Genomic DNA, 49553 nt, shown 5'->3' on the forward strand with positions numbered 1-49553 from the left:
CACGCGGCCGACGCCCGCGAGGGCTGGGAGCAGATCAAGCGCGACCTGGCCGCCGAGACCTACCGTTTCTACGTGCTGGACGAGTTCACGTACCCGCTGAAGTGGGGCTGGCTGGATCTGGACGACGTGCTCGCCACGCTGGCGGGGCGGCCGGGCAACCAGCACGTGGTGATCACCGGCAGGGACGCGCCGGAGCGGCTGCTGGAGGTGTCCGACCTGGTCACGGAGATGGGCAAGGTACGCCACCCCATGGACGCCGGGCAGAAGGGGCAGAAAGGCATCGAGTGGTGATCCCGCGGCTGGTCGTCGCGGCGCCGTCGTCGGGCAGCGGGAAGACGACGGTGGCCACGGGGCTCATGGCGGCGCTGCGGGCGCGCGGGCTCCGGGTCTCGCCGCACAAGGTCGGCCCCGACTACATCGACCCCGGCTACCACGCCCTGGCCACCGGCCGCCCCGGGCGCAACCTCGACCCGTGGCTCGCCGGGGAGGAGCGGGTGGCGCCGCTGTTCCTGCACGGCGCGGCGGGGTGCGACGTGGCGGTGGTCGAGGGCGTGATGGGGCTGTTCGACGGCAAGGGGGAGACGGACTTCGCCTCCACCGCCCACGTCGCCAGGCTGCTGGCCGCGCCGGTCGTGCTGGTGGTGGACGCGGCCAGGCAGAGCCGCTCCGTGGCCGCGGTGGCGCACGGCTTCGCCACGTTCGACCCGCGCGTGCGCGTCGGCGGCGTGGTGCTCAACCGCGTCGGCTCCGACCGGCACGAGGAACTGTGCCGCGCCGCCCTGGACGCGGCCGGCGTGCCGGTTCTGGGCGCCATCCGCCGCGACGACGCCGTGGCCACCCCCTCCCGCCACCTGGGCCTGATCCCGGCCGCCGAACGCGAGGCGGAAGCGGTCTCCTCGGTGGCGCGCCTGGGCGAGCTGGTGTCCCGCTCCTGCGACCTCGACGCTCTGGTACGGCTCGCCGCCACCGCCCCCGCCCTCCCCGGAACCCCCTGGAACCCGGCGGCCGAAGTGAAAGCCGAACCGGCCGGGAAGGCCGGGCCGGTCGTGGCGGTGGCGGGCGGCGCGGCGTTCACGTTCGGCTACACCGAGCACGTCGAGCTGCTGCGCGCGGCCGGAGCCGAGATCGCCGTCTTCGACCCGTTGCACGACGAGAAGCTCCCCGACGGCACCGGCGCGGTGATCATCGGTGGCGGCTTCCCCGAGGTCTACGCCGCCGAACTGGCCGCCAACGAGCCGTTGCGCGCCCGGGTGGCCGCCTTCGACGGGCCGATCGCCGCCGAGTGCGCCGGGCTGCTGTACCTGTGCGAGGAGCTCGACGGCCGGCGCATGTGCGGCAGGGTCCCCGGCAAGGCCCGGATGACGGGCAAGCTGACGCTCGGCTACCGGGAGGCCACGGCGGTCAGCCGGTCGCTGCTCACCCGGCCGGGCGAGCGGTTCAGGGGCCACGAGTTCCACCGGACCGCCGCCGACCTGGGCGGCTGGGCCCTGTACCGGTGGGAGGGCGGCGCCGACGGCTACGGCGACGCCCTGCTCACCGCCTCCTACCTGCACCTGCACTGGGCGGGCAGCCCGGTGCTGGCTCAGCGGCTGGTGTCGTCCTCCAGGTCGCCCTCGGTCTTGAGGTAGACCTCCTGCACACCCCGCAGGATCTCCGGGTCCGGGTGCTCCCACATGTCCCGCTCGGCCGCCTCCAGAAGCCGTTCGGCGATGCCGTGCAGCGCCCACGGGTTCGACTTGGCCATGAACGCCTGGTTCTCCGGGTCCAGCACGTACGCGGCGGCGAGCTTGTCGTACATCCAGTCGGCCATGACGCCGGTGGTGGCGTCGTAGCCGAACAGGTAGTCGACGGTCGCGGCCAGCTCGAACGCGCCCTTGTAGCCGTGTCTGCGCATCGCGGCCAGCCAGTTCGGGTTGACGACGCGGGCGCGGAAGATCCGGGAGGTCTCCTCCGACAGGGTGCGGGTGCGGACGGCGTCCGGGCGGGTGCTGTCGCCGACGTAGGCGGCGGGGGCCTTGCCGGTCAGGGCGCGGACGGTGGCGACCATGCCGCCGTGGTACTGGAAGTAGTCGTCGGAGTCGGCGATGTCGTGCTCGCGGGTGTCGACGTTCTTGGCGGCGACGGCGATCCGGCGGTAGGCGCTCTCCATGTCGGCGCGCGCGGGCACGCCCTCCAGGTCGCGGCCGTAGGCGTAGCCGCCCCACACCGCGTACACCTCGGCCAGGTCGGCGTCGTCGCGCCAGTTGCGGCTGTCGATGAGCGGCAGGATGCCCGCCCCGTAGGCGCCGGGGGCCGAGCCGAAGATGCGCATCGTGGCCCGGCGCTCGTCGCCGTGCGTCTCCTCCTTGACGTGGGCGCGGACGTAGTTGTCTTCGTCGGCCTCGTCCAGGCCGGCGGCGAGCCGTACCGCGTCGTCGAGCATCGCCACGACGTGCGGGAAGGCGTCGCGGAAGAAGCCGCTGATGCGGACGGTCACGTCGATGCGGGGGCGGCCGAGCTCCTCCAGCGGGATCGGCGCGAGGCCCGCCACGCGGCGGGAGGCCTCATCCCATTCCGGGCGGATGCCCAGCAGCGCCAGGACCTCGGCCACGTCGTCGCCCGCGGTCCGCATGGCGCTGGTGCCCCAGACCGACAGGCCCACCGAGCGCGGCCAGTCGCCGGTGTCGGTGCGGTAGCGCTCCAGGAGCGAGTCGGCCATGGCCTGGCCGGTCTCCCACGCCAGCCGGCTCGGGACCGCCCTGGGGTCGACGGAGTAGAAGTTGCGGCCGGTCGGCAGGACGTTGACCAGCCCGCGCAGCGGCGAACCGCTGGGCCCGGCGGGGACGTACCCGCCGTTCAGGGCGTGCAGGACGTGGTCGATCTCGTCGGTGGTACGCGCCAGCCTGGGCACGACCTCGGTGGCGGCGAAGCGGAGGATGCGCTCCACCTCGGCGCTGGGCGCCACCGCCGCGGCGGCCTCCACCGTCCAGCCGCGTTCCTCCATCGCCTCCACCAGCGCGCGGGCGGTGGCCTCGACCCGGTCCACGTCCTTCAGCGACGCGCTGCCGTCCTCGGTCAGCCCGAGCGCCTGGCGCAGACCCGGCAGCGACTCCTTGCCCGCCCACATCTGCCTGGCCTGCAGGATCGCCAGCACCAGCCCCACCCGGGCGGGCCCCTCCGGCGCCTGGCCGAGCACGTGCAGGCCGTCGCGGATCTGCGCGTCCTTCACCTCGCACAGCCAGCCGTCCACGTGCAGGATGAAGTCGTCGAACTCGGTGTCGTGCGGCCGGTCGGCCATGCCCAGGTCGTGGTCGAGCCGGGCGGCCTGGATCAGCGTCCAGATCTGCGCCCTGATCGCGGGCAGCTTGGCCGGGTCCATGGCGGCGATGGAGGCGTGCTCGTCCAGGAGTTGTTCCAGGCGGGCGATGTCGCCATAGGACTCGGCCCTGGCCATCGGCGGCACCATGTGGTCCACCAGCACCGCGTGCGCCCGCCGCTTGGCCTGCGTACCCTCGCCCGGGTCGTTGACCAGGAACGGGTAGATGAGCGGCAGGTCGCCGATCGCGGCGTCGGTGCCGCAGGAGGCCGACATCCCGGCCGACTTGCCGGGCAGCCACTCCAGGTTGCCGTGCTTGCCGACGTGCACCATCGCGTGCGCGCCGAACTCCGCCGACAACCAGCGGTAGGCGGCCAGGTAGTGGTGGCTCGGCGGCAGGTCGGGGTCGTGGTAGATGGCGATCGGGTTCTCGCCGAAGCCGCGCGGCGGCTGGACCATGACCACCACGTTGCCCGCGCGCAGGGCCGCCAGCACGATGTCGCCCTCGTGCACGAACAGCTCGCCGGGCGGCGTACCCCAGTGCCGTTCCATGCCGGCGCGCAGGTCCGCGGGCAGTGTGCGGTACCAGCGCTCGTAGTCGGCGGCGGGGATGCGCACCGGGTTTCCCGCCAGGTGTTCCTCGGTCAGCCAGTCCTGGTCCTGGCCGCCGGCGGCGATCAGCGCGTGGATGAGCGCGTCGCCGTCCTGCTCGGCGACCCCGGGGAAGCCTTCGCCGAGGTCGTAGCCGGCCTCGGCCAGCCTGGCCAGCAGCCCGACCGTGCTCGCGGGGGTGTCCAGGCCGACCGCGTTGCCGACCCTGGAGTGCTTGGTCGGGTACGCCGACAGCATGACCACGAGCCGCCGCTCGGCCGGCGGCGTGTGCCTGAGCAGGCCGTGGCGCACCGCGATCCCGGCCACGCGGCGGGCTCGCTCGGGGTCGGCCGTGTAGACGGTCAGGCCGTCCTCGTCGATCTCCTTGAACGAGAACGGCACCGTGATGATCCGGCCGTCGAACTCGGGGATGGCCACCTGCGAGGCGGCGTCGAGCGGGGACAGGCCGTCGTCGTTGTCCTCCCACTCCTTCTTGCCGCTGGTCAGGCAGAGTCCTTGCAGGATCGGGACGTCCAGGGTGGCCAGCGCGCCGACGTCCCACGCCTCGTCGTCGCCGCCCGCGCCCGCGGTGGCCGGACGGGAGCCGCCCGCCGCCAGGACGGTCACGACCAGGGCGTCGGCGGTGCGCAGGACGTCGAGGAGCGCCGGTTCTGCCGTTCTGAGCGAGGAGCAGTACACCGGCAGCGGCCGGCCGCCCGACTCCTCGATCGCCCGGCACAGGGACTCCACGAACGCGGTGTTGCCGGCCACGTGGTGGGCCCGGTAGTACAGGACGCCGATCACGGGGCCCTCGGTGGCCTTGGAGTCGCGCTCCAGCGGGCCCCAGGAGGGCATGGGGGCCGGTGGGGCGAAGCCGTACCCGGTCAGGAGGACCGTGTCGGACAGGAAGCCGTGCAACTCGGCGAGGTTGGCGGGGCCGCCGTGCGCGAGGTAGGCGTGCGCCTCGGCGACGACGCCCGCGCTCACCGTGGACAGTTCCATCAGCTCGGCGTCGGGGGCCTGCTCGCCGCCGAGCACGACGACCGGGCGTGGGCCGGCGAGCAGCGCGTCGAGGCCTTCCTCCCACGCGCGGCGGCCGCCGAGCAGCCGGACCACGATCAGGTCGACGCCGTCCACGAGCGCGGGCAGGTCGTCGGTGAGCAACCTGGCGGGGTTGCCCAGGCGGTAGTCAGCGCCGCTGGCGCGCGCGCTCAGCAGGTCGGTGTCGGATGTAGAGAGCAGCAGAACGCCAGGCACGCCGCAGTCCTCCCTCGGGGTCCTCGCCCCGTTCGCAGGTGTCGCGACGGCAGGAGTCTCCTGGCTCCCGGATCCATGCTCACCCCGGCCTTCCCGCCCATCGCTGGACAGTGGCCTGTGGTGGGGTTCGCTTCCCGGTCACAGTGGCGGGACCGCGCCGGTTTCTCACCGGCTTCCTCCCATTGCCGTCGCCTAAGGGTGAGCCTACTGGCGTTACCATCCTCATCGTGTCCATAGCCGACTTTTCCGGACGTCTCCGCCCAGATGCCTGTCCGGGAGCGCTACAGACGCACGCCGCGGCGGACGGCCCGCTGGCCAGGATCCGCCTGCCCGGCGGTGCCATCACCCCAGCTCAGCTGCGTGAGCTGGCCGCCTTTGGCGCGAGCGGGATCGAGCTGACCTCGCGCGCCAACGTCCAGGTGCGTGCGGTGGAATCTCCGGCGGTCTTCGCCGACCGGATGGCCGCGGTGGGCCTGTTGCCCTCGCCGACGCACGAGCGGGTGCGCAACATCGTCGCCTCGCCGCTCGGCGGGCGGCTGACCGGCTTCGCCACCCACCCCCTCGTGGAGGCGCTGGACCGCGCCCTGTGCGCCGACCCCGCCTTGGCCGGCCTGCCCGGCCGCTTCCTGTTCGCCCTGGACGACGGCACCGGCGACGTCGCCTCGCTGGGCGCCGACGTCACCCTGGTCGAGGACGGCATCCTGCTGGCCGGTACGCCCTTCTCGACGCCCGGCGACGGAGTGGACATCCTCCTGGCCGCCGCGCGAGCCTTCCTGGCCGAGCGCGCGGACAGCGGCGCCTGGCGCGTCGCCGAACTCCCCGACGGCCCCGCCCGCGTCGCCGCCCGCCTCAGCGCCGCCCGCGTCCAGGCCGCCGCCGCGGTGGCCTCCCCGCAGCGGGCGCGCGGGGCCGGGGTGGTCGCGCTGCCGGACGGGCGGGTGGCGGTGGAGGCCGTGGTCCCGCTCGGGCGCCTGACCGCGGCCCAGGCGCGCCTGCTCGCCGACCTCGATGTCCCGGTACGGCTCACGCCCTGGCGTACCGTCGTGCTCCTCGACCTCGCCGAAGCACCCGACCTGACCGGATCCGGCCTGGTCACCGACCCGGACTCCCCCTGGACAGGGGTGAGCGCGTGCACCGGCAGCCCCGGCTGCGCCAAGTCCCTGGCCGACGTCCAGCACGACGCCGCCCAGTGGGTGGCCGCCCGTGAGCGCCGCCCGGAACTGCCCGTGCACTGGGCAGGCTGCGAGCGCCGCTGCGGCCTGCCCAAGGGCCGGGTCGTCGAGATGGTCGCGACCGGCGACGGATACCAAGAAAGGCAGAAGTGAGCGACTACATACGCGACGGCGCCGAGATCTACCGGCGTTCGTTCGCCACCATCCGCGCCGAGACGGACCTGTCCGGGCTCCCGGCCGACGTGGCCCAGGTGGCGGTGCGGATGATCCACTCATGCGGGATGACCGACCTGGTCGGCGATCTCGGCTGGTCGCCGCGCGTGGTCGGGGACGCGCGCGCGGCGCTCGGGGCGGGGGCGCCGATCCTGTGCGACGCCATGATGGTGGCCTCCGGCGTGACCAGGCGCAGGCTGCCCGCCGGCAACGAGGTGATCTGCACGCTCGGCGCGCCCGGCGTGGCCGAACTGGCGGAGAAGCTCGGCACCACGCGCAGCGCGGCGGCGCTGGAGTTCTGGCGCGACCGGCTGGACGGCTCCGTCGTGGCGATAGGCAACGCGCCCACGGCACTGTTCCGGCTGCTGGAGATCGTCGCGGAGGGCGGGCCGAGACCGGCGGCGGTGCTGGGGATTCCCGTGGGGTTCATCGGCGCGGCCGAGTCCAAGCAGGCGCTGGCCGAGAGCGGGCTTGAGCACCTCGTGGTGCGCGGCAGGCGCGGCGGCAGCGCGATGACGGCGGCGGCGGTCAACGCCATCGCCAGCGAGGTGGAGTGATGGAACACAACGAGCGCGCGGCGGGCAGAGAGCCGGCGGCGGACAGCGAGCGGGCGGCGGGCGCCGGGCGGCTTTTCGGGGTGGGGCTCGGACCTGGGGATCCGGAGCTGATCACGGTGAAGGCGGCCAGGCTGATCGGCGAGGCCGACGTCATCGCCTACCACGCCGCCCGGCACGGACGCAGCATCGCCCGTTCGATCGCCCTGCCGTACCTGCGGGAAGGGCAGATCGAAGAGTTGCTGCTCTACCCGCTGACCACGGAGACCACCGACCACCCGGGCGGCTACCAGGGCGCGCTGGACGACTTCTACGTCGAGTGCGCCGCCAGGCTCGCCGCCCACCTCGACGCCGGGCGGACGGTCGTGGTGCTGAGCGAGGGCGACCCGCTCTTCTACGGCTCCTACATGCACATGCACAAGCGCCTGGCCCACCGCTACCCGACCGAGGTGGTGCCGGGCGTCACCTCGATCAGCGGGGCGTCGGCGGTGCTCGGCCGTCCCCTGGTCGAGCGGGACGAGACGCTGACCGTGCTGCCCGGCACCCTGCCCGGCGAGGTGCTGGCCGAGAAGCTGCGCGCCACCGACTCGGCGGCGGTGCTGAAGCTGGGCCGTACCTTCGAGAAGGTACGCGACGCGCTGGCCGAGGCCGGACGGCTGGACGACGCCTGGTACGTGGAACGCGCCACCATGGGCGCCCAGCGGGTCGCGCCGCTGAAGGACGTGGATCCCGAGGGCGTCCCGTACTTCTCGCTGGCGCTGCTGCCGAGCCCGGCCGAGCACACGTTCGTGCCCGAGAAGCCGGCGGGGCAGGGGCCGGGCGAGGTCGTCGTGGTCGGGCTCGGGCCCGCCGGGCGGCCGTGGCTCACGCCGGAGGCGCAGGAGGCGCTGGCCGCCGCCACCGACCTGGTCGGCTACGGCCCCTACGTGGACCGCGTCCAGCCGAACCCGCGCCAGCGCCGCCACCGCACCGACAACCGGGTCGAGGCCGAGCGGGCCAGGCACGCGCTGGAGATGGCGCGCGACGGCGCCCGGGTGGCGGTCGTCTCCTCCGGCGATCCGGGCGTGTTCGCGATGGCCAGCGCGGTGCTGGAGGCGGCGTCCGACTTCCCCGGCGTGCCGGTGCGAGTGGTGCCGGGGCTGACCGCCGCGCAGGCCGTGGCCGGGCGGGTGGGGGCGCCGCTGGGGCACGACTACTGCGTACTGTCCCTGTCTGACCTGCTCAAGCCGTGGGAGGTGGTGGCCGAGCGGCTGCGCGCCGCGGCGCGGGCCGACCTGGTGCTGGCGTTGTACAACCCGGCCTCGCGCAGCCGTACCTGGCAGGTGGGCGCCGCGCGTGACCTGCTGCTTGAGCACCGCGCGCCGGGCACACCGGTGGTGATCGGCCGCGACGTCGGCGGGCCGCGGGAGTCGATCACCGTCACCACGCTGGCCGGTCTCGACCCGGCCGACGTGGACATGCGCTGCCTGCTGATCATCGGCTCCTCGACCACCCGGGTGAGCGAGAGCGGCGCCGTCTACACCCCGCGCCGCTACCCGGCCTGAACCCAGGCCGCCGCCTCGCCCGCGCTCTCCACCAGCCGCACCCCCGCGGGCAGCGGCGGCCGATCCACCATGATCACCGGGAGTCCCGCCTCCCGGGCCGCGACCAGCTTCGCGCTCGTCATGGAGCCGCCGCTGTCCTTGGTGACCAGCACGTCGAGGCGGTGCCCGCCGATGAGCGCGCGCTCACCCTCCACGGTGTACGGCCCGCGGTCCAGCAGCACGTGCGCGTTCGCGGGCACCGGCGGCTCGGGCGGATCCACCGATCTGGCCAGGAACCACATCGAGGTGAGCCCGGCGAACACCGGCAGGCTCCGCCGTCCCGTCGTCAGGAACACCCGCCCGCCGGGGAACTCCCGGTCCAGTTCGCCGGCCGCCGCGGGCAGGGAGGGCACGCGGCGCCACCGGTCGTCCGGCCCCTCCTGCCAGCCGGGACGGCGCAGCACCAGCAACGGCACCCCGGCCAGGGCGGCGGCCTCGGCGGCCGAGGCGCTCATCCGCTCGGCGAACGGGTGGGTCGCGTCCACGAGCCTCTCGACCCCTTCGGCCGCGATCCACCGGGCCAGCCCGTCGGGGCCGCCGAACCCGCCCTCGCGCACCTCGCCCACCGGCAGCCGCGGATTCGTGACCCGCCCGGCCAGCGACGACACCACCCGCATGCCGGAGGGCACCAGCTCGGCGGCCAGCGCCCTGGCCTCCGCCGTACCCCCGAGAATCAGCACCCCGCCGCGGCGCGAGCCCGCGACGGGACGCGAAGGCGGACCCATGGACGGACCCGCAGGCGGGAGCTCGGAAAGGCCTCCGGGCGGATCCACGGGCGGGTCCACGGGCGGATCCGCGGGCGGGCCTGTGGGCGGGGTCACGGGCGGGGTCATGGGCGGGGTCGGGCGGCGCTGTACAGGTGGCTGTCGGGGAACTCCGAGGCCGACAGCACCCGGCCCACCACGATCACCGCCGTGCGCTTCACCCCGGCCTCGTGCACCCGGGCGGCGATGTCGGACAGGGTTCCGCGCAGGATCAGCTCGTCGTCCCTGCTGGCCCGCGCCACCACGGCCACCGGGCACCCGGCGCCGTAGGACGGCAGCAGTTCCTCGACCACCTGGTCGATGCGCTGCACGGCCAGGTGCAGCACCATCGTGGCGCCGCTCGCCCCCAGCGTGGCCAGGTCCTCGCCCGGCGGCATCGGCGTGGCCCGCCCGGACACGCGGGTCAGCACCACGGTCTGCCCGACGCCCGGCACGGTCAGCTCCCTGCCCAGCGCCGCCGCCGCGGCGGCGAACGCGGGAACCCCCGGCACCACCTCGTACGGCACGCCGATCGCGTCCAGCCGCCGCATCTGCTCGGCCACGGCGCTGAACACCGACGGGTCACCCGAGTGCAGCCTGGCCACGTCGTGCCCGGCGGCGTGCGCGGTCTCGAACTCGGCGACGATCTGGTCGAGCGTCAGGTTCGCGGTGTCCACCAGCCGGGCCCCGGCCGGGCAGGACTCCAGCAGTTCCCGCGGCACCAGCGACCCGGCGTAGAGGCACACCGGCGCCCGCTCCAGCACCCGCAGCCCGCGAACGGTGACCAGGTCGGCCGCCCCCGGCCCGGCTCCGATGAAGTACACGGTCACGACGCATCCCCTTCGTCAGGCTTCGTGACCGACCACACGGTCACCGGCATCATCGGCCGCCACGCGGTGAACCCGCCCACGGGCCCGGCCCGCTGCACCGACAGCCGCACCAGGTCGCCGCCGCGCTCGGCCTGCCAGCGGACGGTGAGGGCCTCCGACTCCAGCGTGACCGCGTTCGCCACCAGCCGTCCGCCGGGGCGCAGTACGGACCAGCACGTCTCCAGCATCCCGGGCACCGTGAGCCCGCCGCCGACGAAGACCGCGTCCGGCTCGGGCAGCCCGGACAGCCCCTCGGGCGCGCGGGCCTCGACGATCTCCAGGCCGGGTACGCCCAGGGTGCCGGCGTTCCTGCGGATGGCGGCGGCCCTGGCGGGGTGGCTCTCCACGGCGGTGGCCGTGCAGGAGGGATGGGAGCGCATCCATTCGATCGCGATGCTGCCCGCTCCGGCGCCGACGTCCCAGAGGTGCTCGCCCGGCAGCGGGGCCAGCCGCGACAGGGTGACCGCGCGGACCTCGCGCTTGGTGAGCTGCCCGTCGTGCTCGAAGGCGGTGTCGGGCAGGCCGGGTACGCGGGCCAGCGGCTCCACGCCGGGGTCGGGGCGGCAGGTGACGGCGATGACGTTCAGCGCGGAGCCCGGTTCGCCGGCCCAGGCGGCGGCGGTGCCGTTCAGGTGGGTCTCGGTGTCGGAGCCGAGGTCGGACAGGACCGTGAGCGCGCTGCGGCCGTATCCGCGCGCGGTGAGCAGGGCGGCGACGTCGGCGGGTGAGGTACGCCCGGACCCGAGCACGGCCAGGCGCCGCCCCGGCGAGATCGCGGCGTTGAGCGCGGCCACCGGCCGGCCGACCAGGCTGATCACCTCGACGCCCTCGACCGGCCAGCCGAGCCGCGCGCATGCCAGCGACAGCGAGGAGACGTGGGGGAGCACCGTGAGACGTCCGGCGCCGAGCAGCCTGACCAGCGTCGAACCGATCCCGAAGAACATCGGATCGCCGCTGGCCAGTACGCAGACCGCGCGGTCGCGGTGCGACTCGACGAGACCTTCGAGCGCGGGCAGCAGCGGCGAGGGCCAGGTGACGCGCCCGGCCCCGGACGGCGGCAGCGTGCCGAGCTGCCGGGCACTGCCCATGATCACTTCGGCGCGTTCGAGTGCGGCCCGCGAGCCGGGCGCCAGTCCCGCCCAGCCGTCCGCGCCGATGCCGACGACGGTGATCACACGTTGCCCAGCACGCGCGTGACGTGGATCTCGATGACCACGCGGGCCGGATTGACGCGTGGCGGCTTGTAGCGGGCGGTGTAGCGCCGCTCGGCGTCGGCGACCTGCTCGGGCTCGTCTCTGAGTACGGCCCGGCCTTCGAGCGTCGACCAGCGCCGCCCGTCCACCTGGCAGACGGCGACCGGGGCTCCGTGGGCGGCGTACCTGGCCTTCTGCGACGTCCCCGAGGTGATCACCCGGGCGATGCCTTGCGCGAGGTCGACCGTGACCCCGACCGGCACCACGTGCGGGGTGCCGTCGGGCCGGACCGTGGTGAGCGTACAGAGGTGACGTTCCTCCCAGAATGCTGCAAAGCCGTCACCTTGCTCGAACAGGTTCACACATCTCCTTCTGGCCGACCGGGGATATCGTAATCGCGCCCGACATCTCCTCCGAAGGCAGACTCTCTCCGGTGAAACGCATCCTCATCATCGGCATCGGCGCCGGTGACCCCGACCACCTCACGCTCCAGGGCGTCAAGGCCATCGCCGCCGCGCAGGTCTTCTTCGTCCTCGACAAGGGCGCGGCCAAGCACGACCTGGTCGATCTCCGGCAGCGGATGATCGAGGAGCATGGGCGGCGGCCGTACCGGATCGTGGAGGCGGAGGATCCGGAGCGGGACCGCACCACACCCGCCTACACCGGCGCGGTCGAGGACTGGCGCTCGCGCCGCGCGGCCGTCTGCGAGCGGCTGATCGCCGAGGAACTGTCCGACGGGCAGACCGGGGCCTTCCTGGTGTGGGGCGATCCGGGCCTGTACGACAGCACGCTGGCCATCGTCGAGGAGATCCTCGCGGCGGGCCGGGTGACCTTCGAGTACGCGGTGGTGCCCGGCATCACCAGCATCTCCGCGCTGACCGCCACCCACCGCGCCGGCCTCACCCGCGTCGGACGTCCGGTCCAGATCACCACCGGCCGCCGCCTGGCGGCGGAGGGGCCGCCGGCCGACGACGTCCTGGTCATGCTCGACGCGCACTGCTCCTTCGGCGACCTGGGGGCGGACTGGCACATCTACTGGGGCGCCTACCTGGGGACGCCGGACGAGATCCGGGTCGAGGGGCCGGTGCCCGAGGTCGCCGGCGAGATCCGGCGGCTCCGCGCGGAGGCCCGCGAGCGCAAGGGCTGGATCATGGACACCTACCTGCTCCGCAGGTTGTAACGGAGGACCAGTGCGGCCGGGACCGCGAGCAGGAGGCCGAAGATCACCTGGTGGGCGGTGCTCGCGGAGCCCGGGGTCATCGTGACGGACAGGTTGACCCCGGCGTGCATGAGGACCACCGCCCACATGCCGCGCCCCGTCCGGTCGAACAGCCACACCATGATCACCCGCTGGGCGACGGTGCCCAGCGTCCACCCGGCGATCCAGAGGGCGCCTCTGCCCATCATGAGCAGGGCGGGCAGGTGCCAGGCCGCCCAGAACGCGCCCAGGACGAGGCCGGCACCGGTGGGACCCCACCGCTCCCGCAGCGGCTCGGTGGCATAGGCGGTCCAGCCCAGTTCCTCGAAGACCGCCAGCACCACGAAGACCGCGAACAGGAGCGGCAGCGCGGCGAGCGGCTGCGCGAGGCCGGTCCAGGCCGCCGGGCCGATCAGGTACGCCGCCATCCCCAGGACGGGGCCGACGGCCACGGCGGCGAGCGCCCGGCCCCAGCCGGGTGCGGGCCCGAGCCGCAACCGGCCCTTCCCGCGCAGGACCAGGATCGCCGCCGCGACGCCGGGGACGAAGACCATCAGCGAGCCGAGCGAGACGCCGAACGGCGCGTCCTCGGTGACGTCCACGAGCGCACCTGCCACCCAGAGCGGTATCGACAGCGCGGTGACCAGGATGAAGAACGCTTTCAAGGGGAGACCTCGTGCTAACATTTGGGACATAAGACTTGAAACATCATGTCTCAATCGTGGAGGGGTGGGCAAATGGCGGACGAGCCGACCGGGGTGGCCAGGCGGCGCCGCCGGCTGAGTGACGCCGAGACCGAGCGGCTCATGCTGCGGGCGGCGCTCGACATGGTCGGCAGGGCCGGGCTGACCGTGAGCCTGGAGCACATCAGCTTCGAGGAGGTCATCAGGGAGGCGGGGGTGGCCAGGAGCGCGGTGTACCGGCGCTGGCCGTACAAGGACCTGTTCTTCAGCGATCTGCTCAAGGAGCTCGCGAAGGGCGAGACCCCGGCGCTCGCGGGAGACGGGCCGGCGGCGCTCGCGGCCGTGCGGCGGGTGGTCGGCGCGCACGCGGAGTGGCGGCGCGATCCCGGACTGCGGCTCGCGCTCGCGGGAGAGGCGCTGCGCGGGCTGGCCTGGCAGGAGTTCGAGGGGTTTCACCGCTCGGCCGAGTGGCGCACCTACCTGGCCCTGCACGCGACGTTCCTCAGCCTGCCCGACGGTGGGCTGCGGCAGGAGGTGTGCGAGGCGCTGGCCGCCTCTGAGCGGGCACTGACCGCCAGGCTGGCGGCGTTCTACCGGGAGGCGGCCGGGCTCTTCGGCCTGCGCCTGCGGCCCGGCGCCACCTACGAGAGCGTGGCGGCGATGGCGGGCGCCACCGTGCGGGGACTGGTGCTCATGACGCCGGCCGACCCCGGTGTCCTCACGCGAAGGATCATGGCGAGCCCTTTCGGCGCCCCGGAGCCCGCCGAGTGGTCGGAGCCCGCGCTGGCGGTGGCCGCGGTGATCCTGGCGTTCTTCGAGGCGGACGGGTAAATCACTGCGCAGGGGCGGCTCCTGGACGGGTCCGCTGGCCGTCACCGATTCGGGCACCGTCGCCCCCATCATGATCGACGCCTACGGCACCGGCGCCAGGCCCGTCGTGAAGGGCCACGGCGAGGCCGTCGAGATCTTCTACGGCCGCCGCACAGCCCGGACAGCAAGTACGCCGACTCGCCGCGCCTGCGCGCCGGCGGCCCGGCCATCGACCTCGGCACTACCAAGTCGACGACCTCGACCTGGCCGGAGTAGCCGTGGGCAAGGACGGCGCCATCGAGGCCGGCGCCTACGAGTACTGACGCGCGGGGTCACCCGAGCGCGGTCTCGCCGCCCGGCTCGCGAGCCACCCCAGCGAGACCGCGCCGCCCACCAGCACCACGGCCGCCACCACCAGGTAGGCGGCGCCGGTGCCGCTCGCGGCGGCGACCGTTCCCATGACCGCCACGCCGACGGCGCTGCCCAGTTCGCGGGCGGCGCTGTTGAGCCCCGATCCGAGCCCGGCCCGCTCGGACGGCAGCGCCGCCATGATCTCGTGGGAGAGCACGGGCAGGCACAACCCCATGGCCGCGCCCATCACCACGAGCCCCGCCGCATAGACCGGGTACGGCATCGCCGCGTCGGCGAACGACAGCAGGACCAGCCCGGCCACGTTGCCGGCGAGCCCGGCGGCCACCGCGGGCAGCCGCGGCAGGCGGCCCGACATCCGCGAGAGCACGATCATCGGGACCGTCATCGGCAGGATCGCCAGCCCGGTCAGCAAGGGGGAGAAGCCCTTGACCTCCTGGAGATAGCGGGCGTTGACGAAGAACAGGGCGAACATCCCGAAGAACGTCACCGCCACGCCCAGGGTGCCCGCGCGCAGCCCGGCCGCGCGAAACAGCCTCGGGTCGAGGAGCGGCAGGGCCGTACGGGACTGGTGGACGGTGAACCAGGCGAACAGCAGCAGCGCGCCGGCGAAGGCGGCGAGCACTACCGGGCTGGTCCAGCCCGCCTCGGGGCCTTCGATGATGCCGCCGACGAGCGCGATGGACGCGGCGGTCAGCAGCGCCGCGCCCAGCAGGTCGAGTGCGGCTTCGTGCCGGGCCACACGGGGCGCCAGGCGGGCGGCGAGCACCGCGAGGACCGCGGCGACGGGCACCATCACCGCGAAGAGCGCCTGCCACGGCAGAAACTGCATGATCAGCCCGCCGCCGACGTTGCCGGCCACTCCGGCGACGCCGGTGGCGGCGGTCCAGACGGCGACGGCGTGAGCGCGTCGTTCCGGCGGGTGGGCGTGGACGGACAGGGCGAGCGAGGCGGGCATGATCATCGCCGCGCCCGCTCCGCTGAGCGCGCGGGCGGCGATCAGGACGGCCACGTTCGGGGCGAGGGCGGCGGCCAGGCAACCGGCCGCGAACACGCCGAGCCCGGCCAGCAGCACGCCCTTGCGGCCGAAGCGGTCTCCCGCCGCGCCGGCGGGGATGAGCAGGCAGGCGAAGACCAGGACGTAGGAGTCGACGATCCAGACGAGCTGTGACGGCGACGGGTGCAGGCCGCTCGCGGCGAGCGTGGGCAGGGCGAGGTTGACGGCGGCGACCAGGGCGATCGCCGCGACCACGGCGGCCGACATGACGGCGAGAACCGGGCCGGGCCTGGTGACGGGCATGGATGTCCCCTTGGCATGAGGTGGATGGATTCCGCGGATTCACCGTAGGGTGGAGTCCGGCTTAACCTCAAATGCAACTTTGGCAGGTGATATATGCGTCAAACGCAACCGAGTCTCGACCTGCTGATCGCGCTCGACGTGCTGCTCGACGAGGGCAGCGTCTCCGGGGCCGCGCGGCGGCTGCACCTGTCCGAGCCGGCGATGAGCAGGACGCTCGGCCGGATCCGGGTGGCGATGGGAGATCCGATCCTGGTCAGGTCGGGTCAGCGGATGGTGCCGACGCCGCGGGCGCTGGCCGTGCGGGCGGAGGTGCGCGCGGTCGTGGAGGCGGCGCGCCGGGTGTTCACGCCGCCGGGCGAGCCGGACCCGGCGACGCTGGTGCGCGACTTCGTGGTGCAGGCCTCCGACGCGGTGATCCAGGCCGCGGCCGCGCCCCTGCTGACCGAGCTGGCCGTCTCGGCGCCGGGGGTGCGGTTGCGCTTCATCCCCGAGGGGCCGGGCGACCAGCGTGTCCTGCGTGAGGGCCTGGCCGACCTGGAGGTCACCGTCATCACCGACCCCGAGCCGGAAACCCTGGTCGAGCCGCTGGTCCGCGACCGTCCCGTGGGGGTGGTGCGGGCCGGGCACCCGCTGCTGGACGGCCCGATCACACCGGAGCGCTTCGCCGCCGCCGAGCACGTCATCGCCTCGCGCAGAGGGCGTACCCGCGGCCCGATCGACGACGCGCTGGCCGCCGTGGGTCTCTCCCGCCGGGTGCGGGGAACGGTCCCGACGTTCACCGCCTCCCTCCTCCTGGCGCGGGAGACCGACCTGGTCGGCATGGCGGGCGAGTGGCAGGTCAGGTCGGCGGTGGAACTCCTGGGCCTGGTGACCTTCCCGATCCCGGTGGACCTGCCCCCGATCGAGCTCTCGCAGGCCTGGCATCCCCGCCACGACGCCGACCCGGCGCACGCCTGGTTGCGCGCCCGCATGCGGGCCGTCTTCAGCCCTCCGGGTTGATCCACGCGGGGTCGGCGGCGAGCTTCTCCGCGATGCGGTCGTGGAAGCTCCTGCGCTCCAGCGCCCGCTCGACGTCCAGGACCACCTGCCCGAGCGGGTAGGGGATCTCGGACTCGAGCTCGGCCAGGGCGCTCTCGGTGGCGCGCCACTCGGCCATCAGCCGGTCGATCATGCCGGTGGCCCGCTCGGTCAGCATGACCTGCTTGCTGCGGGCGTCGGCGCCGGTGACGGTCTCGACCAGCCCCGCCCGCCGCATGGCGGCGACCTTCTGGCTCAGCGCCGAGTGCGTACGCTGCACGGCCTCGGCCAGTTCCTTGATGGTCATCGGCCCCCGCAGATGCAGCTTGATCAGCTCCATCACATAGCTGGGCTTGAGCCCGTCGATGCGCGCCTCGGTGTAGAGGCGGGCGATGTCCTCGTCCATGCGGGCCTGGAGGAGACGGAGGGCCCGCCAGTGGCTGATCTCGGTGGGGTCCTGGGTCACGGGGCCACATTATTGGCCAGCGTCTCGGCCCCTCGGAGAAAAGCCTCGCGGTCGGCGGGGGACAGGGCCGCGAGCAGGCGTTCCTCGCCTTCCTGGATGTCGGCCCGCGCCGCCCGCCGCCTGCGCCGCCCCTCGTCGGTGATCGCCAGGAGCCGGGCCCTGCGGTCGCCGGGATCCGGCTCACGGGTGATCAGCCCGGCCTCCTGAAGCCGGTCGAGGGTCCCGATGATGCGCGTCTTGTCGGCGCCGACCGCCTCCGCGAGCGCGGCCTGGGTACGCACCGGCCCGTCGTCCAGCGCGCTGAGCACCACATAGGCCCACATGGAGATCCCGTGGGGCTCCAGCACCCGGATCTCCGCGGCGATCAGGGCCTTCACCAGCGGATGGAGCATCGCGGCGAGGTCGCGGCGTTCGGTCACCCCATCACGATATCGATTGACTTACGATAAGCCCATGCGGATGATAGGCGCATGCTTATAGAAATGAACGCCCGCGCCGTCCGGGCGAGCGTCGCGCTCGTGGACCGGGTGCGCGCGGCCGACCTGGCCAGGCCGACCCCGTGCGCCGGATGGACCCTGCGAGACCTGCTCGCGCACATGACCGCCCAGCACCACGGCTTCGCCGCCGCCTCCAGAGGCGAAGACGGGCTCGACGCGTGGCGGCCGCGCGACCTGGGTGAGGATCCGGCAGGCGCCTACCGCGCGGCGGCGGAGCACGTGCTGGCCGCCTTCGCCGGCGACGTCGTGGCCGCGTTCCCGCTGCCGGAGCTCGGTGTGGTCGTGCCGGCGGAGCGGGCGATCGGCTTCCACTTCATCGACTACGTCGTCCATGCCTGGGACGTGGCCAGGACGCTGGGCGTGGCCCTGGAGTTCGAGGCCGACCTGCTCGACGCCGCGCTCCCCGTGGCCGAGGCCGTACCCGGAGGTCGGGCCCGTACGGTTCCCGACGCCTCCTTCGCCCCGGAGGTAGCGTGGCCCGGGGGTACACGGCTTGACCGGATCGTCGCGATGCTGGGCCGTTCCCCTGCCTGGCCGGACCAAGGAGAGAGATCATGAGTGTTCGTCTTGAGTACAGCGACCGCCTGGCGCGGGTCGAGTACGCCTACGCCGCGGTGGCCGACGCCCCGGTGCGCAACATCTGGGTGGCCGGCGCCTGCCCCCTCGACGCCGAAGGCAGGACCGTCGCGGTGGGCGACGTGGCCGGGCAGGCCGGCCAGGTGATGCGCAACCTCGTGATCTCCCTGGAGGAGGTGGGCGCCAAGCTGACCGACATCGCCAAGACCACCGTGTACGTGGCCTCCACCAGCCAGGCCGACCTGGTCGCCGCGTGGAAGGTCTACCGCGAGTACATGGGCGGCCACGAGGCCCCCAGCACCCTGCTCGGCGTGGCCGCGCTCGGCTACGCCGACCAGCTCGTCGAGGTGGAGGCGGTGGCCGTCCTCCCGCTCTAGTCCAGCAGCCGGTCCAGGTAGCGGTCCACGATCGTCTCGACGGCCTGCGGGCTGTAGTAGCCGATCAGAGCCGGGTGCACCAGCCCCTGGGCCATGGCGAACAGCGCGCTCGCCTCCTGCTCCGCGTCCAGGTCGGGGCGTACGGCTCTGATCACGCTCGCGTAGAACCCCAGCACGAACGGCAGGCCGTTGCGCAGCACCTCGGCCAGATCGTCGGCCACGACCGACCTGGCCAGGTACGCCATCCCGATCCTGGCCTCGGTCCGCCGGGCCTCGTCCAGCGGCAGGAGTTCCAGGATGCCTGCCCGCAGGATCTCCCTGGGTGAGCCGCTCACCTCGCCGATCCGCTCGGTGATGCGCAGGTGCAGATGTTCCATGGCCAGCAGCAGCATCTCGTCCTTGGTCGTGAAGTAGTGCTGCACCAGACCCATGCTGACGCCGGCCTCGGCGGCGACCTCGCGCAGGCTGACGCCGTCGATGCCGTGGGCGTCGATGAGCCGATGCACCGCTTCGGCGATCTGGCGGCGCCGTAGCTCGTGGTCGACGACTTTGGGCATCTTGACTCCTTTGCCATGCGACTGCATTGTAAAAAGCATGCGCGTTGTGATCATAGGAGTGGGCACGAGGGGTGACGTAGCCCCCTACACAGGGCTGGGTGCGCGGATCCGCGCGGCGGGCCACGAGGTGGCGATCGCCGCCCACGCACCCTATTCAAGCCTGGTCACCGACGCGGGGCTGGACTTCCGCGCGATACCGGGCGACCCGGCGGCGATACTCGGCACCCGCAAATGGGCCGGCTTCGCCGACTACGCCAGACAGGTCACCGACGGCATCGTGGACGTCGCCACGGCCGGCGCGGACCTGCTGCTCCTCGGCGTCTCCGCGTCCGCCGGGTACCACGTGGCCGAGGCCATGGGCATCCCGAGCATGGGCGTACACCTGCAGCCGGTGGAGCCGACCGGCGACTTCCCGCCGGTCATGGGCGCCTTCCGCCGTTCGCTGGGCAGGTGGGGCAACCGCGCGGCGGCCCGCCTCATGTTCGCCGGGCCCTCGCCGGCGCACTCCGGTTCCGCCAAGAAGCTGCGCGCCCGGCTGGGGCTGGCGCCGATGAGTTCGCGGGCGGTGTACCGGCGGCGCGAGTCGAGCCGCTGGCCGGTCTTCCACGGCTACAGCCCGAGCGTCCTGCCCCGACCGGCGGACTGGCGCCCCGGACTGGAGGTGTCAGGCTACTGGTGGCCGGCGCCCCGGCCCGCGTGGACGCCGCCCGGCGACCTGGCGGGCTTTCTCGACGCCGGGCCGCCGCCGGTGTTCGTCGGCTCGGGCAGCCATGGCGGCGCCGCGGCCGAGCGCTTCACCGACCTGGCCCTGGCCGCGCTGCGCCTGGCCGGTCTGCGCGGCATTCTGCAGACCGGCGTGACGGGGCCGCTCACCGGCGACGTGCTGGGCGTGGGCGAGGTGCCGCACGAGTGGCTGTTCCCTCGTATGGCGGCGGTGGTGCACCACGCGGGCGCCGGGACCGCCGCGGCCGGGCTGCGGGCGGGGGTTCCCGCGGTGGCGATGCCGGTCTGGGGCGACCAGCCGCTCTGGGCGGGGCGGCTGGGGCGGCTGGGGGTGGCCCCGGCTCCGCTCACCGGGCGGATCACCGCCGAACGGCTGGCATCGGCGGTGGCCGAGGCGGTGCCGCGCCGTACCCGGGCTGAGGAAATCGCGGGCCGGATCGCGGCCGAGGACGGTGCCGCGCCCGTGGTAGAGGCCGTGGAACGCGCTTGCATAACGTCCTTATAAGGACCCCTTTGGGATGGAAAGGCCCGTACGGCAAACGTTAATTTGACAGCACCCCCCGAAAAGGAGTGCATATGTCGAGTCAACGCTCCGCACTCGTCACCGCCACGATCGTGGCTCTCTGCTTAGCGGGCCCGGTTACCGCCGCCCACGCAGATCCCCCGTCCGCCGCCCCCGAGCAGGCGCCCCCGGCCATGGTCGACGCCATGGAGCGGGACCTCGGTCTCACCGAGCAGCAGGTGCACACCCGCCTCGCCAACGAGCAGCGCGCCGCCGCCGCGGAAGCCAAGCTCACCACCCAGCTCGGCGCCTCGTACGCGGGCTCCTGGCTGAACGCCGACGCCTCCAAGCTCAACGTCGCCACGACCGACAAGGCCGCCACCGCGTCGATCGAGGCCCAGGGCGCTCAGCCCGTCGTCGTCTCACGTACGCTTGCCCAGCTCACCGCCGTCAAGGACCAGCTTGACGCGGCCGCCGCCAAGGGCTCGGGCGCGCTGTGGTTCGTCGACGTGACCACCAACACCGTCGCCGTCCAGGCCGCCACGCTGGAAGCCGGGGAGGCCCTCGTGGCCGCCGCGGGCGTGGACCGCACCGCCGTGCAGGTCTCGGTGACGACCGAGAGCCCCCAGCCGTTCATCGACATCATCGGCGGCGCCGCCTACTACATCGGCTCCAGCCGGTGCAGCGTGGGCTTCTCCGTCACCCAGGGCACGACCCCCGGCTTCGTGACCGCCGGTCACTGCGGCCGCGTCGGCTCGCGCACGACCAGTCCGACGGGCACGTTCCGTGGCTCGTCGTTCCCCGGCAACGACTACGCGTGGGTCGCGGCTCCCGGCAACACGGTCCGTCCGTGGGTGCGCGGGTCCGGCGGCCAGAACGTGATCGTCCGCGGCTCGACCCAGGCCTCCGTAGGAGCCTCGATCTGCCGCTCCGGCTCCACCACCGGATGGCGCTGCGGAACCATCCAGCAGCACAACGCCACGGTGCGCTACCCCCAGGGCACCGTCAACGGCCTGACCCGCACCAGCGCGTGCGCGCAGCCCGGTGACTCCGGTGGCTCGTTCATCTCCGGCAGCCAGGCCCAGGGCGTCACCTCTGGCGGTTCTGGCAACTGCTCCAGCGGAGGAACGACCTATCACCAGCCGGTCAACGAGATCCTCGGGGCCTACAGCTTGAGGCTCGTGGTCGGCTGAACCCAGACCCGGGTGGATTCCCCCGCCTGACCCGGGTCCCACGGCGTGCCCGGCGCGATTCGCGCCGGGCACGCTCATGTCCGGGGCGCGTGCCTCGCGAACTCCCACGGGTCGTGCGCGGAGATCACCTCCACGCCGTGCTCGTGCCGCAGTACGCGCAGCCGTTCCCGGCTGGCCAGGCGCAGTTCGGCGTCCACCTGGGAGGAGTTCTGCAGGATGTCCATGAGCGGGTGGACCTCCGGCCCCTTCTCGTCCAGCTCGCGGTGGTAGAAGTAGGCGTCGCCGGCGTGGAACAGCCAGCCCGTGCCGCCCCGCACCGCGACCCCCGCGTGCCCGCGTGTGTGCCCGCCCAGCGGGACCAGCAGAAACTCGGGTGGAAGTCCGGTCAGGGGCACGGCGCCCGCCATGCCGTACCAGCTCTCGCCCGAGGGACGGTAGGTCTCCCACAGCGGGCCGTGCGCCCAGTGGCCGGGCCGGTAGCGGCGGCTGGGCGCCTCCTCGAGCGCCGCCTCCAGCTCGGCCGCCATCACGTGGACCCGCGCCCGCGGGAAGTCGGGCAGCCCGCCGCTGTGGTCCACGTCGAGGTGGGTGAGCACGATGTGCCGCACGTCGGCCGGGTCGTACCCCAGCGCGGCGACCTGCCGCACGGCCGTCTCCGCCGGGCGAAGGGCGGGCTCGACGGCCCGCGTCCATTCGGGGTCGAGCAGTTCGCCTGGCCTGGCCACGTCGTCCTGCCCGAGCCCGGCCTCGACCAGCACCAGCCCGGAGGCAGGGGTCTCGACCAGCAGGGCGTGGCAGACGGCCGCGGCGGCCGGCAGGGAGTCGTCGGTGGCGTCGATGGTCCGCATGGAAGCGAGATTGAGGTGATGAACTCTCATGCCGGATAGGCTCCTACTTGAACCGCGCTTCAAGTCAAGGAGTCAGATGGAACTCGACATCGGCGAAGTGGCGCGCCGCTCCGGACTGGCCCCGTCGGCGCTGCGCTTCTACGAGCGCAAGGGCCTCATCGCCGCCGACGGCCGTAACGGCCTGCGCCGCGCCTACCACCCCGGCATCCTCGACCGGCTCGCGCTCATCACCTGCGCCCGCGACGCCGGATTCACGCTCGCCGAGATCGCCCGCTTCCTGAGTGCCCGCCCCGGGGACGAGGTCCTGCGCGCCCACCTCGCCGCCAAGGAGCGCGAGGTGGACGAGCGCGTCGAGCAGCTCACCCGCCTGCGCGACAGCCTGCGCCACGCCGCCGTCTGCGACCACGACCCGCTCGTGGAGTGCCCGGAATTCAAGCAGGCGGTACGGCGAGCCCGCAGGTGAGGATGGGGACATGGACGACACCACGGCCGAAGAGCTCCTGGCCGCCGCGCGCGCCGGTGACGACGACGCCTTCGGCAAACTGGTCGGCCCGCTGCGCGACGAGCTGCGCGCCCACTGCTACCGCATGCTGGGCTCGCTCCACGACGCCGAGGACGCGGTTCAGGAGGCGCTCGACCGGGCCTGGCGATCCCTGCCCCGCTTCGAGGACCGGGGCGGCGTCCGGCCCTGGCTGTACAAGATCGCCACGAACAGGTCGCTCACGCTGATCGAGCGCCGCGGGCGCCGCGAGCTGCCGGCCGATCTGAGCCCGGACGGCGCGCCGCTGGCGGAGAAGGCGTGGCTGGAGCCGTACCCCGACCGGCTGATGACCTGGTCCGCCGAGCTAGGGCCCGAGGCCAGGGCGCTGGCCCGCGAGAGCGTGGAGCTGGCGTTCGTGGCGGCCCTGCAGCACCTGTCGCCCCTGCAGCGGGCGGTGCTCCTGCTGCGCGACGTGCTCGGCTACGCCGCGCGCGAGGCCGCCGACCAGCTCGGCACCACGGTCGCGGCGGTCAACAGCGCTCTGCAGCGGGCCAGGAAGGTCCTGGCCGGGCTCCTGCCCGAGACCAGCCAGCGCCAGACGCTCGACACGCTGGGCGAGGCCGCGCAGCGGGAACTGGCCCAGCGCTACATGGCCGCCTGGGAGGCCCGCGACGTCGCCTCGATCGTGGCCATGCTCACCGACGACGCCAAGTACTCCATGCCGCCGCTGACCGTCTGGTACCAGGGCCACGCCGGCATCCGCGGCTTCCTGGAGGACGGCCCGCTGACCTACCGCTGGCGCATCCTGCCCGCCCACGCCAACGGCCAGATCGCCTTCGCCACCTACATGTGGGACACCGAACGCGACGCCTACGTCCCCACCGGCCTCGACCTGCTCGGCCTGCGCGGCGCGCGGATCGCCGAGGTCGTCTCCTTCCTTCAGGCCGACTTCTCCGCGTACGGCCTGCCGACCTCGCTGCCCCGCGATGAGTTCTCGCCACCACCCGGGTTGTAGTCCCGAAGGCACCAACCGAAGGGACCGACCATGAAGACCGACGAGCAGCGGATCCGCACCCTGATCGAGAACTGGGCCGAGGCGGTGCACCGCGGCGACCTGGAAGGCGTGCTGGCCGACCACGCCGAGGACATCGTGATGTACGACGTGCCGCCGCCCCACCAGGGCGTGCGCGGCATCGACGCCTACCGCGAGACCTGGCCGCCCTTCTTCGAGTGGCAGGCCTCGGGGGCGGTGTTCGAGATCGAGTCGCTGGAGGTCACGGCGGGCGACGACGTGGCCTTCGCCCACGCGCTGCTGCGCTGCGGCACCGAGCGGGAGTTCGCCGAAGACCCGGGCAACCGGCTGCGGCTGACGATCGGCCTGCGCAAGGAGGAAGGCCGGTGGGTCGTCACCCACGAGCACCACTCCTTCCCGCTCACCGTGCCCGCCGACGCCGAGCGGGAGATCCGCGAACTGCACGAGACCTGGTCGCGCCAGACCGCCGCAGGCGACCTCGACGGCATGATGGCGACCATCGCCGGCGACGTGGTCTCCTACGAGCACGAGACGCCGCTGGAGTACCGGGGCGTCGAGGCCGTGCGAGAGGTCTGCGCGCGCGGTCTCGAAACCCCGGGCGTCACCCTGGACAACCCCGGCCTGACGGTGCTGACCAGGGACGACCTCGCGGTGGCCTGGTGCGTCAACGTCGTACGCGGCGAGGGCTTCGAGACCTGGTCACGCGCGACGCGGATCTTCCGGCGCGGGGGCGGCCGCTGGCTGATGGTCCACCAGCACCTGTCCTACCCCCAGGACCTGGAGACCGGCCAGGCCCGCACCGACCTGCGGCCCCAGGTCTAGCCGAGGTTCTTGGCGTCCACCCGGTGCCCGGCCCGCTCCAGGACCTCCACGGCCTCCCGGACGCGGTGCTCGGGCACCAGGACCAGGTCCGCGTGGAAGGTCGAGGCCACGAACACCGGGATCGACGCCTCGGCCAGCGGGCTCACGACCGCCGCCAGCATGCCGGGGGTGTCCAGGCCGTGGGCGGTGGCGCCGCCGTACAGGCCGATCCAGCGCTCGCCGGAACCGGTCGGCCAGGTCTCGCGCACCACGGTCAGGCCCTCGGGAGCGCGCACCAGCGCGATCCACTCGTCGTCCTCGGGGAAGGTGGCGTGGGGCAGGTGCTCCACCGCGAACACGGACGGCACGACGCCCAGGCGCTGGGCAGTGGGTGAGCTCATGAGGCTCACCCTAGGGCTCCTGGGCGGGAGGCGGCTTTCCGAAATAGCCTGGTAGCTGACACAATCGACGTGCTCATGCCGACCATGGACGGGCTGACGATGTTCCAGAAGATCCGCAGCCGCTCGGCCCCGCCCGAGCCGGCGGCCGCTCCCCAGCCGCCGCAGCCCCAGCCCCCGGTACGGCCCCGCCCCGCCACCCAGGTCATCCGGGCGGGCAAGCTCGTCCTCGACCTGGGCGAGCACGCCGCCTACGTCACCGGACACCGCCTCGACCTGCCGTTCGTCGAGTTCAAGCTCCTCGCCCAGCTGGCCGCCCACCAGGGCGTGCCCCAGTCGATGGGCCGCCTGCTGATGGCCGGGTGGGGCACCGGCGACGTGCCCGGCGGCCGGGACATGGTGAAGTCGGCCGTCTACCGCCTGCGTTCCCGGCTCAGCCAGGCCGACCTGAACACCACCTACATCCGCACGCTGCGCGGCGTCGGCTACGTGATGCCCGTCCAGCCCAGATACCTATACCGCGACTGATTCCCGCCCGGGTCGCCGTCCGTAGGGTCGGAGGCATGGGTTTCAAGTCTTGTGTCTTCATCGGCGTCAGCGTCGACGGCTTCATCGCCCGGCTCGACGGCGACCTCCAATGGCTGCTCAGCAGGGGTGAGGCGACCGGCGAGTACGGCTACGACGACTTCATCGCGGACATCGACACGATCGTGATGGGCCGCGGCACCTACGAGGCGGGTCTCGGGTTCGGCGAGGAGAACTGGCCGTACACCGGGCTGAACGTCGCGGTGCTCAGCACCGGTCTGGAGAGCGACGATCCGCGGATCACGATCTACCGGAGCCTGGACGAGGTGGTCGAGGGTCTCAACGCGCGGGGCGTCAAGGCCGCCTACATCGACGGCGGCCAGGTCATCCAGTCGTTCCTGCGCGCGGGGCTGATCGACGAGATGACGATCAGCACGGTGCCGGTGCTGATCGGCACCGGCATCCCGCTGTTCGGGCCGCTGGAGGCCGACATCTCGCTGCGGCACCTGTCGACGAGGACGCTGGACGCGGGGATGGTCCAGACGACCTACGCGGTCGAGCGGACGGCCTTGAAGACGCCGTAGAGGAACTCAAGGCCGCCGACCACCATGAGGACGACGCCGATCTTCGACGGGGTGAAGATGACGATCTCGACGTCCAGTCCCCACAGCCACAGCGCCAGACCGGCGGCGAAGGTGACCAGGCCGGTGATGAGGGTCTTGCGGGCGGATGTCATGTCAACCTCTTCTGTTCCAGCAACGACTGTCTGGACAGAACGGTAGCGACCGGGACACCGTGCATCTTCCTGCCGGTTGACGATTCCGGACTACATCTTTCTGCTCATGCCCGGCAGAGCCATGGTGATCGTCCTGGCCGCGAAGCCGTGGTCCAGGGGGCCGGTGCGCTGCAGCCAGCGGCTGAGCAGCGGCCCCCACAGCAGGTCGACGGCGGCGTCGAGGTCGAGGTCGGGGTCGAGCTGACCGGCCTCCTGGGCCGCGCGCAGTCGGCGGCGCTTGAGCTCACGCACCGGCCCGCCCATGGTCATCAGCAAAGCGTCGAGGAGCACCGCCCCCTTGGACGGCCACCAGCGGTAGATGGTCTGCTTTCCCACCCCGGCCCGGGAAGCGATGCCCTCGACGCTCAGCTTGCTATAGCCGATCTCGCCCACGAGGTCGAAGGCAGCCGTGAGAATGGCCTGCCTGGAGGCCTCGTTGCGGCGGGTCACGAGATCGACGTTATCAGAGACGAGACGGTCCGTCTCTGTTAATTATCTCCCTTGCAAGGCCTTGACGTTGTCGCCGAACGTCCAGTTCTTGGAGCCGTCCCAGTTGATGGACCAGGTCATCAGGCCCTTGAGCTGGCCGCTGAAGCTGTTCCAGCTCTGGGAGACGAGCGAGGGCGACATGTAGCCGCCACCGGCGCCGGGCTGCGCGGGCAGTCCTGGCACCTGCTTGTCGTACGGCACGCGGATCGTCGTCCCCTGGATGACCAGGCCGTTGTTCAGGCAGGTCGTCTGGGCGACGAAGCCCTGGACGGTCCCGGCCGAATAGGAGTCGCCCGCGCAGCCGTACATGCTGCCGTTGTAGTACTGCATGTTCAGCCACCACAGGCGGCCGTTGTCGGCGTACTTCTTGATGATCGGCAGGTAGGCGCCCCAGATCGAGCCGTAGGTGACGCTGCCGCCGGTCACGTACGCGGTCTCCGGCGCCATGGTCAGGCCGAAGTTCGACGGCATCTGGGCGAGCACGCCGTCGATGATGCGGATGAGGTTCGACTGCGAGGCCGACAGCGTGTTGATGTTGCCGCTGCCGGTCAGGCCGGTCTCGATGTCGATGTCGATGCCGTCGAAGTTGTAGCGCTTGAGAATCGGCACCACGGTCGCGACGAACCGGTCGGCGACGGTGCTGGAGCTGAGGTCGATGCCGGCGGCGGCGCCGCCGATGGACATCAGGATGGTCGCGCCCGCCGCCTTGGCCTGGCACATCTCGGCCGGGGTGGAGACCTTGACGGTCACGTCCATGCCGTCCTCCCACAGCACGGTGCCGTCGGAGCGGATGACGGGGAAGGCGGCGTTGATCACGTTGTAGCCGTGCGCCTTCATGCGCGCGTCCGTGATCGGGGTCCAGCCGAAGGGCGGGTGCACGCCGTTGATCGCGCCGTCCCAGTTCTCCCAGTAGCCCTGCAGAACCTTGCCGGTGGGCCGCGACTTCACCGCGCAGGTGGTGTCGGTGGGCGTCGGCGTGGGCGTCACGGTGGGGGAGATGGTCGGGGTCGGGGAGACGGTCGGGGTGGGGCTGATCGTGGGCGTCGGGGTGATGGTCGGGGTCGGGGTCGGGCCGCCGGGGCCGTCGAAGCTGACGTCGTCGGCGTAGTAGGTGCCTTGGCCGTACCAGCCGTGCAGGTAGACCTCGGCCGTGTTCTGGTTCGCGCCGGTCGTGAAGGAGACCGACAACTGCGTGTAGGTGGTGGAGGAGGCCCAGCGGGCGCTGCCTCCGGTGACGCCGAGGTAGACGTAGCTGCCGCGCACCCAGGCGGTCAGCGTGTACGCGGTGCTCGGCCGTACGCTCACCGACTGGGTGCACTTGGCGTTGTCGGATCCGCTCGCGGCGCCCGCCAGCGCCTGCGAGCCGGAGTGCACGGGGGTCGTGACCGCCGACCCGAGGCCGCCGGTACACGACCAGGGGGACAGGGCTCCTGACTCGAAGCCCGGGTTCACGAGGAGGTTGGCTGCTTGGGCCGAGGTCTGGACGACCAGGACGCCGGCCAGCGCCAGTACTAAGGATGCGGCCAGCACGAGGAGGCGCGACGATGCTCGCCTCATTGACGTTCGCTTCATTGGCGGACAACCCTTCTGCCGCTTCTGTGCGCGGCAGGTCACAGGACATGACGGAAAAACAGGGTTGCGAGGCTGGGGGCTCGCGCCGGGTTAACCCGAATTATCGAGATAAATCCCCGCGATGTCTATGACGAGGATCATCCGGAACCTCGACGACTTTCCTCAGAGGAAAGTACATGGTACTTTCCTGTCAGGAAAGTGGTCCGACGAACGGGGATGCCATGAACGAGTACGACGCCCGATCCGCCCTCGACGACATCCGGCGCGGCGAGGACATCACACGCCGGGAGATCGCCCGCCAGGCCACCGCCCGGCCCTACGTGTTCCTCGCCGCGCTCGGCCTCTTCGCCGCCCTGGCCGGCACCGACCTCCCCAATCCCTGGCACCTCGTCGCCCTCGTCCTCGGCATGGGGCTCTACGCGGCGACGGGCATCGTGCGGGAGCACCGGGCAACCGCGCGCGGGAAGTCGACCGGCCTCCACTTCCTGCTGCACGCCGGGTGGATCGCCGCCCTCTTCGTGATCTTCGTCATCGGGCGCATGGCCGCCTTCTTCCTGTTCGGGATCCCGGCCGAGGGGCTGTGGTCGCAGGCCACCGTGGGCGCCGCCGCCGTCGCCGTGGTCTACCTGGCCACCACGCCCCTGCTCCGCCGTGCCATCCTTGCGATCATGAGGGGCAACGGCTGATGGACCCGGAGTTCGACGACTTCCTGCACGTGCCCGCGAGGCTCTCGGTCCTGGCGCTGCTCGCCCCGGCCGAGTGGGTGGACTTCGCCTTCCTCCGCGACACGGTCGGCACCAGCGACTCGGCCCTGTCCAAGCAGGTGTCCGCACTGGCCGGAGCCGGATACGTCGAGGTACGCAAGGGCCAGGAGAGCAGAGCCAGACGCACCCACGTACGGCTCACGCCGCAGGGCCGCCAGGCCTTCCAGCGCCACGCCGCCGCACTCCAGCGCATCGTGGCCGCCGCGCAGGCGCAGGCGGGGGCGTGACCTGTGCTGCACGGACGCTCCTCCGAACTGGCCGCCGTCGACCGGCTCGTCCGGGTCGCGCGAGCCGGCGGCAGCGGCGTCCTGGTCGTGCGCGGCGAGCCGGGCATCGGCAAGTCGGCGCTGCTCGACAGCGCCGCCACCGCCGCCGCGGCGGGCATGCGGGTGCTGCGCGGCTGCGGGATCGAGTTCGAGGCCGAACTGCCCTTCGCCGGGCTCCACCTGCTGCTCCGGCCGGTGCTCGACGGGGTGGCCGGCCTGCCGGCGCCGCAGCGGCGGGCGCTGGAGAGCGCGTTCGGGCTGGGGCCCGCCGTACCTGCTGACCGGATGCTCGTCGGGCTGGCCGTCCTGTCGCTGGTGTCGGAACTGGCCGCGGACGTGCCGCTGCTCTGCCTGGTCGACGACGCGCAGTGGCTCGACCGGCCCTCCGCGGAAGCGCTGCTGTTCGCGGCCAGACGGCTGGGCGCCGAGTCCACCGCCATGATCTTCGCGGCCCGCGACGGCCGGCCCGCCTTCGCCGCGCCCGGCCTGCCCTCGCTCTCCCTGACCGGGCTCGCGCCGGAGGACGCCGCCGCCCTGGTCGACGAGCGCGACGCCACGCTGGCGCCGGACGTACGCGCCCGCGTGCTGGCCGAGGCCGCCGGCAACCCGCTCGCCCTCATCGAACTGCCCCTCGTGCTCGACGCGGGCACGTGCGGACCCCTGCCCCTGACCGACCGGCTCCAGTCCGCCTTCCACGGCCAGGTCGCCCGCCTGCCCGCGCCGACGCGCGAACTGCTCCTGCTCGCCGCCGCCGACGACAGCGGCGAACTCACCGTGATCCTGCGCGCCGCGTCCCACGATGTACGGCACCTGCCGCCCGCGATCGAGGCCGGCCTGGTCCGCCTCGACGAGGCCGACCGGCGGATCGCCTTCCGCCATCCCCTGGTCCGCGCCGCCGTCTACCAGGGCGCCACCCTCGATCAGCGACTCGCCGCCCACCGCGCCCTGGCCGACGCGCTGGCCGGGACCGAACGCGCGGACCTGCGCGCCTGGCACCTGGCCGCCGCCGCCACCGGCACGGACGAGCGGGCCGCGGCCGAACTGGAGCGCGCGGCCGCCCAGGCCGCCGAGCGCAACGGCCACGCCGCCGCGGCCGCCGCCTACGAGCGCGCCGCCGAACTCAGCCCGCCCGCGCGCGGCAGGCTGTTCGTCCAGGCGGCAGAGGCGGCGCTGGCCGCCGGCGAACTGGACAGGGCACGCACCCTGGCCGAACGCGCCCGCCCCGAACTCCGCGACACCCCGCCGCCGAGTGCCCGCCCCGAGACCCGCGACACCCCGCTGAACCGCAGGTGCGCTCGCGCGCTCGCCGCCGCCCTGTCCGGGCAGGGCGCCTTCCGCCAGGCCAACCTCGTGCTCATCGAGCAGGTCGCGGCGGGCAGGGACGACGACCCCGACGCCGCGCTCGGCACGCTCATGGACGCGGTCGGCAACGCCTGGTTCGCCGGGGACCGCGACATGGTCGCGCGCACCGCCGACCAGCTCGACGCCATCGGCGGGGGAGCGGGGCCGTTCCGCCTGGTCCAGGACTGGATCGTCTCGCTGGCCATGGAGCGCTCCACGGAGGGACTGCCGCCCATGGGGGAGGTCGTGGCCGCCGCCCGCCGCGGGCACGCCAGGCCGCTCCACCTCATGCACATCGCCGGGCTCGGCCTCATCGCGGGCCTCGACTACCAGGCCTACGACCTGACGGCCGAGGTCACCGCCGAGAGCCGGGCGGCGGGGACGATCGGCCTGCTGCCTCCGGCCCTGTACCACCTGGCGGTCGCGGAGAGCACGCTCGGCCGGCACCGCGACGCCGCGGGCAGCGCCACCGAGGCGCTCACGATCGCGGAGGACACCGGCCAGTGGCAGTGGAGCAGCCTGTCCGCCGGCGTGCTGGCCTATCTCGCGGCCATCGAGGGGGACGAGGAGCGCTGCCGCGCGCTGGCCGACCGGACCAGGTCGTCCTCCGACGGGAAGATCTTCTCGCCGGGCGCGCCACGGGCCGACTGGGCGCTCGGGCTGCTCGACCTCGCCCACGGCCGGGCCGAACGGGCGCTGGAGCACCTGGAACGGGTGGCGGAAGGTCCCGCCCGCCACCAGCTGCCCGGTCAGCGCTGCGCTCCCGACCTGGTGGAGGCGGCGGTACGGCTGGGCAGCCCGGAGCGGGTGGCGGAGCCGTACCGGCGATTCGCGGAGCTCGCGCGGCGGCTGCGGCGCTCCGCGGTCGGCGCGCTGGCCGAGCGGTGCGCCGCGCTGCTGGAGCCCGGCGCCGAGGAGCACTACCGCGCCGCGCTCCACCTGCACGAGCAGGACAGCAGGACGTTCGAGCACGCGCGCACCGAACTGCTCTACGGCGAGTGGCTGCGGCGTGCCCGCCGCAAGGCGGAGGCGCGCACGCACCTGACCGCGGCGCTGGAGCGCTTCGACCGCGTCGGCGCCCGGCCGTGGGCGGAACGCGCCGACGCCGAACTGCACGCCACCGGCCTCACGATCCGCCGCGCGGCGCCCGGCGTGCTCGCCGAGCTGACCCCGCAAGAGCTGCAGATCGTACGGCTGGCCGCGCAGGGCCTGTCCAACCGGGACATCGCCGCCCAGCTGTTCATCAGCCCGCGCACGGTGGGTCACCACCTCTACAAGGCCTTCCCCAAACTGGGTGTCGCCTCGCGCGCCGAGCTGGCCGGCCTGCCTCTCCACGACTGAACGACGAACCGCCGCACCGCCGGGGCCGCCCCGGTGACATACCCGCCGATCCCCGCCGCCACCAGCACGCCGAGCCTGACCAGGTCCCCTTCGGCGAACGTCAGCACTCCCAGGCCGTTGACCAGGAACCCGGTCACGAACAACCAGGCGATGCTGGCGGCGGCCAGCGCCACGAGCAGGCTCCGCGCCCACAAGGAGTAGGCCCCGACCAGCGACGCCACCACCACCGTCCGGGCCGCGGCCTCCGGGAACAGCGGCGCGGCCACCGCGCAGGACAACACGGCCGTGACGAAAGCGCCGACGACCAACCCTCCGAGCGGCAAGGTACGCATACATCCAGGTAACACCGCAGGTCAGCCGATGTCCGCTATCTATACGCCATCCCCTCGCAACGCATACGCGATATTGACACCACTACTTCCATGCGATGTCGGCGAAGTCCGTCGGCGGACGGCCGAGTGCCCGCTGGACGCCGTCGGACAGGTAGGCGTCCATCCCCAGGCGGGCAGGGGCGATCGCGGCGGCGTACCCCTCGGCGTCGGCCACCGGCCAGCCCTCCTTCACCAGCTCGGCCACGAACGCCTCCGGATCCACGTCCACGTAGCTCAGCGGCAGGCCGCTCGCCGCGGAGTAGGCGGCGGCCGCCTCGGCCATGGTCAGCGCGCGTGGCCCCGACAGCTCGTACACCTGCCCGGCATGGCCCTCTCCGGTCAGCGCGGCGGCCACGACCGCGGCGATGTCGGCGGCGTCCACGAAGGAGACGCCGCCGTCACCGGCCGGGAGCCTGAGCTCGCCGGTGGCCACCGCGTCGCGGAAGAAGCCCTCGCTGAAGTTCTGCGCGAACCAGCCGGGCCGCACGATCGTCCACTCGGCGCCGGACGCGCGCACCGCCTTCTCGCCTTCGGCGTGCGTGGCCCCTACGCCACTGGTCACGTCGCCGTACCCGGGAACGTCGATGCCGCGCCCGGACAGCAGCACGATCCGCCGCACGCCCAGCTCCACGGCGCGCTCCACGAACGGCCGGGTGAGAAGCTCGCCGTCCAGCGGAACCACGTACACGGCCCGCACGCCCGCCAGCGCCGCGTCCCACGTCGCCCGGTCGCTCCAGTCGAAACGCGTCTCCCCGGAGCGCGAGCCCGCCCGCACCGCGATGCCGCGCTCGCGCAGGAGTGACACCACCCGGCGGCCGGTCGTACCCGTGCCGCCCACTACCAGGATCGGATTCTGTTCGCTCATGCGGACCAGTCAATCCGGCCGCGGTCAGACGCTCCATGGGCGTGGCGCTCACTTGGATGTCTCAGCGTCTACAGTCGAGGGTATGGACGCGCTTGCTGATCTGCTGGAGGGGGTACGGGCGCGCGGCGCCACGTTCGGCCGGTCGGTCATGGACACGCCGTGGGCCGTGGGCTTCGCCTCGGGCGCCCCGCTGACGCTGACCACGATGATCCGCGGGCAGGCGTGGGTCGTGCCGGAGGAGGGCGAGCCGCTGCGCGTCGGCCAGGGCGACGTGGCCGTCGTCCGCGGTACCCACACGATCGCCGACCCGCCGGGCACCGCGCCGCGGTTCATGGTGACACCCGGTTCCTACTGCCTGCTCGCGGACGGCACCGAACTCGGCGACGCGCTCACCCTGGGCCCGCGCACCTGCGGCCCGCGGCTCGACGCCGACGCCCTGATGCTCAGCGGCGCCTACGAGGGCCTGATCGGCGAGCGCCTGCTGCGCGCGCTGCCGCCCGCCCTGGTGCTGCCCGCCGGCCGCCACCCGGCCCTCGACCTCCTCTCCGAGGAGATCGCCGCGGTACGGCCCGGCCAGCAGGCCGTCCTCGACCGCCTCCTCGACCTGGCCCTCGTGGCCGCGCTGCGCGCGTGGTTCGACCGCCCCGGCGCGGCAGTGGAGCCGGACCCGGTGGTGGACCGGGCCCTGCGCCTGCTGCACGACAAGCTCGACCGTCCGTGGACGGTGGCGGACCTGGCCGCCGAGACCGGCGTCTCCCGCGCCGCCCTGGCCCGCCGCTTCGCCGCCAGGGTCGGCAGCCCGCCGATGGCCTACCTCGCGGACCGCCGCGTCGAGGTGGCCGCCGACCTGCTGCGCGGTTCCGACGCCACGCTCACGTCCATCGCCAGGAGGGTCGGCTACTCCGACGCCTTCACGCTCAGCGTCGCCTTCAAACGGCTGCGCGGCGTCACTCCGAGCGAGCACCGCGCCGCCGCATATCCGGCATAGTCTGAGATCCCTACCGCGGAGGGGCAACCGTGATCAACAAAGTGTTCGATCAGGAGTATCTGCGCGACCCGCACGGCGTCTACGCCAAGCTCAGGCGAGAGCAGCCCGTGGCCCACACCATCACCTCCCAGGGCGTCCGAGTATGGCTGGTGACCAGGTACGAGGACGTCAGGGCGGCGCTCAACGACCCGCGCCTGAGCAAGGACTTCCCTCGCAACCCCCACATCATGAAGGCCAACGAGATGGAGGGCGGCGACAGCAGCGGCGCCGCCGCCGTGGTCCCCGACAACATGCTCTTCTCCGACCCGCCCGACCACGAACGCCTGCGCCGCCTGGTCGTCAAGGCCTTCACCGCCGGCCGCGTCCGCGCGATGCGCCCCAGGATCGAGGAGCTCAGCTCCGGCCTCCTCGACGGGCTGGGCGGCGAGTTCGACCTGATCAAGGAGTACGCGGTCCAGTTGCCCGCCATGGTCGTCGGAGAACTGCTCGGCATCCCCGAGCCCGACTGGCCCAAGGTGATCCGCTGGTCCAACACCACGATCGAGGGCTCCGTGCTCGACCCCGGCGAGGTGGTGGCCGCCGCCCAGGCCACCATCGCCTACCTGGGCGAGCTGTGCGCCGCCAAGCGCGACAACCCGGGCGACGACCTGATCAGCGCCATGGTCCAGACCCGGATGACCGAGTCCGAGCTGGTCAGCACGTCGTGGCTGCTTCTCGTCGCCGGACACGAGACGACCGTGCACCTGATCGCCAACGGCATGCTCGCGCTGCTGAGCCGTCCCGACCAGTTCGCCGCCCTGCGCGCGGACCCGGCGCTGGTGCCGCAGGCCGTCGAGGAGTTCTTACGCTTCGACGGCCCCATCAGCACCTCCACCTACCGCTTCACCACCGAGCCGGTGACGATCGGCGGCACGGACATCCCGGCCGGGGCGCTCGTCCTGGTCTCCCTGCTGTCGGCCAACCGCGACGCCGGGCAGTACGAGCGGGCCGACGAACTCGACGTCACCCGCGATCCCGGCCAGCACCTGGCCTTCGGCCACGGCATCCACTACTGCCTGGGCGCACCGCTGGCCCGCGTCGAGGGCGAGATCGCCTTCAGGCACCTGCTGGAGCGCTTCCCCGACCTCGCACTCGCCTCAGCCGAGGTCACGTGGCGCCCCGGCATGCTCATGCACGGACTGGAACGCCTGCCGGTACGGACCGGATCGCCTTCCACCCGAACGTGACGCTCCCGGCCAGCAGCACCGCCCCCGACAGCACCCCGCTGACGAACGGCACCCAGGCCAGGCCCGCCGTGGCGGCCATGACGAGCCCGGCGACGCCGAGCACGGTGAGCACCGCGCCGGGCACCGCGATGGCCCAGTCCTTCCAGATCGGCGCCAGCGCGACGAAGTGCACGCCGACGACGAACGCCACCCAGGCCACGTTGGCCTGGGCGGGCACTCCCCAGGCGGCCAGCACCCGCAGGCCGCAGAAGAGCAGCACCGCCTCCGCCGCCACGACGACGAGGTAACCCTTCCCGAACATGCCCGGCCGCGGCCCCCGCTCCCGCACGGGCCGCTCCCTCCTGACCGCCACGAACCACATCGCCACGACGCTCGCGGCGGCGAGGCCGGCGAGAACCCGCAGAACGGCCGCCACCGCCCCGTCGAGCGGTTCCTGCGCGTTGACGACGACGAACACCGCGCCGAAGACGGCGCCCACCAGCAATCCAGACATACGCTGCATGACCTTCATTGAAGGCTTCGCCGCGAGGTCCGCGCGAGGGGGCTGGACCGAGGGTGAGGTAGTGCTCGCCCTACCTGACCGCTCCCCGGACAAAGGCCAGCACCGCCAGTACGCGCCGGTTGACGTCGTCGGTGGCGGGCAGGTCGAGCTTGGCGAACACTCCGGCCACGTGTTTGCCGACGGCCGCCTCTGAGATCGACAGCGCACGGGCCACGGCGCTGTTGGAACGCCCCTCCGCGATCAGCGCGAGCACCTCGCGCTCACGCGGGCTCAGTTTGGGCACCGGATCGGTGACCTCCCTGGCCCTGGCCCAGGTCTGCTCGAACAACGCGATCAGAATGCTGATCATGCTCTGCTGCCTGATCAGCAGCGCGCCGGGCGACCCGTCGACCGGCGTGATCCGGAGAAAGGCCACCGCGCGGTCGAAGACGAGCAACTGCTGGATCGGCTCGTCGACGACACGATGCTGATCCCCGGCCGCGTGCAGTTCCCGGAGCCGGGCCGCCTTGCGCGGATCGTCCAGGACGCTGGCGTGCACGACCGTCCGCATCGTCATGCCGCGCTCCAGCGAGTCGAGCACCTCACGCCGGTTGCGCTGCTCGGCGCGCCCGGTGTCCGTGGCGCCGATGGGCTGCATGGCCCGCAGCTCACGCGAGGTCCGCGCCAGCTCCGTGATGCGCAGCCTGACCTGCTCGCTGTCCTCAAGCCGCTCGACCTCGACGGGGAGGCCGCGCAGCTCACCGACGATCTCTTCGAGCTGCCGGGCGAGCCGCCCGAGTGACGCCCGCTCCTCCACGTGCCCCCCTTGCCCCTCCGGCCCTCTCACAGGGCGTTTCACTGTACGCGGCCGCCGTTCCCCGAGATCAGCGGCCCTGCCTTTCCCGGAGATCAGCTTTTGCCGCCGCAGAGGGCGGCGTCGAAGGCGGCGATGAGCCGGGCACGCGGCTTGCCGTTGGCCGTCCCCGTCACGTACACGGTCGCCGTGCGCCCCGAGCGGTCCCGCCCGCTGAAGGTCGAGGTGCCGGGGAGGTCACCGGCGTGCCCCCACATCGGGCCACAACTGAGCGGGATCTCCATCAGGCCGTGGCCGTAGCGCGACCCCTTGGGCCAGCCGGATTCCGCCACCGGCACGAACGTGTCCGCCTTCACCGACCTGGCCCGCCAGAACCGGTCGAGATCGCGCGGCGTGGACACCAGCCCGCCGCTGGGACCGAACTCATAGCCGGGCAACCGGGTCACATCGACAATCCCGTCCTTGGGCCGGAGGGGATGCACGCCGTAAGCGTGCGCGTGCGGCCCCCGGATCTTGGTCTCACCCTTGGCGGGCCAGTAAGTGTCACGCATGCCGAGCGGCTCGAACACCAGCTCCCGGCTGACCGCCCGGAAGTCCCGCCCGGTGGCCGCCTGGATGACCATCCCGAGGACCAGGTAGTTGGTGTTGGAGTAGGCGAACTTCCCCCGAGGCGTGGGCTCGAGCGTCAGCGCGAGCTTGAGCAGATCCTGCTTCCCGATCTTCGACCAGTCGGCGGCGGCGGAGAAGTCGGCCAGCCCGCTGGTCTGCCGCAGAAGCATCCGGACGGTGATCTCCCGCCCGTCGATCCCCTTGCCATGAACGACACCGGGCAGATAACTCTCGACCGGTTCGTCCAGCTCCACCTTCCCCTGATCGACCAGCTTCAGAACCGTGGCCGCGATGATCGGCTTGCTGACACTGGCGACCCTGAACCGCCCGTCCGCGCCGGGCATCGGCTTCCGGGTGCCACGCTCCGCCGTACCCGCCTTGACGGTACGCGCCTTGCCGTCCCGATCCCTCACATAGGCCACCGCACCAGGAAACTCAGGAGAGGCGGTCAGCTGATCCAGCCGAGCCTGCACGGAGGGCGCGGCAACGGCGAACGCGGGCGCCACGGGCGCCAGGGCAACGGGGACGGCGATCACAAGAGCCAATAGGCGGCGAGACATCCGGTGCTCCTTGGGGGTCGAAGAGGTACCTCGACCTTCCCGCGACCCCCGCCCACCCCACAGTCACGGCACCACCCAAAACCCCGGTAGGGCTGCCCCTACACGTGGGCGCTTCAGCGTGGAACGACCTGAGCGCGCACGCCGGGAAGATCATCGAATGCCGCGGACGAGTCCATCGTGAGCACTGTTCTCGCGGTGGCCGCCGCCGTCGCCGCGATCAGCAGGTCGTACGCGCCTCGGGATTTCCCCGCTCGCCGTACCTGGGCCATGAGACGAGCATGAACCCTGGCGACATCCGTCGTGTACTCCTCAACGGGGATCAGCGCAAGCACCTGGTCGACAAAGGCCTGCCGGCCGGGGCGCCTGACGTCATCGGCCGGTTCCACACCGTCGAGCAGCTCGGCCACAGTGATGGCGGAGATCGCCACGTCGTCGGCGTCGCCTATTACCGTGTCCACGGATGCCTTGCCTCGCCCGGCCGCGATGAGCACACCCGTGTCAAGAATCAGGCGTCGGGCCACGTGCCCCTCATCTCGTCGCCGATCGCCTGGCGCGCCGCCACGACATCGGCTTCAAAGTCCGCGTCCAACGTCCCCGCGCTACTGGCCAGGAACGCTTTGACCATGCGCCCTGGTGCGGTCGGCGCAGGTCCGATGATGGCGATCTGCTTACCGCCACGCGTTACCACGATGGTTTCCCCCCGCGCGACCTCATCGAGGAGCGTCGCGAAGCTCCGGGAGGCCTCGGTGGCCGTCATCACCTTCTTGAAATCAGATTGTCTGATATGCCCTGCCTGTGGCCAAGGAAGCGTTCGCAGGTATCCGCCCGAGTCCGTGATCAACTCAGCGTGCCGGATGGGCCGGTTCGCCGCAGGTCATCCCCCGGGTGGTCACATGTCGGCGATGAGCTTGTCCACCCGCTCGTCGACGCTGCGGAACGGGTCCTTGCACAGCACCGTGCGCTGGGCCTGGTCGTTCAGCTTGAGGTGCACCCAGTCGACGGTGTAGTCGCGCCGCTTCTCCTGCGCCCTGCGGATGAACTCGCCGCGCAGGCGTGCCCTGGTCGTCTGGGGCGGCACCGACTTGGCCTCGAAGATCTTCAGGTCGGAGGTCACCCGCTCCACCGCGCCGCGCTTCTGCAGCAGGTAGAACAGCCCGCGTTTGCGGTGCACGTCGTGGTAGGCCAGGTCGAGCTGGGCCACGCGCGGTGAGGACAGCGGCAGGTCGTACTTCTTGCGATACCGCTCGATCAGCTGATATTTCGTGACCCAGTCGATCTCGCGGGCCACCAGGTCGAGGTTTCCGGTCCCGACCGCGCGCAGCGTGCGCTCCCACAACTCCAGCACCCGGTGCGCGATCGGGTCGCCGCCCCGCCGGTCGACGAAGTCCTTCGCCTTGGACAGGTACTCCTGCTGGATCTCCAAAGCGGACGCCTCACGCCCGTTGGCCAGCCGTACCCGCCGCCGCCCGGTGAAGTCGTGGGAGATTTCGCGGATGGCCCTGATCGGGTTCTCCAGCGACAGGTCGCGCATCACCGTGCCCGCCTCGATCATGCGCAGCACCAGGTCGGTCGCGCCGACCTTGAGCAGCATCGAGGTTTCGCTCATGTTGGAGTCGCCGACGATGATGTGCAGGCGGCGGAAGTGCTCGGCGTCGGCGAGCGGTTCGTCGCGCGTGTTGATGATCGGCCTGGACCGGGTGGTCGCCGACGAGATGCTCTCCCAGATGTGCTCGGCCCGCTGCGACACGCAGTAGACCGCCCCGCGCGGCGTCTGCAGCACCTTGCCCGCGCCGCAGATGAGCTGCCGGGTGACCAGGAACGGGATCAGCACGTCGGTCAGCCGTCCGAACTCGCCGTCCCGTCCCACCGAATAGTTCTCATGGCAGCCGTAGGAGTTGCCGGCCGAGTCGGTGTTGTTCTTGAACAGGTAGATGTCCCCGGCGATGCCCTCGTCGCGCAGCCGCTTCTCGGCGTCGATGAGCAGGCCTTCGAGGATCCGCTCGCCCGCCTTGTCGTGCGTGACCAGCTCGACCGCGTTGTCACACTCGGGGGTGGCGTACTCGGGATGGCTGCCCACGTCGAGGTAGAGGCGCGCGCCGTTGCGCAGGAACACGTTGCTTGACCGGCCCCAGGACACGACCCGCCGGAACAGGTATCTGGCCACCTCGTCGGGGGATAGTCGGCGCTGCCCCCGGAAAGTGAAGGTGGTGCCGTACTCGTTCTCCAGGCCGAGGATGCGACGATCCATTTCCTCAGAGTATTCTCCCCGGGCTCGCCGTGGGGAAGATCTTGCCTGCTTCCGCCGCTCGGGCAACAACAAAAACACCCCGCAGCGATCTTCGCTTCGGGGTGTTCTGGCTGTTCAAGAAAGGTGGTCAGGGGCAGGGTCGAACTGCCGACCTTCCGCTTTTCAGGCGGACGCTCGTACCAACTGAGCTACCTGACCCAGAGCGGTCCTGACGGGACTTGAACCCGCGACCTCCACCTTGACAGGGTGGCGAGCACTCCAAACTGCTCTACAGGACCTTGTTCGCTCGGCCTCGCGGCCTCGCTTAGCTTACCAGTCTTTCGGTGGTCTTCGACCAGCCGGTTTTCCGGTGAAGCCGTGCCCCCAACGGGATTCGAACCCGTGCCGCCGCCTTGAAAGGGCGGTGTCCTAGGCCGCTAGACGATGGGGGCTCAGGATTCGCATCCTGTTCCTGACGTCTTCCGTCGGAGACCTCTGAAGCATAGGGGACGATTGCCCCTCATGCCAAAGTGGCGGACCGGCGGCCGGCGTCGTCGTGCCTGTGACCGATCCCGCTGGCGACGGGGCGTTCGTTGGCTCTGGAGAAATCATACGTCGAGGGTTCTGCTCCACGTGACGCTGGATGTGCACCGACTGCTCCCCGAGGCCGCCGAGCGTGACATCGTCCCAGGCCTGGAGGCGTCTGGTCTTCTTGTCGAAGTACAGAACAGAGGCTTGGACGGGGGTCGGTTCGGCGTGTTCGAGGGCGCGCAGGCCGGCTCCGCCGGTGGAGCCCTGGACGAGGACGCGGCTGCCGGAGGGCAGGACGGTGGTCGATCTCTGGTGGGAGTGGCCGGTCAGGATCATCGGCGCGTATCCGGAGAATCCCTTGGCGATGGTCGGGTCGTGGACCGCGACGAGGTCGGGTGGGGCGGCCTGCCGTACCGCATGGGAGCGGCCGAACTGCTCCAGGCGGGACAGGTCCGGGTCGACGGGTACGGATTTGTCGGGCGTGAAGCGGGGGTCGCCGAGGCCGTAGATGCGCAGGCCGTTCACCTCGGCGGCCTTGTCGTCGAGGACGATGGCGTTCTTCTGCTGGGCGACGGCCTTCTGCGTGATGGCCGAGTCGTGGTTGCCGCGCACGAAGACGTACGGCACGCCGAGCTTGCCGATCTCCTCCACGAACTTGTTCTCCGGCTTGCTGCCATGGTCGGAGATGTCCCCGGTGTCCACGATGAGGTCCACCTTGAACTGGTCGGTCATGGAGCGGATGACGTTCCAGGCGATGGGGTTGAGGTGGATGTCGGAGACGTGCAGGACCCGGATCGAGGTGGGGTCGGCGTCGTAGACGGGCAGGTCGCGCACGGTGTCGTACAACTTGGAGACGTTGGTGACGAGCTTGGTGAGCTGGGCGCGGTACGACTCGAACTTGGTCACGATCGACTCGGCGCTGCCCACCAGGGAGGGCGCGGCGGCGATGATCCCGGAGTAGCGGGGTTCGAGGACGGAGTTCGGTTTGAACGTGACGGCCGCGAGCGTGCCGGTGCCCGCCAAAGCCACGGAGGCCACCAGAAGCCCCATGAGGGCCACTCTGGGGCGCCGGAAGACCAGAACGGTGGCCACCAGGGCGCCCGCGCCCGCGCACAGCAGCGAGCGGATGATCAGCAGGCTCACGCCCTCGCGCAGGTCGCGTTCGAGGATGCCGGGCAGCCGGTCGGCCAGGCGTGGGTCCTCGATGAGCGCTCTGGCCTGCTCCTGGTCGATGTTCTCGAGCGTGATGCGCAGGCGCAGCGGTGCGTCGTGGGTGCGGAAGGTGAGCGTGCCGAGCGGGCTCGCGTCGACGATCGTCTCGCCCTTCCAGGCAGGTCGAAGGGACATTCCTGTTTCTACCGGGCCGATCTGGGCGGGGACCGTACCGCTGAGGACTATGCCCAGCCATGCGCCCACCGCCGCGACGAACAGGACCGCGACGGAGGTGACCCATCTGGACTTCAGGTACTTCATACGCTTTCTTGCTTACCTGACGGACAGGGCAGAATGGAAACTGTGATCGAGGTTCCGCGGGAGAAGTTCGAGGAACTCGTGGCCGAGGCATTGGACACGATTCCGTCGGAGCTGACCAGGCTCATGGACAACGTCGTGGTTGTGGTGGTCGATGACCCCCCGGAGCCCGACCTCCTCGGGCTGTACACCGGTATCCCCCTGACCGAGCGTGGCGACTGGTACGCAGGAGTCTTGCCCGACCGCATCGAGATCTACCGCAATCCCATCTGCCAGATGTGCGACACCGAAGATGATGTGGTGGAAGAAGTGCAGATCACCGTCGTGCACGAGATCGCGCATCATTTCGGGATTGATGACGCCAGACTTCACGAGCTCGGCTGGTAAGCCGTCCCCGGCGATGACAGTTTGCAAGTGCTTGGAAGCTTTCGGTTGCGGCGTGCCAGGTGATCGGGCACCTTAGGTGACATACCGAACACACTGAGTCAGGCGCAGCGGAGTCCTATGGGGGCCAGGCTTCCGGGGCGGCACAGACGCGCCGCCGAGCGACAGGCGACGTACGGCGAGGTCATCGCCATACGCGAGTTCCGCGCGCTCTGGTACGCGCAAGGCCTGTCCCTGCTCGGGGACCAGCTGGCCCAGGTGGCGCTGGCCGTACTGGTATATGACCGGACGAGGTCCGCGGCCGCCACCGCGGCCGTCTACGCGCTCACCTACCTGCCGTCGATCCTCGGCGGGCCACTGCTCGCCGGGCTCGCCGACCGGTTCGCCAGGCGCGGCGTCATGATCACGTGTGACGTCCTGCGGGCGCTGCTGGTCGCGGGCATGGCCGTGCCCGGCATGCCGTTCCCCGTCCTGTGCGGGCTGGTGTTCTTCGTCGTGCTGCTCAGCGCGCCGTTCTCGGCCGCGCGGGCGGCGTTGCTGCCCGAGATCCTGGTCGGTGACCGCTATGTCGCCGGCTCGGCGCTGCAGAACATGACCAACCAGGCCGTCCAGATGCTCGGGTTCGCCGCGGGTGGCGCGCTGATCGCGACGCTCGGGCCGTACCGCGCGCTCGCTCTCGACGCGGCGACCTTCCTCGCCTCCGCGCTGATCCTCGTCTCCGGGGTACGGCGGCGCGCGTCCGCGACCCGCGAAGGCGCGAAACCTTCCATGTGGACCATGACCCGGGCTGGAGCCGGGCTCGTGTTCGGCGACAAGAAGTTGCGGACGCTGGTGCTGTTCGCGTGGCTCTGCGGCTTCTACGTGCTTCCTGAGGGCATCGCCGTACCGTATGCGGCGACTCTGAGCTCGGAGCTTCCGGTCGCCGTCGTCACCGGCCTGCTGATGGCGGCGATGCCGACGGGCACGGTGCTGGGCGGGTTCCTTTTCAGCAGGTTCGTCACGCCATCGGGACGTCTGCGCATGATGGGGTGGATGGCGATGCTGAGCTGCGCCCCGCTGATTCTGTCGGCGATGCGGCCGCCGCTGGCCGTCGTGCTGGCGCTGTGGATCCTGTCCGGCATCGGAGGCGCCTATCAGCTCGCGGCCAATGCCGCGTTCGTCCAGTGTGTTCCGGCCGAACGCCGGGGTCAGGCGTTCGGCCTGGTGCAGTCGGGGCTGATGGCCGTGCAGGGCATAGGCATCCTGATCGGCGGATTCGCCGCGGAGAGACTCGGCCCGGAGCCGGTGGTCGCGCTGGCCGGGGTCATGGGAGTGACCTCGGCGGCCGTGCTCGCCATGGTCTGGACCGAGTCCCGCGGTGACATCGCCGCCCGGGTGCGCGCCCGAGCCACCGCCTGATCACTGCTGCCAGACGTCGTCGTTCTTCTTGGCCTGCTGCTTGCCGATCAGGTCCTGGACGATCGACTCGTTCCTGCCCTCTTCGGGGATGAGGAGCCAGCCGATGGCGTAGAGGCCGACGCCCAGGCCGCCGAACAGGGTCGCGACCGCGAGGCCGATCCGGATGAGGTTGGCGTCGATCCCCACGTACTCGCCGACACCGGCGCAAACGCCACCGGCGATCTTGCCCTTGTTGGTCCGACGCAGCTGCTTGATGTTCGATTCGCTCATGCCTCAAGACTGCCCTGGGACCCGGCGTTCGCACATCGGGATTCCCCCTGGTAGAACCCTGGTAGCCCCCTACGCGAGGAGAGGACCGTCATGGAAGACCTGCTGCGCATAGACGATCGGCTCAACCCTGACCAGCGCCTGATCCGTGACACGGTCACGTCTTTCGTCACCGACCGCGTCCTCCCCGACGTGGCCGACTGGTTCGAACAGGGCACCTTCCCCGCCCGCGAGCTCGCGCCCGTTCTGGGCGAACTGGGCCTGCTCGGCATGCATTTGGAGGGGTACGGCTGCGCCGGCACCGACGCCACCTCCTACGGCGTGGCCTGTCGTGAGCTGGAGGCGGGGGACTCCGGATTGCGGTCGTTCGTCTCGGTACAGGGTTCCCTGGCGATGTTCCCCATCTGGAAGTACGGCTCCGCCGAGCAGAAGGAGGAATGGCTCCCGCGCATGGCGGCCGGCGAGGCGATCGGCTGCTTCGGCCTGACCGAGCCCGACCACGGCTCCGACCCCTCCAACATGCGCACCTTCGCCAAGCGCGACGGCTCCGACTGGATACTCAACGGCGCCAAGATGTGGATCACCAACGGGTCGATCGCGGACGTCGCGGTCGTGTGGGCGCAGACCGACGAGGGCATCAGGGGCTTCGTCGTCCCGACCGACACGCCCGGCTTCTCCGCCCCTGAGATCCACAAGAAGTTGTCCCTGAGGGCGTCGGTGACCTCCTCCCTCTACTTCGACGACGTCCGCCTGCCGTCCAGCGCCGTCCTGCCGGAGGTCTCCGGCCTGAAGGGCCCCCTGTCCTGCCTGTCAGAAGCCCGCTTCGGCATCCTCTGGGGCGTGGTCGGCGCCGCCCGCGCCTGCCTGGAATCCGCCGTCGACTACTCCAAGACCCGAGTCCAGTTCGGCAAGCCGATCGGCGCTTTCCAGCTGACCCAGGAAAAGCTCGCCTGGATGTACGTCGGCACCGCCCAGGCCTCCCTGACCGCCTTCCACCTGGGAGCCCTGAAGGACGCAGGCGCTTTGAATCCCCGCCAGGTCAGCTTCGGCAAACTGGCCAACGTCCGCGCCGCCCTGGACATCGCCCGCCAGGCCCGCTCGATCCTGGGCGGAAACGGCATCACCCTCGAATACCCGGTGATCCGCCACATGAACAACCTCGAAAGCGTCCTGACGTACGAGGGGACGCAGGAAATCCACACCCTGGTCCTGGGCGAAGCCCTGACCGGCCTGTCCGCCTACCGCTGACCCGCCCGCCCCGCACCGGCGTCCGTCGGGCCGGTGCGGGATTCACACCTGCTTCGACGGGACGCGTACGTTATCGTGACCGGCGGGAAGCCGGTCGCGTACTGACGGGTAACCTCGGTACGCTGCATGTTGCAAGGGGCGTTAGCTCAATTGGCAGAGCTGCGGACTTTTAATCCGTAGGTTCCGGGTTCGAGCCCCGGGCGCCCTACCCTTCGGCACCCCGTCTGACCTGGGCTTTCTCGGTTCTCGTAGCCTTCTGGCAGGGCCGAGACGGGCCGTTGATTGCTCGCCGGTTGCTCTTCGGCACGGTCCCGGCACGCGGCCGGGCGCTGCGGATCCCGGCTCGCCCCTAGTTGTCAGGCCAGACCCATAAGAAGGCCACGAGAGCACCCATCCGGAAGATCTGATCGGCGCCTCGATCTAGGTTGTGCCTGGAACTGCGTCAAGACTTGATCATGCCCGCCATCTGCATGCGGCCGCTCCACGGTGATGTCCTCGAAGGTCCTCTCCTGGAGCGGTACAGGCCGTGGCGGCTGTGCGCCTGCCGGAAATTCCGTCCGTGCAGATCAAGCGGCATGTGAGTATTCGTGGAGGATTCCGCCGAGCCGGTCGCGTCGGCGGACGTTCAGGGCGATGACGCGCGCCGGGTCGGTGATCGGGTCGGGGACGGCGCGTAGTGGTGCCGCCTGGCCAAGGGCTTGATGAGCGCGATGCTCGTTGTAGAAGCGTTCGTACTCGGCCAGGGCGTTGCGTAGGTGACGTTCATTCCAGAGCAGGCAGCGGTCCAGGAGTTCGCGGCGGCAGGTCTGCACCCACCGTTCCATGATGGAGTTCATGCGTGGCATCTGGATGCCGGTGCGTACGGTCTGGATTCTGGCTTCGGCGAGGATCTCGTTCACGAGTGCGGGGAACTTGCCGTCTCGGTCGCGGATCAGGAAGCGTGCCTGGCAGCTTGCGTCCTCCAGGTCCATGACGAGGTTCCTCATCGCCTGGGTGACCCAGGCCGCGGTCGGATGGGCGGTGGTGCCGAGCACACGAATACGCCTGGTGGCGTGCTCGATGACGGCCAGGATGTACTGGCGCTGCCCTGTAAGGGTGACGGTCTCGATGAAGTCGCAGGCCAGGAGCGCGTCGGCTTGCGTGCGCAGGAAGTCGGCCCAGGTGGTGGAGGCCCGCTCGGGTGCCGGGTCGATGCCTTCTCGCTGGAGGATCTCCCAGACCGTGGACGGTGCGACCTTGAGGCCGAGTGTGGTGAGCTCGCCGTGCACCCGCCGATATCCCCAGGATGGATTCTCCCGGACCAGGCGCAGGACGAGGGCGCAGATGGAGCGGACCGTGGGCGGGCGCCCACGGCGCTTCGGCCGGCAGGTCCGGGCGTGCCGCTGTTTCACGATCTCGCGGTGCCAGCGCAGGATGGTGTCCGGGCGGACGACAAGCCGGAGCCGACACAAGACTGCGCGGGGAAGTGAGGTCAGAAGTGCCGCCAGGAAGAGGCGGTCTTCGGGGGTGAATCTCACCCGTACATCGGTGCCGAGCTGTCGTTGCAGGACCATGACCTGGTGACGCAGAGCGAGAATCTCGACATCCTTGTCACGATCGCTCATCGGCAGTAACCGCAAGGCGGCGAAGGCGTTCGTGACGGCCAGATAGGCCAGACGAAGAAGCACGAACGATCATCATGCCGCACCGGTGCTCCTCCACGGGCGAGTGAGGAGCGCCTACACACCCCGGGCTTCGCAAGGCCATGACCTGGCCGGACGGGATTTTCGGCAGGCGCAAGGTTAAGCAATAAACAGATTGCAGATATCCTCAATTTCAAAACCGGCCTTGCCATTGAATTGGCTGCAGCTTATATGCGTCACCTGAAGGAGACGGTTGTAATCAGAGAGAAGGCCGCCTTTGGGGAGTACCGTGAACGCAAAATAACGGACTGGGAAGCGGCTGTCGCCTATGCGGTAAACCCGGACGACTTCGCCAAATGGAGGAGCGGCGGTAAGGCTCCTTCCGTGGAAGCGCAGAAGCGGTGGGACTACATTTTTGGCTGGGTAGGGGCAGCCGCTCGGGAATCCTGGAGGTGTGTTGCTAGTTACTGCTATTGGCTTAACTGAACGGTGAGGATGCTATGAAGCGTGTAGCTCTGTTCGCAGCTCTCGGTGGTATCGCGCTGTGTATGGGATTGTATCTAGTCATGAGCTCTTGGGCGGGAACGACTCTGGAAGTCCGTGGCGAGTTGGTACAGCAAATGCGTCGAATCGGCAACGTGAAGGCCGAAGCTACATCAAGATTCACCGAAGCCGATTCGATCGTGGTGACAAAGTATTTAATTCTAGATATCGACGGATCAACAATAGACGAAGTCATGGGCAAGGCGCTGAATTCTCCTGAGCTTCGCTCGTGGGCGGTGGAGAGCGACCGTTCCCCCTCTTGGGTACAGTTGAGATCGCGTAGTTGGGCGAATACTCTACTGACCCTCGAACCTCTCAAGGGTCGCCCGGTTGATGCGGTCTCGAGCGTCGAACTGCGGGAAGCAATAGCCGCGTCGCTAAAAAGGGCGCGGAATACCGATAAGCTTCTCATCGTCAGCCTGCGCAGGACGGATACCACATAGCATTGTTGAGTCAGAAGTATCCCACGCGATCACACGTGATGGAAGAAGAGCTTGTCGAAACCATCCGGACAATTCCCGACCGGCCCACCCGGCCGATTCTGCTTCCCGGCCATGTCGTCCAGCGCCTTGTCGATGATGGTGGCGTTAGCCTGTTTGGAGACGGTCGTGGGCGGGCTCGGCGGGGCTCAGCTCTCTGCAGCGATGGCGGAATAGACTGAACCTTTTTCATCCTCACGCGGCCTGGGCGACTCGGTGGTTTTGAAGGACGGCGATGGCCTTGCACAGGTGGCCGGCCTTGCTGGGGCTGCAGCGTAGCTTTCGGAGGGTCTTCCAGTTCTTCAGCTGGGCGTTGGCGCGTTCGCCGGGTCCGCGGAGTTTGGCGTGGGAGCGGTTGGCCTGCTTTTGGGATTCGGGCTTGTTCTTGCCCTTGTAGGGGGTGAGGACTGGGCCCTCGGCTCCCTGATATGCCTTGTCGGCGAGGGTGATGATGTCGGCCTGCTCCAGGTCGCGCAGGATGCCCCAGATGCGGGCGGCGCTCAGGTCGTGGGCTTTGCCGGGCAGGGCTCCGGAGGTCCACAGGATGGTCCCGTCCGGTGAGGCGATGACCTGCGCGTTCATTCCGTGCACGCGGTGCTTGCCGGAGAAGTAGGGCCGGTCGGCCTTGATCCGCTCGGTACGGATCAGCGTGCCGTCCAGCACCAGGTAGTGCAGTCCGTCCCGTTTGGCCTTGCGGAGCGCCTGCCCGAGCTTGGGCGAGCGCGCCGACAGTAGCGCCACTGTCTACTCTACGTACCGCCATGCGGTGGCCGTTGAGACGCCGAAACCGGCCCCGAGTTCGGTGTAGGTCTCGCCTTTGCGCAGGTAGACCAAGACCAGCAGGGCCTGCTGGCCGGGATTGAGCCGCCGCCAGACCGACCCGATTGCCTTACGATGCCGCCGGATCATCCCGGCGACGTAGTTCAGGGTCTGACGCGACAAATCGACGGCAGCACGATAGAACAGCACCGGAAGCTCCTGGTTGTGACGGTGTGGGTTGTGATGATCAACTCGTCTACCAGGAGCTTCTTCACATCACCGGCCGAACACCGGCATCGCGATCATGCTGTGACCAGGGCCCCCGCCCGGGAGGCCGAA

General features: G+C 71.2%; 52 protein-coding genes, 4 tRNA genes, 1 pseudogene and 1 riboswitch (1 of these 58 only partly in view). Of the genes and pseudogenes, 27 read left to right on the plus strand and 30 right to left on the minus strand.

Annotated features, from left to right (window positions below; translation table 11 throughout):
* Both cobO and ACIBHY_RS34490 read left to right on the plus strand, forming a co-directional pair.
* On the plus strand, positions 1-291 hold the 3' portion of the coding sequence (gene cobO, locus ACIBHY_RS34485; protein WP_397109489.1) for a cob(I)yrinic acid a,c-diamide adenosyltransferase. The gene continues 312 nt to the left of window position 1, outside the view; 291 of the gene's 603 nt are visible here — the last part of the coding sequence; its start codon lies off the left edge, out of view; its stop codon occupies positions 289-291.
* Positions 288-1628: a cobyrinate a,c-diamide synthase gene (locus ACIBHY_RS34490; protein ID WP_397308881.1), complete on the plus strand. Its 1341-nt coding sequence runs from the start codon at positions 288-290 to the stop codon at positions 1626-1628. Before cobO ends, ACIBHY_RS34490 begins: the two co-directional genes overlap by 4 nt.
* Here the strand turns inward: ACIBHY_RS34490 and cobN are convergent.
* The gene (gene cobN, locus ACIBHY_RS34495; protein ID WP_397252635.1) at positions 1583-5143 is read right to left on the minus strand and encodes a cobaltochelatase subunit CobN; all 3561 of its coding nucleotides are present in this window, start codon (positions 5141-5143) and stop codon (positions 1583-1585) included. The genes ACIBHY_RS34490 and cobN overlap by 46 nt on opposite strands.
* A 30-nt stretch (positions 5144-5173) precedes the next feature.
* A riboswitch (cobalamin riboswitch) is annotated at positions 5174-5379 on the minus strand.
* Here cobN and ACIBHY_RS34500 point away from each other — a divergent pair.
* The 3 genes from ACIBHY_RS34500 (at position 5371) to ACIBHY_RS34510 (ending at position 8626) form a co-directional block, all read left to right on the plus strand.
* Positions 5371-6468 carry a precorrin-3B synthase gene (locus ACIBHY_RS34500; RefSeq protein ID WP_397308882.1) on the plus strand — a complete coding sequence of 366 codons (1098 nt, stop codon included), beginning with the start codon at positions 5371-5373 and terminating at the stop codon, positions 6466-6468. (Overlaps the previous riboswitch by 9 nt.)
* Positions 6465-7085 carry a precorrin-8X methylmutase gene (locus ACIBHY_RS34505; protein WP_397252633.1) on the plus strand — a complete coding sequence of 207 codons (621 nt, stop codon included), beginning with the start codon at positions 6465-6467 and terminating at the stop codon, positions 7083-7085. The genes ACIBHY_RS34500 and ACIBHY_RS34505 overlap by 4 nt, the downstream gene beginning before the upstream one ends.
* Entirely contained in the window at positions 7085-8626 is a 1542-nt protein-coding gene (locus ACIBHY_RS34510; RefSeq protein ID WP_397252632.1) for a precorrin-2 C(20)-methyltransferase, read from the plus strand. The genes ACIBHY_RS34505 and ACIBHY_RS34510 overlap by 1 nt, the downstream gene beginning before the upstream one ends.
* On the opposite strand, the gene ACIBHY_RS34515 is transcribed toward ACIBHY_RS34510, so the two are convergent.
* The 4 genes from ACIBHY_RS34515 to ACIBHY_RS34530 form a co-directional block, all read right to left on the minus strand.
* Complete coding sequence (locus tag ACIBHY_RS34515) at positions 8614-9390, minus strand: cobalt-precorrin-6A reductase (protein ID WP_397252631.1); 777 nt, start codon at positions 9388-9390, stop codon at positions 8614-8616. The genes ACIBHY_RS34510 and ACIBHY_RS34515 overlap by 13 nt on opposite strands.
* A 104-nt stretch (positions 9391-9494) precedes the next feature.
* Positions 9495-10238 carry a precorrin-4 C(11)-methyltransferase gene (gene cobM / locus ACIBHY_RS34520; protein ID WP_397308883.1) on the minus strand — a complete coding sequence of 248 codons (744 nt, stop codon included), beginning with the start codon at positions 10236-10238 and terminating at the stop codon, positions 9495-9497.
* A complete protein-coding gene (gene cbiE, locus ACIBHY_RS34525) occupies positions 10235-11452 on the minus strand; it encodes a precorrin-6y C5,15-methyltransferase (decarboxylating) subunit CbiE (RefSeq protein WP_397308884.1) in 1218 nt (405 codons plus the stop codon). Before cbiE ends, cobM begins: the two co-directional genes overlap by 4 nt.
* The gene (locus ACIBHY_RS34530) at positions 11449-11832 is read right to left on the minus strand and encodes a PPOX class F420-dependent oxidoreductase (protein ID WP_397252628.1); all 384 of its coding nucleotides are present in this window, start codon (positions 11830-11832) and stop codon (positions 11449-11451) included. The genes cbiE and ACIBHY_RS34530 overlap by 4 nt, the downstream gene beginning before the upstream one ends.
* 71 nt (positions 11833-11903) lie before the next feature.
* Between ACIBHY_RS34530 and cobF the strand changes: the two genes are divergently transcribed.
* Positions 11904-12650: a precorrin-6A synthase (deacetylating) gene (cobF, locus tag ACIBHY_RS34535; RefSeq protein ID WP_397308885.1), complete on the plus strand. Its 747-nt coding sequence runs from the start codon at positions 11904-11906 to the stop codon at positions 12648-12650.
* On the opposite strand, the gene ACIBHY_RS34540 is transcribed toward cobF, so the two are convergent.
* Positions 12629-13333: a CPBP family intramembrane glutamic endopeptidase gene (locus tag ACIBHY_RS34540; RefSeq protein ID WP_397252626.1), complete on the minus strand. Its 705-nt coding sequence runs from the start codon at positions 13331-13333 to the stop codon at positions 12629-12631. The two genes, cobF and ACIBHY_RS34540, sit on opposite strands and share 22 nt — an antisense overlap.
* 72 nt (positions 13334-13405) lie before the next feature.
* On the opposite strand from ACIBHY_RS34540, the gene ACIBHY_RS34545 reads away from it, so the two are divergent.
* The gene (locus ACIBHY_RS34545) at positions 13406-14182 is read left to right on the plus strand and encodes a TetR/AcrR family transcriptional regulator (protein WP_397252625.1); all 777 of its coding nucleotides are present in this window, start codon (positions 13406-13408) and stop codon (positions 14180-14182) included.
* Positions 14183-14471: 289 nt separating this feature from the next.
* Here the strand turns inward: ACIBHY_RS34545 and ACIBHY_RS34550 are convergent, their stop codons facing one another.
* Positions 14472-15830, minus strand: a complete 1359-nt coding sequence (locus ACIBHY_RS34550; RefSeq protein WP_397308886.1) for an MFS transporter — start codon at positions 15828-15830, stop codon at positions 14472-14474.
* Between the two features lie 93 nt (positions 15831-15923).
* Between ACIBHY_RS34550 and ACIBHY_RS34555 the strand changes: the two genes are divergently transcribed.
* On the plus strand, positions 15924-16829 hold the full coding sequence (locus tag ACIBHY_RS34555; protein ID WP_397308887.1) for a LysR family transcriptional regulator: 906 nt from the start codon (positions 15924-15926) through the stop codon (positions 16827-16829).
* On the opposite strand, the gene ACIBHY_RS34560 is transcribed toward ACIBHY_RS34555, so the two are convergent.
* Both ACIBHY_RS34560 and ACIBHY_RS34565 read right to left on the minus strand, forming a co-directional pair.
* A complete protein-coding gene (locus ACIBHY_RS34560; RefSeq protein WP_397308888.1) occupies positions 16813-17313 on the minus strand; it encodes a MarR family winged helix-turn-helix transcriptional regulator in 501 nt (166 codons plus the stop codon). The two genes, ACIBHY_RS34555 and ACIBHY_RS34560, sit on opposite strands and share 17 nt — an antisense overlap.
* Complete coding sequence (locus ACIBHY_RS34565; RefSeq protein ID WP_397252621.1) at positions 17310-17732, minus strand: MarR family winged helix-turn-helix transcriptional regulator; 423 nt, start codon at positions 17730-17732, stop codon at positions 17310-17312. The genes ACIBHY_RS34560 and ACIBHY_RS34565 overlap by 4 nt, the downstream gene beginning before the upstream one ends.
* 63 nt (positions 17733-17795) lie before the next feature.
* Between ACIBHY_RS34565 and ACIBHY_RS34570 the strand changes: the two genes are divergently transcribed.
* Together ACIBHY_RS34570 and ACIBHY_RS34575 are read left to right on the plus strand one after the other, a co-directional pair.
* Positions 17796-18368 carry a TIGR03086 family metal-binding protein gene (locus ACIBHY_RS34570; RefSeq protein WP_397252620.1) on the plus strand — a complete coding sequence of 191 codons (573 nt, stop codon included), beginning with the start codon at positions 17796-17798 and terminating at the stop codon, positions 18366-18368.
* Positions 18365-18763, plus strand: a complete 399-nt coding sequence (locus tag ACIBHY_RS34575) for a RidA family protein (RefSeq protein WP_397252619.1) — start codon at positions 18365-18367, stop codon at positions 18761-18763. The genes ACIBHY_RS34570 and ACIBHY_RS34575 overlap by 4 nt, the downstream gene beginning before the upstream one ends.
* Here the strand turns inward: ACIBHY_RS34575 and ACIBHY_RS34580 are convergent.
* Positions 18760-19320: a TetR/AcrR family transcriptional regulator gene (locus ACIBHY_RS34580; RefSeq protein ID WP_397252618.1), complete on the minus strand. Its 561-nt coding sequence runs from the start codon at positions 19318-19320 to the stop codon at positions 18760-18762. The genes ACIBHY_RS34575 and ACIBHY_RS34580 overlap by 4 nt on opposite strands.
* Positions 19321-19357: 37 nt before the next feature.
* Between ACIBHY_RS34580 and ACIBHY_RS34585 the strand changes: the two genes are divergently transcribed.
* Complete coding sequence (locus ACIBHY_RS34585) at positions 19358-20548, plus strand: glycosyltransferase (RefSeq protein ID WP_397308889.1); 1191 nt, start codon at positions 19358-19360, stop codon at positions 20546-20548.
* Positions 20549-20619: 71 nt separating this feature from the next.
* Positions 20620-21738, plus strand: a complete 1119-nt coding sequence (locus ACIBHY_RS34590) for a S1 family peptidase (RefSeq protein ID WP_397252616.1) — start codon at positions 20620-20622, stop codon at positions 21736-21738.
* 74 nt (positions 21739-21812) lie between these two features.
* On the opposite strand, the gene ACIBHY_RS34595 is transcribed toward ACIBHY_RS34590, so the two are convergent.
* Positions 21813-22586 carry an MBL fold metallo-hydrolase gene (locus ACIBHY_RS34595; RefSeq protein ID WP_397308890.1) on the minus strand — a complete coding sequence of 258 codons (774 nt, stop codon included), beginning with the start codon at positions 22584-22586 and terminating at the stop codon, positions 21813-21815.
* A 76-nt stretch (positions 22587-22662) separates the two neighbouring features.
* Here ACIBHY_RS34595 and ACIBHY_RS34600 point away from each other — a divergent pair, with 76 nt between their 5' ends.
* The 3 genes from ACIBHY_RS34600 to ACIBHY_RS34610 are packed head-to-tail and all read left to right on the plus strand — an operon-like array spanning position 22663 to position 24922.
* Positions 22663-23049, plus strand: coding sequence for a MerR family transcriptional regulator (locus ACIBHY_RS34600; RefSeq protein ID WP_397109531.1), 387 nt, complete (start codon positions 22663-22665; stop codon positions 23047-23049).
* A gap of 10 nt (positions 23050-23059) precedes the next feature.
* Positions 23060-24082: a sigma-70 family RNA polymerase sigma factor gene (locus ACIBHY_RS34605; protein WP_397308891.1), complete on the plus strand. Its 1023-nt coding sequence runs from the start codon at positions 23060-23062 to the stop codon at positions 24080-24082.
* Between the two features lie 30 nt (positions 24083-24112).
* A complete protein-coding gene (locus tag ACIBHY_RS34610; protein WP_397308892.1) occupies positions 24113-24922 on the plus strand; it encodes a YybH family protein in 810 nt (269 codons plus the stop codon).
* Here the strand turns inward: ACIBHY_RS34610 and ACIBHY_RS34615 are convergent.
* Entirely contained in the window at positions 24919-25302 is a 384-nt protein-coding gene (locus ACIBHY_RS34615; RefSeq protein WP_397252612.1) for an ACT domain-containing protein, read from the minus strand. The two genes, ACIBHY_RS34610 and ACIBHY_RS34615, sit on opposite strands and share 4 nt — an antisense overlap.
* 75 nt (positions 25303-25377) lie before the next feature.
* On the opposite strand from ACIBHY_RS34615, the gene ACIBHY_RS34620 reads away from it, so the two are divergent.
* Together ACIBHY_RS34620 and ACIBHY_RS34625 are read left to right on the plus strand one after the other, a co-directional pair.
* Entirely contained in the window at positions 25378-25827 is a 450-nt protein-coding gene (locus tag ACIBHY_RS34620) for a winged helix-turn-helix domain-containing protein (protein ID WP_397308893.1), read from the plus strand.
* Positions 25828-25862: 35 nt separating this feature from the next.
* Positions 25863-26408 carry a dihydrofolate reductase family protein gene (locus ACIBHY_RS34625; protein ID WP_397252610.1) on the plus strand — a complete coding sequence of 182 codons (546 nt, stop codon included), beginning with the start codon at positions 25863-25865 and terminating at the stop codon, positions 26406-26408.
* Here the strand turns inward: ACIBHY_RS34625 and ACIBHY_RS34630 are convergent.
* The 3 genes from ACIBHY_RS34630 to ACIBHY_RS34640 form a co-directional block, all read right to left on the minus strand.
* On the minus strand, positions 26372-26560 hold the full coding sequence (locus ACIBHY_RS34630) for a DUF5708 family protein (RefSeq protein ID WP_397252609.1): 189 nt from the start codon (positions 26558-26560) through the stop codon (positions 26372-26374). The genes ACIBHY_RS34625 and ACIBHY_RS34630 overlap by 37 nt on opposite strands.
* A 90-nt stretch (positions 26561-26650) precedes the next feature.
* A complete protein-coding gene (locus ACIBHY_RS34635) occupies positions 26651-27049 on the minus strand; it encodes a TetR/AcrR family transcriptional regulator (protein WP_397308894.1) in 399 nt (132 codons plus the stop codon).
* Between the two features lie 42 nt (positions 27050-27091).
* The gene (locus ACIBHY_RS34640; RefSeq protein WP_397252607.1) at positions 27092-28645 is read right to left on the minus strand and encodes a glycosyl hydrolase family 18 protein; all 1554 of its coding nucleotides are present in this window, start codon (positions 28643-28645) and stop codon (positions 27092-27094) included.
* Between the two features lie 236 nt (positions 28646-28881).
* Here ACIBHY_RS34640 and ACIBHY_RS34645 point away from each other — a divergent pair, with 236 nt between their 5' ends.
* Genes ACIBHY_RS34645 through ACIBHY_RS34655 form a run of 3 tightly spaced genes read left to right on the plus strand, consistent with a single transcriptional unit; the run spans position 28882 to position 32372 of the window.
* A complete protein-coding gene (locus tag ACIBHY_RS34645; protein WP_397252606.1) occupies positions 28882-29346 on the plus strand; it encodes a hypothetical protein in 465 nt (154 codons plus the stop codon).
* Positions 29346-29651 (plus strand): winged helix-turn-helix domain-containing protein, encoded by a 306-nt coding sequence (locus ACIBHY_RS34650; protein WP_397252605.1) that lies wholly within the window; start codon positions 29346-29348, stop codon positions 29649-29651. The genes ACIBHY_RS34645 and ACIBHY_RS34650 overlap by 1 nt, the downstream gene beginning before the upstream one ends.
* 3 nt (positions 29652-29654) lie before the next feature.
* Positions 29655-32372: an AAA family ATPase gene (locus tag ACIBHY_RS34655; protein WP_397308895.1), complete on the plus strand. Its 2718-nt coding sequence runs from the start codon at positions 29655-29657 to the stop codon at positions 32370-32372.
* Here ACIBHY_RS34655 and ACIBHY_RS34660 read toward each other — a convergent pair.
* A complete protein-coding gene (locus ACIBHY_RS34660; RefSeq protein ID WP_397308896.1) occupies positions 32303-32704 on the minus strand; it encodes a hypothetical protein in 402 nt (133 codons plus the stop codon). The two genes, ACIBHY_RS34655 and ACIBHY_RS34660, sit on opposite strands and share 70 nt — an antisense overlap.
* 82 nt (positions 32705-32786) lie before the next feature.
* Entirely contained in the window at positions 32787-33608 is an 822-nt protein-coding gene (locus tag ACIBHY_RS34665; protein ID WP_397308897.1) for an NAD(P)H-binding protein, read from the minus strand.
* Positions 33609-33690: 82 nt separating this feature from the next.
* Here ACIBHY_RS34665 and ACIBHY_RS34670 point away from each other — a divergent pair, with 82 nt between their 5' ends.
* Positions 33691-34596: an AraC family transcriptional regulator gene (locus tag ACIBHY_RS34670; RefSeq protein WP_397308898.1), complete on the plus strand. Its 906-nt coding sequence runs from the start codon at positions 33691-33693 to the stop codon at positions 34594-34596.
* Positions 34597-34625: 29 nt separating this feature from the next.
* Positions 34626-35822: a cytochrome P450 gene (locus ACIBHY_RS34675; protein WP_397308899.1), complete on the plus strand. Its 1197-nt coding sequence runs from the start codon at positions 34626-34628 to the stop codon at positions 35820-35822.
* Here the strand turns inward: ACIBHY_RS34675 and ACIBHY_RS34680 are convergent.
* From ACIBHY_RS34680 to ACIBHY_RS34725, 10 genes are all read right to left on the minus strand, one after another.
* Positions 35764-36315, minus strand: coding sequence for a hypothetical protein (locus ACIBHY_RS34680; protein WP_397252599.1), 552 nt, complete (start codon positions 36313-36315; stop codon positions 35764-35766). The two genes, ACIBHY_RS34675 and ACIBHY_RS34680, sit on opposite strands and share 59 nt — an antisense overlap.
* Before the next feature lie 79 nt (positions 36316-36394).
* Positions 36395-37120, minus strand: a complete 726-nt coding sequence (locus tag ACIBHY_RS34685; protein WP_397252598.1) for a LuxR C-terminal-related transcriptional regulator — start codon at positions 37118-37120, stop codon at positions 36395-36397.
* Positions 37121-37212: 92 nt separating this feature from the next.
* Positions 37213-38286, minus strand: coding sequence for a serine hydrolase domain-containing protein (locus ACIBHY_RS34690; RefSeq protein WP_397308900.1), 1074 nt, complete (start codon positions 38284-38286; stop codon positions 37213-37215).
* A gap of 113 nt (positions 38287-38399) precedes the next feature.
* Positions 38400-38807 carry a PIN domain-containing protein gene (locus tag ACIBHY_RS34695; protein WP_397308901.1) on the minus strand — a complete coding sequence of 136 codons (408 nt, stop codon included), beginning with the start codon at positions 38805-38807 and terminating at the stop codon, positions 38400-38402.
* On the minus strand, positions 38792-39043 hold the full coding sequence (locus ACIBHY_RS34700) for a type II toxin-antitoxin system Phd/YefM family antitoxin (protein WP_397308902.1): 252 nt from the start codon (positions 39041-39043) through the stop codon (positions 38792-38794). The genes ACIBHY_RS34695 and ACIBHY_RS34700 overlap by 16 nt, the downstream gene beginning before the upstream one ends.
* 132 nt (positions 39044-39175) lie before the next feature.
* A complete protein-coding gene (gene pafA, locus ACIBHY_RS34705) occupies positions 39176-40534 on the minus strand; it encodes a Pup--protein ligase (protein ID WP_397252594.1) in 1359 nt (452 codons plus the stop codon).
* 124 nt (positions 40535-40658) lie between these two features.
* Positions 40659-40732: transfer RNA gene (locus ACIBHY_RS34710), tRNA-Phe, on the minus strand.
* Positions 40733-40737: 5 nt separating this feature from the next.
* Positions 40738-40812, minus strand: a tRNA-Asp gene (locus ACIBHY_RS34715).
* Positions 40813-40892: 80 nt separating this feature from the next.
* Positions 40893-40965, minus strand: a tRNA-Glu gene (locus ACIBHY_RS34720).
* Positions 40943-42517: a metallophosphoesterase gene (locus ACIBHY_RS34725; RefSeq protein WP_397252593.1), complete on the minus strand. Its 1575-nt coding sequence runs from the start codon at positions 42515-42517 to the stop codon at positions 40943-40945. The genes ACIBHY_RS34720 and ACIBHY_RS34725 overlap by 23 nt, the downstream gene beginning before the upstream one ends.
* A gap of 33 nt (positions 42518-42550) precedes the next feature.
* Here ACIBHY_RS34725 and ACIBHY_RS34730 point away from each other — a divergent pair, with 33 nt between their 5' ends.
* On the plus strand, positions 42551-42901 hold the full coding sequence (locus ACIBHY_RS34730; RefSeq protein WP_379609304.1) for a metallopeptidase family protein: 351 nt from the start codon (positions 42551-42553) through the stop codon (positions 42899-42901).
* Positions 42902-43018: 117 nt separating this feature from the next.
* Positions 43019-44296 carry an MFS transporter gene (locus ACIBHY_RS34735; RefSeq protein WP_397308903.1) on the plus strand — a complete coding sequence of 426 codons (1278 nt, stop codon included), beginning with the start codon at positions 43019-43021 and terminating at the stop codon, positions 44294-44296.
* Here the strand turns inward: ACIBHY_RS34735 and ACIBHY_RS34740 are convergent, their stop codons facing one another.
* Positions 44297-44566: a PspC domain-containing protein gene (locus ACIBHY_RS34740; protein WP_379609306.1), complete on the minus strand. Its 270-nt coding sequence runs from the start codon at positions 44564-44566 to the stop codon at positions 44297-44299.
* A gap of 90 nt (positions 44567-44656) precedes the next feature.
* Here ACIBHY_RS34740 and ACIBHY_RS34745 point away from each other — a divergent pair, with 90 nt between their 5' ends.
* Positions 44657-45811, plus strand: coding sequence for an acyl-CoA dehydrogenase family protein (locus tag ACIBHY_RS34745; RefSeq protein ID WP_397252592.1), 1155 nt, complete (start codon positions 44657-44659; stop codon positions 45809-45811).
* 135 nt (positions 45812-45946) lie between these two features.
* Positions 45947-46019 (plus strand) — tRNA-Lys (locus ACIBHY_RS34750).
* Positions 46020-46377: 358 nt separating this feature from the next.
* Here the strand turns inward: ACIBHY_RS34750 and ACIBHY_RS34755 are convergent.
* Positions 46378-47478: an integrase core domain-containing protein gene (locus ACIBHY_RS34755; protein WP_397259246.1), complete on the minus strand. Its 1101-nt coding sequence runs from the start codon at positions 47476-47478 to the stop codon at positions 46378-46380.
* 455 nt (positions 47479-47933) lie between these two features.
* On the opposite strand from ACIBHY_RS34755, the gene ACIBHY_RS34760 reads away from it, so the two are divergent.
* Complete coding sequence (locus ACIBHY_RS34760) at positions 47934-48419, plus strand: hypothetical protein (protein ID WP_397308904.1); 486 nt, start codon at positions 47934-47936, stop codon at positions 48417-48419.
* 231 nt (positions 48420-48650) lie between these two features.
* Here the strand turns inward: ACIBHY_RS34760 and ACIBHY_RS34765 are convergent.
* Positions 48651-49424: pseudogene (locus tag ACIBHY_RS34765) on the minus strand (transposase family protein).
* Positions 49425-49553 lie beyond the last annotated feature (129 nt).

This window comes from Nonomuraea sp. NPDC050547 (assembly GCF_044457345.1).
In the GTDB taxonomy this organism is placed as follows: domain Bacteria; phylum Actinomycetota; class Actinomycetes; order Streptosporangiales; family Streptosporangiaceae; genus Nonomuraea.

What these genes read in the sequence shown, in the direction of transcription:
- ACIBHY_RS34510 (WP_397252632.1), top strand. Translation starts at nt 7,085, where the DNA reads ATGGAACACAACGAGCGCGCGGCGGGCAGAGAGCCGGCGGCGGACAGC.
- ACIBHY_RS34515 (WP_397252631.1), bottom strand. Translation starts at nt 9,390, where the DNA reads ATGGGTCCGCCTTCGCGTCCCGTCGCGGGCTCGCGCCGCGGCGGGGTG.
- ACIBHY_RS34545 (WP_397252625.1), top strand. Translation starts at nt 13,406, where the DNA reads ATGGCGGACGAGCCGACCGGGGTGGCCAGGCGGCGCCGCCGGCTGAGT.
- ACIBHY_RS34550 (WP_397308886.1), bottom strand. Translation starts at nt 15,830, where the DNA reads ATGCCCGTCACCAGGCCCGGCCCGGTTCTCGCCGTCATGTCGGCCGCC.
- ACIBHY_RS34555 (WP_397308887.1), top strand. Translation starts at nt 15,924, where the DNA reads ATGCGTCAAACGCAACCGAGTCTCGACCTGCTGATCGCGCTCGACGTG.
- ACIBHY_RS34570 (WP_397252620.1), top strand. Translation starts at nt 17,796, where the DNA reads ATGAACGCCCGCGCCGTCCGGGCGAGCGTCGCGCTCGTGGACCGGGTG.
- ACIBHY_RS34575 (WP_397252619.1), top strand. Translation starts at nt 18,365, where the DNA reads ATGAGTGTTCGTCTTGAGTACAGCGACCGCCTGGCGCGGGTCGAGTAC.
- ACIBHY_RS34580 (WP_397252618.1), bottom strand. Translation starts at nt 19,320, where the DNA reads ATGCCCAAAGTCGTCGACCACGAGCTACGGCGCCGCCAGATCGCCGAA.
- ACIBHY_RS34585 (WP_397308889.1), top strand. Translation starts at nt 19,358, where the DNA reads ATGCGCGTTGTGATCATAGGAGTGGGCACGAGGGGTGACGTAGCCCCC.
- ACIBHY_RS34590 (WP_397252616.1), top strand. Translation starts at nt 20,620, where the DNA reads ATGTCGAGTCAACGCTCCGCACTCGTCACCGCCACGATCGTGGCTCTC.
- ACIBHY_RS34595 (WP_397308890.1), bottom strand. Translation starts at nt 22,586, where the DNA reads ATGCGGACCATCGACGCCACCGACGACTCCCTGCCGGCCGCCGCGGCC.
- ACIBHY_RS34600 (WP_397109531.1), top strand. Translation starts at nt 22,663, where the DNA reads ATGGAACTCGACATCGGCGAAGTGGCGCGCCGCTCCGGACTGGCCCCG.
- ACIBHY_RS34605 (WP_397308891.1), top strand. Translation starts at nt 23,060, where the DNA reads ATGGACGACACCACGGCCGAAGAGCTCCTGGCCGCCGCGCGCGCCGGT.
- ACIBHY_RS34610 (WP_397308892.1), top strand. Translation starts at nt 24,113, where the DNA reads ATGAAGACCGACGAGCAGCGGATCCGCACCCTGATCGAGAACTGGGCC.
- ACIBHY_RS34615 (WP_397252612.1), bottom strand. Translation starts at nt 25,302, where the DNA reads ATGAGCTCACCCACTGCCCAGCGCCTGGGCGTCGTGCCGTCCGTGTTC.
- ACIBHY_RS34620 (WP_397308893.1), top strand. Translation starts at nt 25,378, where the DNA reads ATGCCGACCATGGACGGGCTGACGATGTTCCAGAAGATCCGCAGCCGC.
- ACIBHY_RS34625 (WP_397252610.1), top strand. Translation starts at nt 25,863, where the DNA reads ATGGGTTTCAAGTCTTGTGTCTTCATCGGCGTCAGCGTCGACGGCTTC.
- ACIBHY_RS34630 (WP_397252609.1), bottom strand. Translation starts at nt 26,560, where the DNA reads ATGACATCCGCCCGCAAGACCCTCATCACCGGCCTGGTCACCTTCGCC.
- ACIBHY_RS34640 (WP_397252607.1), bottom strand. Translation starts at nt 28,645, where the DNA reads ATGAGGCGAGCATCGTCGCGCCTCCTCGTGCTGGCCGCATCCTTAGTA.
- ACIBHY_RS34645 (WP_397252606.1), top strand. Translation starts at nt 28,882, where the DNA reads ATGAACGAGTACGACGCCCGATCCGCCCTCGACGACATCCGGCGCGGC.
- ACIBHY_RS34650 (WP_397252605.1), top strand. Translation starts at nt 29,346, where the DNA reads ATGGACCCGGAGTTCGACGACTTCCTGCACGTGCCCGCGAGGCTCTCG.
- ACIBHY_RS34660 (WP_397308896.1), bottom strand. Translation starts at nt 32,704, where the DNA reads ATGCGTACCTTGCCGCTCGGAGGGTTGGTCGTCGGCGCTTTCGTCACG.
- ACIBHY_RS34665 (WP_397308897.1), bottom strand. Translation starts at nt 33,608, where the DNA reads ATGAGCGAACAGAATCCGATCCTGGTAGTGGGCGGCACGGGTACGACC.
- ACIBHY_RS34670 (WP_397308898.1), top strand. Translation starts at nt 33,691, where the DNA reads ATGGACGCGCTTGCTGATCTGCTGGAGGGGGTACGGGCGCGCGGCGCC.
- ACIBHY_RS34680 (WP_397252599.1), bottom strand. Translation starts at nt 36,315, where the DNA reads ATGTCTGGATTGCTGGTGGGCGCCGTCTTCGGCGCGGTGTTCGTCGTC.
- ACIBHY_RS34690 (WP_397308900.1), bottom strand. Translation starts at nt 38,286, where the DNA reads ATGTCTCGCCGCCTATTGGCTCTTGTGATCGCCGTCCCCGTTGCCCTG.
- ACIBHY_RS34700 (WP_397308902.1), bottom strand. Translation starts at nt 39,043, where the DNA reads ATGACGGCCACCGAGGCCTCCCGGAGCTTCGCGACGCTCCTCGATGAG.
- pafA (WP_397252594.1), bottom strand. Translation starts at nt 40,534, where the DNA reads ATGGATCGTCGCATCCTCGGCCTGGAGAACGAGTACGGCACCACCTTC.
- ACIBHY_RS34725 (WP_397252593.1), bottom strand. Translation starts at nt 42,517, where the DNA reads ATGAAGTACCTGAAGTCCAGATGGGTCACCTCCGTCGCGGTCCTGTTC.
- ACIBHY_RS34730 (WP_379609304.1), top strand. Translation starts at nt 42,551, where the DNA reads ATGGAAACTGTGATCGAGGTTCCGCGGGAGAAGTTCGAGGAACTCGTG.
- ACIBHY_RS34735 (WP_397308903.1), top strand. Translation starts at nt 43,019, where the DNA reads ATGGGGGCCAGGCTTCCGGGGCGGCACAGACGCGCCGCCGAGCGACAG.
- ACIBHY_RS34740 (WP_379609306.1), bottom strand. Translation starts at nt 44,566, where the DNA reads ATGAGCGAATCGAACATCAAGCAGCTGCGTCGGACCAACAAGGGCAAG.
- ACIBHY_RS34745 (WP_397252592.1), top strand. Translation starts at nt 44,657, where the DNA reads ATGGAAGACCTGCTGCGCATAGACGATCGGCTCAACCCTGACCAGCGC.
- ACIBHY_RS34760 (WP_397308904.1), top strand. Translation starts at nt 47,934, where the DNA reads ATGAAGCGTGTAGCTCTGTTCGCAGCTCTCGGTGGTATCGCGCTGTGT.